The sequence below is a fragment of the Arthrobacter rhizosphaerae genome (genome assembly GCF_023062595.1).
Classification (GTDB): domain Bacteria; phylum Actinomycetota; class Actinomycetes; order Actinomycetales; family Micrococcaceae; genus Arthrobacter; species Arthrobacter rhizosphaerae.
Genome location: NZ_JALLAN010000015.1, coordinates 1 through 57,122, shown reverse-complemented (window position 1 = coordinate 57,122; position 57,122 = coordinate 1). Strand labels below are relative to the sequence as shown.

The window sequence follows — 57,122 nt, the reverse complement described above, 5'->3', positions numbered from 1 at the left end:
GTGATCGCCCCCTGCCGGGGCGACAATGTGCGCAACGTCACGAACACTGGAAAACAGCATGGCCTATTTTCAGCTCAATGGAAAGCACTTTCCGTCCAGCTGAAAAACGGCTAGGCTACACTCCAACCTAAAGTGCAGCGTTGGACCCGTCTGGTTGGCCCTGATGTACTGACGCCCGTTGCGATAATTTGCGAATAAGGAGCCCAAAACTGTGAAACGCCTGTGGAGCACCCACCCTGATGACCTGGCCCGCCTCGACTCCAGGGAGCTGCACCAGCGCTTTGTAGTCTCGGACCTGTTCGCACCCGGGGAGATCCGGCTCGCCTACGCCCACGACGACAGGATGGTCGTGGGAGGGGCCGTGCCAACAGGGGATCCGATCGAGCTTGAGGCTCCTACCGAGTTGCGGTCCGGGAACTTCCTGGATCGACGCGAACTGGCCCTCGTTGGCCTTGACGGCGCCGTGTCGGTGACCGCCGACGGGGAAACCTGGAAGGTTGGCCGGCATGACGTCCTATACCTGCCGTGCGGAACGAAGTCGGTGACGCTGTCCGATACGGGGGCCGTATACATCGTTTCTGCCCCCGCGCACCGACGAACAGCAGCGCGGCTTGCTTCCCACGATGAGGCCGCAGCCCTGCATCTGGGCTCGTCAGAAGAGGCCAATGAACGCGTTATTCGCAAGTACGTTCACGCCGACGGAATTGAATCCAATCAGCTGGTCCTTGGCATTACTACCCTGAAGCAGGGTTCTGTCTGGAATACCATGCCGGCCCACCTGCACGACCGTCGGACAGAAATCTACTTTTACGACGGGCTCGGTGACGCCCTTCTTGTCCACCTCATGGGCCAGCCGGAGAGCACACGTCACCTGTTGCTGCGCGACCGGGACGCTGTGGTTTCACCACCGTGGTCCATCCACAGTGGCAGCGGCACCAGTGCGTATTCGTTTGTGTGGGCGATGGCCGGAGAGAACATCGACTACAGCGACGTCGATTCCGTCAGCTCGGGAAACCTTCGATGAACAGCGGGGCCAGCATGGAATCATCCAGCACCCAGTCCCGTCCACTTCAGGGTCAACGCGCCGTGGTTACCGGGGCACGGACAGGAATCGGACTCGCGTGCGCGGAGCGGCTCGCCCGCGCTGGCGCCGATCTCGTCCTGTGGGGACATCGGGACATGGCGCAGACCGCAGAGCTGCTTTCAGGCCATGGTGTCAAAATCGACGTTGTGACATCGGACCTTGGCGATCCTGCCGATGCCCGTGCCAATGCGGAACGGCTCGTGACATCAGGACCGGTGGATATCCTGGTCAACAACGCCGGAACAATTCACCGCGAGCCGGCCGCAGCCCACGCCAGCGAGGCCTGGGACCGGGTCCTGAACCTGAACCTCGACACCGTCTGGCACCTGAGCCAGGTCTTCGGCACCCAGATGGTCAACCGGGGACACGGCAGGATCATTTCCATCGCCTCACTCCTCTCATTCCAGGGAGGAATAAACGTTCCCTCCTACACGGCGTCGAAACACGCGGTGGTGGGCCTGACTAAAGCCCTCGCCAACGAGTGGGCATCCCACGGGGTGACGGTGAACGCTATCGCCCCTGGATACATTGCAACCAATAACACTGAAGCATTGCGCGACGACCCCGAAAGGGAGCGCTCAATCCGTGAGCGCATCCCCGCAGGGCGATGGGGTTCGCCGGAGGATATCGCTGGCAGCGTGGCCTTCCTTGCTGGGCCGGAGGCGGCATATATCAACGGCCACGTTCTGGTTGTCGACGGCGGGTGGCTGGGCAGGTGACAACCGAATCGGGGCCTGCGGAGCCCCAACTGTCCGCACTGATGAAAGGCCTCAAGGTGTTGGAGGCGGTGCCTGCCCACCACAGGATCTCTGACATTGCCTCCGAGACCGGATTGTCCGTCAGTACCGTCCACCGCATCCTGAGTGACCTCGTGGAGAATCGCTGGGTGGAACAGGACCAGGAGAGGGCCTATCGTCCAGGACGGCGTGTCCAAGGGCTTTTATCGTTGCTCCAGAATGACGAACAACTTGTCCGCATGGCAATGCCCGAACTTCAAGCGCTGCGGGACCGCGTTGGTTTCACCGTCCACATGGCACGATTTGCACATAACGAGTTGAGTTACGTCGCAAAAATTGACGGGCCAGCCGCCTACCAAATGCGCTCCAGGGTTGGCGACACCATTCCGCTATGGTCCACCGCCATTGGAAAGGCGATACTGGCCGCTCTCGACGAGCAAACAAGCCGCGACCTGTTGAAAGCCGCGCAACTGAAACGCCGAACACGATCCACGATTATGTCCAAGAGCCTCCTCTGGAACCAGGTGGAACTCATCCGCCGACGGGGGTGGGCCGTGGACGACGAGGAAAACGAGCTCCACATCAGGTGCGTTGGGGTTGCACTCCAGGACGCGAGCGGAAGAGTCATCGGCGGACTCAGCACTTCCGCGCTTGATCACGAGATGACACCCGCCACGATAGAACGGGTAGCGCCCCTTGTCATGGAAACAGGGGCACGGATCAACAAGCTGTTGGGGCGGGAAAGCCAACGCAGGTGAGCCAAATTGTCGCGGAAAGTGGGCCGCGCCTGTCAGGAGCTCGGCGTCATGGCTTACGACGAAATCAAGGCCCTCACCGATCTCACGGCGGCGCCGGTGACGCTGATGCGCCAGCTCGGCACTCCGCAGCAGCAACGCAGACTTCGAGGTGTGTTCCTCGGCCGCAAGCTGGTGCAGCCGGAATCCTGTCCGAGCTTCACTTCCAGTTCAGCGCCAGGTCTGCCCCTGTGCGAAACCCTCCGGGAGACGACGAGGGGATGGCAGTGAGTACCACTTTATGCAAGGAAGGCCACCCAATCTGGATGGCCGCTCGGTCCCCCACCCCGGGGAACGGCGTGATGGTGCTTACGGTTCAGGACATCACCCAGAACGAGACCCGCTAAGGCCCCCCAAATCCGCACCGGGCACAGCGTCTCGTTCATCGCCACTTCCCGGCGTCCAGAGTCCGATCGCTTCAGGGTGCAAGACCTTCTTCACGGCCTCCATGAGCTCGTCTCCGGTTGAGTCGGGGTGGACATCACTGCGCAGGTGCTCACCGAAGGCCTCGAGCACCATCTGTGCGTCGTACCGCTCTCGGTCGAAGTGCCGGTCGACCCCACGCTGTACCCAGCGCAGCACGGGGAGGAAGAGCGCGGCGGAAGCGAGGGTTGCGAGCGCGACCCCGATCGAAGGGAGGTTCGGTAAGACTGAGGTCATCGAGGTCACGACGAGCGCGTAGACCCCGACCACCAGAAGCGTGACGATAACGTACGCCGCTGTGCGGGAGATGATGCTGTCAATCGCGTATAAGCGGTAGCGGAGCACGGCGACCATAATAGAGACCGGGATGAGCGCGAACAACAGCAGAATCCAGTCATGGACGATTGTGAACTCAACTGGCAGTAACCCGTCGGTAGCGAATGCCGCGCAAGCCATGGTCACTGACCACATCACCCACCGCACCTGGGCGCGCGTGGGTGCGTCGGCGCGCCTGTAGCGAACAATCAGTGACCCGATTGAGCCGATGACGGCCACAGGGTACAGACAGGTGGCCACAACAATCTGAGGTTGCAGTTGCCCGCTGACGCCCGGCAAATACATGGGGTTGGGGACGCCGGGGTATACCTCGGCCGTCATGGTCGATAGGAGTGCGGTGGAGGCGACGAGCGCCGCGACCGAGTACCAGGAGAACCACCGCCATTTCGGCGAGGGTAGCTGTCCGGTGGGGAATCGCAGCGGGATCTGGGTCAACATGAGCCCCACCGGCAGCAGCCACGACCAAGTGTCGATGTCCAGGCGGTCGGGGCCGGGGAAACCGTGGAGCGGCGTCGCTCCAGTGGAGGACCCGTATGAGAGTAGCCATGCGGCGACATCGGGCGCGACGGGCAGCAGCGCGTGGCCGAGGAGGTCTAGCGGCACTTGGAGCGCGAAAAGTGCCGGCACCATCATGATGAGCCAGCCGAGGGGGTGACTCGGCAGCTTCACGGCCAGGAACCAGCCGACAACGAGCATGATGGGTAGGAATCCGAGGAATCCCCAAGCTGGGGTCCCTGTCCAGAATTGCGGAGGAGGCGGCCAGCTCGTCACTGCAGCGGCGAGCACGGCGAGTACGAGTACACCGAGCACGTGTGCTGGCCAGGCGTGCTTCACGCTGCACCGATATTTGCCCAGTGTCTCCTGGTGGAGAGCTGCCGCGGGACTTCGCACGGCGACATCAGTTCGCGCTCTTTCCTGTGTGCGGGCGGAATGGGACGGTGAACGTGTGCCCTATTGTGCGGAGGCCGGCGTTGTAGCGGACGTTGGACCAGTTCTTCCAGAGGCGCCTGCGGTCGATGCACTCGGTGTGCTCTTGGACCGTCACGTTGTGGACCCCGTGGGCGGCGGCCAGGTTCTTCAGAGTGCGCGGCCAGAAGATATCTTCCCCACGACGCGTGAGCGGCCACAAAGCCTCGAAGATAGGATCCGAGCTGCGCAGCAGCATCCGTATCTGTTCGATTGTCCCGCCGCTTGTAGAGGACTCGCATGAGAACGTGATCAACGCCGCGAACATGTGACCTTCTGGTGTTAGGAACGTGAACGACGTATCGTCCGCGTACAGCACCATGATCCCGGTCGTCACACCTACCGCTGTGAGCGGTGCTACGTCGCCGGGATTGATCGCCGAGATCGTGCCGTGGAAGCGGCCCATCCTCGGCCAGTAGTCTCCGAAGTGCGCACGCCAGTCAGCCACGACCCGCTCCGGAGTGGCCGCCGTGCCGATGTCGGCAGTGTAAGTGCGTTGCCACAGGCGGCCGAAGCCGTTCATCGGCCCTGCGATTCGTCTGCCCTCGATGTTGTAGCCGTAGGTGCGCAGGTCGTCCGCGACGTGCAGTCGGTCAACCTTTGCCGCCCAGTTTTCTATGTCTCTCTGCCCGTTCTGTTCCGGGCTTCGGGGGTCCATTCCGGTGTCCTCCATTGCTAGAGCGCCGCCAGCGCTTGATCCATGTCGTCGTGCAGGCTGATCGCCTCGTCGAGGCGCGTGAGTTCGAAAATCTGGCGATAGTGCTCGGTGAGCCCTGACGCGACGAGCTTTTGGTGTCGCCGCTGACAGCGAATTAGGAGCGTTATGAGCATGCCAATGCCGCCGCTGTTCATGTACTCCATGCCTGCGAAGTCGAGCACGATGAGCTTTGCGCCGCTGTCCGTCGCCTGCTCATGGGCCAACATGAGCTCCTGCTCACAGGCGGCAGTGACGTCGCCGGTTATTGCTATCGCCGCTGCACCGGGTGCAAGGGGTAGGACAGCCATGGTTGCTTCATGGGCTGGCACGTTGTCTCCTACTTAGGATCGGGCTGGACGATCTTGATGTAATCGCTGAGGCGGGTGATGTCGAAGATGTGCTGGTAGTGAGGTGTCAGGCCCACTGCACGCAAGAGGGCGCCGTCTGCGCGCGCTCTGGCGAGCAGTGCGATGATGAGGGCGATGCCTGTCGAGTTGATGTAGTCGACCGCGCTGAAGTCCAGCTCGATCGCTGCCGGGGCGTCGCTCGCCACTCCTGCGTAGGCCTCGTCGAGTGTGTCGCTCGCATCGCGGTCGATCCGTCCTATGAGCCGGACGCCAGCTGCATTGTCCCTATTGCCGAGCTCGTAGTGCAGGCTCATGTTTCCTGCCTTTCTATTGCAGACCCATCGCCGGTGCGCATTATGAGCCGCACTATGTGTCGGTCACCTTCGGTGAACTCTTCGACTCGGTCGACAAGCTGCTCCACAAGGAATAGACCCCAACCCCGCGGCGTCTGTTCGCCGGCTAGTTTAAGGTCGATGTCAGGAGTCTCGGTTTCGTGCTGCCTGCCACGGCCGTAATCGCTGATGTCGACGGTGATCGTCTCCACAGTGCGCCGCACAGTCACCGAGACTTCAAGTGCCGTCTGCGCGCGGTTCCCGTGCTCGATCGCATTCATAGTAGTCTCGCTAACCGCTGTATTCAGTGCAAAGAGTGCGTCCTCCGGGAGAGCGCCTTCGACGATCGCCGCGACTCTGTCCATGACTTCGCGCTCGTTGCCCATTTCACTCGGCACGGAGAACGAAACCGTGCTTCGTGGGGTGCCGGCGAGGCCGCGATGGAGCGTTACGAGGGTGATGTCGTCCTCCTGGTCTACTCCGGCCGAGAACTTTGTGAGTGCCTGCACGCTGCTGTCGACCAGTTGATCGCCTGAGGTCGCTGCGGCAACGAGGGCCGCCGTGCGGTCGAAGCCGAACATCTCCCCGGCGGCATTGTGCTGTTCTGTGATCCCGTCGCTGTACAGCAACACGATGTCGCCTGGCTCGATCACCATCTCATGCTCGTCGTAGATGCTGCCGGGCATGAGTCCGAGCGGCATGCCGCGGGCCATCAACTGGATTACCTGATCATCTCGACGGACGTACGGCAGGTTGTGGCCGGCATTGGCGAATTCTATGCGGCCGCTTCCCAGGTCAATCACGAGCACAAGGCACGTGACGAACATGTTCATAGGGATCTGCGGGATGAGTAGCTCGTTCACTCGTCGCAGGACCTCGCCTGGGGCGGAGGCCACTTTGGCGGTCGCCCGCAGCAGCCCATACGTGCTTGCCATCACGAGGGCCGCTGGCACTCCCTTGTCCGTCACATCGCCCGTGACCACCATGACCCGGCCGTCGTCGAGTTGGATGATGTCGTAAAAGTCGCCGCCGACGGTACGGGCCGGGCCATAGAATGCGGCTACGTGCCAACCCCCGAGCTCGGGAAGCCCAGCCGGCAGGAATTGCTGCTGGATGAGTTGTGCGACGTGAAGCTCCTGACCGAGGCGCTCATGGGCTCGGGCCTCGCGCTCCTGCTCGTGCATGAGCTGGCCGAGCCGCAATGCCGGCGCGGCATATCTGGCGAGGTCCTTGAGCAGGCGACGGTCGTATCGCGAGTATGAGCGCTCCGAGAGCCGTGGGCCGAGCGCGAGCAAGCCGACGAGTTTGCCGGAGGTGACGAGCGGCACGACGACCTGCACACATTGCTCCTTCATCCGGTTCACCGCCGGGGAGTATGCAGGCAGCGAGGCGATCTCGACCGGACCTGTCTCGGATTGCAGGAATGTCAGCAGCGGATCGCTCGGATCGATCTCTACGTTAATAAGGGAGGTATGGGCCTGGGGCGGGTCCTGCGCGTTGCTCTTCGCGCGCCGTGCATCGCGCTTCCCCGTCCTCTCAGCGGCCTTCGCGGCTCGGCCCTCGACTCTGGTTTGGGTGGTGACAGGGGCAACGGGCTTGGCGGCGGCGTCCACTACCGCGTCTGCAACGGCCACCCGTCCGCGCCTTACTCCAAGTGTGTCCTTCATCGTCAGGTCCTCGTCCTGCCGCACCCTGCCGCAGGGGGTGTCACATCGATCATCCACCCAAAGCATCATCACCGCCAGACCGAGTTAGTAAAGTTGCCGCCGACCGGCGCCTTCTCTTTCGGTCAAGCACGCCTGCCCATCGCTGCGCTGATGCCTCGGCTCAATCACGTACCGCTGGAATCGAGACATGGAACCGTTCCGCCGCCCGCCGCAACGGCTCCCCTTTATCGACTACGCAGCGTGGGCACAGAAAAGCATTCGGGTGGGAGATCGAAGACCTCCGTTTGTGGAACAGGACTCTTAGACAAGGCCCGCTCCATTCGGAGGTCTTCTTCATGTCACCTAACCACGCCGACCGTTACTAACGTCCGTGGCTAATACACCTAGGCGTCTATCGGCCGGATTTGCATCATCAGCCCGAAGAGGTCCGGGAGGCCGTGCTCTTCAATGATTTGACCGTTTGTGAATCGATAGATGTTCATTGCCTGCGTTTGGATCGTTTTGCCGGTTTCAGGTACGCCGAGGAACTCCCCTTGGTGTGTGCCACGAAGGATGAATCGTGCCGCCACCGTGTTTCCTTCAATAATGGTTTCCTCAAGTGACCACTGGACGTCGGGAAACGCCTGTCGCATTATCCCGATGATTTTGAGGTAGCCGCTTGGACCCTGCACCGGCTCAGGCAGAAAGGGCACATGGAAGGTGGCCGACGGTGAGATGATTTCATCACCAATCTTTTCGTCGGCTGAATTGATGAATTCAACGAAACGGTCCATGCGCCGGCGGAGTTCTTCAGTCATTTGCTTGCTTCCTTCGCGTCTTAGTGGGCTACGGCATACACCGCTGGTTAGTGGCTATTGGATGGGGAACTCAGGTTCCCGCAGGCACGTCAGCTCCCTCGCTCTGCAGCCGCCGCCGAGCGACCGGCATTTCGCAGCCGGCCCAGCAGTTCCATGAGGTCATCCGTGGTCTGCTCGGTAAGCACGGGACTCAGCCGCAGATCCAGCTCGGCTTCAACAGTCCTCCTGGCCCGTTCCAGCAGGTTTCGACCGTCCGCCGTTAGCTCCACGAGGGAGGATCTGCGATCGGCTGGGTTATTTCTCCGACGGCAATGTCCGGCCTTTTCTATCCGGTCAATGAGCTTGCTCGTGCCTCCGACGGTAATCGCAAGAGCCGAGGCCACATCGAAAACCCGGCACGAACCTAGGCGATCGACCACAGCCATTGGTTCAAATCTGCTCATCGGGAGGCCATGCTCTTTGCGCAAAGTGCTATCGAGTGCGTCCCACAGCTCAGTTTCCAACCGAGTCAGTTCGCTGAAGAGAGGGTACAGAGACGAGGTTTCGATGCCCTTTTTCACAAAAGAGAGCCTAACATTTTGTTTCCATGGAAGCTAATTCCAAGGAAGCTAATGCTGTGGGTCAATTGAAAAACGGACCTCAGAGTACGACAAGCACATTTTTCGTGGAGCACTGGAGTGTTCGGCGTTAGCCACTTCCAGGACCCCGTCTTCCCAAGTTGCACTCCAGCCCTTCAGGTCCAGCGGCTGGGACCCTACTACGGGAGTAGAGTAGATGCCAGAGCTTTCGTCGTCTGAACGAATCTCTCGTTTTCGCAGATCTGGCTCAAGTGTTGGAGGTTCGACTCTTCCTGGTCCGTAGCCGCTCTTCGGCATCGCCGACCAATGAGAATAACGCAGGGACTCCACCAAGAGTTCGCTCTTGGCCAAAATTCGGCTTCAGACTCGGCGGACTAAACGAACAATCCAAAAACCAAACTTTCACCTGAACCCCCCTTAAAGGGACGCCATGAGGACCAGAAATAGGATCCAGACTACCGCTGCAGGACTCGCCGTCTTGCTGGCCCTCAGCGCCTGCGGCGGCACCTCGCCGGGCACCCAGGACACGGAACTACCAAAGACGCAGAACACCCGTGACATCTCAGAAGGTGTCCAACCGGACCCCGCCGCGGTCGCACTTCTGCCGGAATCCTTCAAAACCAAGGGCGAAATCACCGTCGCAATGGACCTGAGCTCCCCGCCCATGACGTTTCTCGCCGAGGACAACCAAACCCCCATCGGCGTCAACCCGGACCTCGCCCGCGTGGTCGCCAAAAAGCTCGGACTGAAGCTGAAGTTCGAAAACACCGCGTTCGACACCATCATTCCCGGCATCGACGGCGGCCGCTACGACTTCACCGCCACCACCATGGCCGCCACGGAACAGCGGCTAAAGGTTCTGGACATGATCAACTACCTTAAGGGCGGCTCGGCCGTGGCGGTCCCTCATGGCAACCCGCAGAAACTGACCAACGATACGCTCTGTGGCAAGAACATTGGCGTGGCCAAGGGCTCCACCCAGCAACTGAACCATCTGCCGAACGTCTCGAAGTGGACCTGTGAAGAAAAGGGCAGGCCGGCCATCAACGCAGTGACACTGCCCAGCATCCAAGAGGCCCTGACACAACTGGACTCCAAGCGGATCGACGGCGTCTTCTACGACGCCAGCGCTCTGGCCTGGGCCAATGAGCAGCAGCCCAACCACTTCACCATCCTGGAACCCAGGATGGATACCCGTACGAACACCACCGTGGCCATGGCGCTGAAGAAGGGATCACCGTTGACACCGGCCCTGCAGCAAGCCATCCAGTCCGTTCTCGAATCCCCGGAATACAAGGAGTCCTTGGAGTACTGGGGCCTGGAAGAATCAGCCATCACTGAAGCCGCGATCCGCTAGCGACGTCCCTGCAGCAAATAACTATCACAGCAGCTATCTGCGGTGCGGCATCCTTGTTTGTCGCCATCGTCCTGGTTTGCGGGTTCCTGCTCGCTTGACCGGGTAGTGCTTTCGAGGACTGCGTGTCGGATGCCTTCGCGGCCGACGCCGGATTTTCTGAACCCGCCGAAGGGCATGGAATCGATGCGCACGGGGCTAGTGCCGTTGACCACCGCTTTGCCAACATGCAGTTTGTCCGACAGCGTGGCCTGTTGAACTGGTTTGATTGGATGAGGGCACCCACACAGTGCTGCCCTGTGCGTCCTTAAATGCAGCCGACACCAATCAGGCAGGTAACCAGCATGCTCGATCTCCACCGTCTCACCCTGCTAAGAGAGGTTAAGCTGCACGGCAGCATGAGTGCGGTCGCCCGTGAACTTTCTTACAGCCACTCGGCTATTTCGCAGCAGCTCGGGGTGCTTGAAAAGGAAACAGGTGTCGTCCTCCTGGAAAAGGTCGGGCGCAATGTCCGTCTCACCCCGGCCGGCGAGGAACTCGTACGCAATACGGAGGCAATCCTTGCCGCGATGGAGCGAGCTGAGGCTGATCTTGCGACCTCCCACGAACGCCCCCAAGGCGTTGTGACCGTTGCCGCCTTCACTACTATCAGCCGCAGTATTATGCCCGTCGCACTGGCCCAGCTGGCTCAAAATTTTCCAGGCCTTGACGTCCGGTTGCGCCGCGAGGACCCGGAGCAGGCAGTTATGCAGCTCGTCTCCCGTCAGGTTGATGCGGTAATCAGCGATGCGTTTCCCGGAACAAGAGTCACTTACCCCGGAGGAATACACACCACCTTGATCGGCCAGGACCCTATCCGCGGCTACCTTCCGCATGGCATGTCGTTCACGGCAGTTGAAGAATTAAGGGAATTACGCTGGGTTGCAGAGCCGCCAGATTCCGCCGCCTCACAGTGGGCCTTGCGGGTCTGCCGGGAACTGGGGATTGAACCCGTCATCGCCCACGTTTCCTCAGACCTGCTCTTCCACCTCCGCATGGTTGAACAAGGCCTGGCCGCGGCTTTCCTGCCAGACATGGTGGTGCGGGAAGCACGCAGTGATATCACGCCAAGTTCCTGGTTGCCGGCCGATCAACAGCGCAGCATCCAATTCCTCGTCCGGTCCGGATCTGAGCGAAGCGCTTCCTTGACCGCCGTAAGGGAAGCAATCACCCAAGTGCTCCGGCCCCCCAATATGTAATTACAACTTACATATAAGAGTCGAAAACGTTCGCTTTTATTTACCAATGGCCTTGGCTACATTGGCTTAACGCAGAAAAACGGGCACCGCCGCTTCTTTTCCGCAACCAATGACTGCACCAGAAAGGGAGCGAACATGACTCTCCAGGACACAGCAAGCTCAGCGACACCGCGGCTGCTGGCCGGACCGGCCCTCTGGCCCGCCCAGGCTCACACCCCAACGGTGCTTGGCCGCCAGCTGGTCATCAATCGCGGCGAAGGTTCATACGTCTTTACCTCTGACGGTCGCCGCCTTTTTGACGGCACTGCCGGCCTGTGGCACGCCAACATCGGCCACTCACATCCCGAACTTGCGGAAGCCGCCTTTGAGCAGATGAAGCAGCTTGAGACGTACCATACCTTCGCCCGCTTCAGTAACGACAAGGCTCTCGCCCTGGGCGAGCGGCTCGCAGAAATCTCACCGATAGACCGTTCAAAGGTGATTCTCAATTCGGGCGGCGCGGATTCGATCGACGTGGCCTGTAAGTTGGCCCGCCGCCACTGGCAGCGCGAAGGCCAGAGCTCGAAAAAGGTGATTCTCAGCCGGGAGTTCGCCTACCACGGCCTCCACGCCTACGGCACAAGCATCGCAGGGCTCGAATTCAACCGCGAGGGCTACGGAACCGAATCGCTGGTCCCTGAAACCGCCCGCGTATCCTTCAACGACGCAGAGCAGGTCGCCGCCGTCGTCGCCCACATCGGTCCGGAAAACATCGCGGCCATCGTCACCGAACCCGTCCAAGGCACCGGCGGCGTCAACCCCCCGGCGCCCGGATACCTCGAAGCGATCGAAAAAATCTGCCGCGAGAACAACATCCTGCTGATCCTCGACGAAGTCATTACGGGGTTCGGACGGCTTGGAACAATGTTCGCTGCAGAGCGCTACGGCATCAACCCTGATCTGGTCACCTTCGCCAAGGGCGTCACTTCCGGTTACGCTCCCCTCGGCGGCGTGCTGGTGAGCCCCCGGTTGTGGGAGCCCTTCTACATTGACTCCCCGGACACTCCGGTCTTCCGCCACGGAGCAACCTACGCCGGGCACGCCACCGCAGCAGCAGTGGCCCTGCGCCATCTCGACATCCTCGAGCGCGACCAATTGGTTCCGCGCGTCAAGGAGCTGGAGGTCGTACTGCGCTACGAACTCGCCGCCTTGGCGCAGCGCAAATCATCGGTGACCGATGTCCGCGTGGCAGGGCTCCTCGGAGGCATCACCCTGGCCGACCACCTCAAAGCCGAACAGATCTGCGACGACCTCATCGAGCTCGGGTACATTGCCCGGACCCTGCGCGGCAACACCGTTCAGGTGAGCCCGCCGTTCATCATCAGTGACCAGGAGCTGAGACTCTTCATAACCGCCATAGGCCAGGCCATCACCGAAAGGGAAAACCGATGAGTACGACATTCGAATCCGCAACAGCCCTGATTGCGGCAGACCCCGCCGGCATCCAGCGTGCTGACAGTGTCATCCAGTCCCTCAACCTTCCCGGTTCCGGGATCGCTGTCCAGGACCCCGCCACCGGCGAGACCATAGCCCATGTCCCCGACCATGACGTTGAGGCCGCACTCGAAGCCGTTGCGAAGGCCGATAAAGCCGGAGCTGCCTGGGCCAAGAGCAGCCTCCGTCAGCGCGCGGACGTCCTGCACGCCTGGTACAACAAGCTCGTAGCCCACACCGAAGACCTCGCCCACCTGATTTCCCGCGAAATGGGCAAGCCCCTCGCCGAAGCCCGCGGCGAGGTCAAGTACGGTACCGACTTCGTCCGCTGGTACGCCGAAGAAGCAGTACGCCCGGCAGGGAACTTCCGCGAAACCCCCGACGGCGGAGCGAGCCTGCTGACACGCCGCTCCCCCGTGGGCCTGGCCGTGCTGATCACACCGTGGAACTTCCCCCTGGCCATGGCAACCCGCAAGATCGCACCCGCACTGGCAGCAGGATGCCCCGTGGTCATCAAACCCGCCACCCTCACCCCCCTGACCACCTACTTCGCCGTCCAGCTCGCCATCGAAGCTGGCGTGCCCGAAGACCTGATCCAGGTCATCACCACCTCAAAATCCGGTGCCTTCAGCGAAGCGGTCCTCCTTGACCCGCGGGTCCGGAAGGTTTCCTTCACAGGATCAACCCCGGTAGGCCGCCAACTCCTGAACCTCGCTTCCCAGAACGTGCTCCGCAGCTCCATGGAACTCGGCGGCAACGCACCCCTCATCGTCTTCAACGACGCCGACCTCCAGCGCGCCGTGGACGGAACCTTCGCAGCGAAACTGCGCAACGGCGGACAATCCTGCATCGGAGCCAACCGCATCTACGTCCAGGACGGCATAGCGGACGACTTCGTCGCAGCACTCACCGAACGCTTCGCCCGGATCAACGTCGGAAGCGGCCTCGGCACCCAGACCGAACTCGGTCCGCTCATCGATGACCGGGCAGTCACCCAAATGCAGGCCTACACCGACAACGCCGTCGCCCTCGGCGCCACCCTGCTCACCGGCGGCCACGGCTACGACTCCCCCGGCAACTTCTTCGCCCCCACCGTACTGGACCACGTCACCGAAGATTCCGACGTCGCCAAATCCGAAATCTTCGGCCCCATCGCCGCGATCCAGCGCTTCAGCACAGAAACCGAAGCCATCACCCGCGCCAACGCCACCGAATTCGGCCTCGCCGGCTACGTCTTCACCGAGAACCTCGACCGCGCCCTGAACGTCGCCGACCGCCTCGAAACAGGCATCGTCGGCATCAACCAAGGCGTCCCCTCCAACGCCGGCGCCCCCTTCGGAGGCATCAAACAATCAGGCCTCGGACGCGAAGGAAGCGCCGAAGGCCTCGAAGAATACGAAAACATCCGCTTCTACAACATCGCCCGCCGCGACACCGCCCAATAAACGGCCCCATGACGCGCACACGGTCCGAGGACACACAGGGTATACGGGTGTCCCCGGACCATATGCGCGTCCCCGGGCAAGCCCACCTTGTCAGTCAGGCCGAAGCCCGGAACTCGGCCGAACTCCTCGTCAAGGTCAAGGAACCCGTCGCAGCAGAGTACGGCTTCCTTCGTCCTGACCTGGTTCTCTTCACCTATCTCCACCTCGCGGCCGACAGGCCGTTAACTGAGGCACTTCTCGACGCTGGAACGCTGGCGGTCGCCTACGAGACGGTACAGGACGAGAGTGGGCTGCCCCTTCTTACCCCGATGAGTGAAATCGCCGGTCGTCTTGCCGCCCATGCGGCCGCAACACATGTGGCCGGCAACTCCGGCGGCCCTGGCCTGCTGCTCGGTAGCACCCCCGGTGTCGCGCCCTGCCGTGTGCTGGTGATCGGGGGCGGCGTGGTCGGTGCTCAGGCAGCACTTCTGGCACTCGGAATGCAGGCCGAAGTCACCATCCTGGATATGTCCGCGCGACGAATACGCCAGCTCGACACCGTCTTCGCCGGCCGGGCACGCGTCCTCATGTCAGACGTCGCCACCTTGGCATCCGAACTTTCCCAAGCCGACGTTGTCATCGGAGCCGTCCTGGTTCCCGGCCGCGCCGCCTCCAAGGTCGTCACCCGCGAACAGCTGAGACTGCTCCGGCCGGACGCCCTGCTTCTCGACGTCGCCATCGACCAGGGCGCGCCTTCGAAACCTCCCGTCCTACCGCGTCCCCCAACAGGGTCACGGGCGGCATGATCAGGGCTGCAATCTCCGCACAGGCTATGCCGGCTCCAGCCTGAAGGCATGTCTGCTGGACGGGTTGGGGACGAACCTGCGCGTGAATATTGCCGCTATTGCCGCTGACAGGGACAACAGCAACCACGGAGCAGGTGCGGTGATTGAAGGCGTGTAGGCGAGTTCGTAGAGCGGGGCCAGGGCCGTGTTGCCGATGACGACGGCGAGCCCTCCTGCGCCTGCAAGCAGCCCGTAGTACGCCCCGGTAGGACGCCTGGCCGCGAACTCCAATACGAGTCCCATCGCCATCGGCATCACACACATGTTGCCCAGGGCAAGACCTGTCACCAGCACAAGGGCCGGTAGCATAGGGAGCCCCGCAGGGCGGAGGGATGATGGCCAGGGCTGCCAGTGAAGCGAAGCCGAGAGCCTGCAGGGCAAAGCCGAGTGGAAGCGCGATTTTCGGTCCGGCTTTGCGCATAAGCCGGGCTATGGGCCATTGAAGGGTGATGGTGAGGACGGATGCGTAGGCAAAGACAAATGCCAGGGCACTGACTCCTGCCCCACTCCGTTCCAGTTCTATCGGAAGCCCGAAATACAGCTGGTTGGTCGCCAGGAGGTTGACGCTGTAGAAGGCGGCGAATCCTATGAACCTCTTCTCCCGCAGGCAGGACCAAAGGCCCGACGGCGGCGAGTGGTCGGGCGCTTCAGCTGAAGTTTTTGGGGCTCGGGCACGGGGCTTTGGCAGGAACAGCCAAAAGACCAGGGCCATCACTGCGAAGACAGCGGAGCCGGCCAATAGGGAAGTGTCAAAGCCGATATTGAGCAGGAGAGATCCCAACAGCGGACCAACAACCACGCCCACCTCGCCGCAGACAACCAGTAATGCGAAGAGTTTGGCTCTGTTGATCTGCCTTTCATCACCCTTGTGAGCGCCGTCGTCGTGTTGGGCTGTGGGTTCCTGGTCGTTTTTCTGGATGGTGCCGCGCTCAGCGGCAGAGCCCACGAGGCTTTGCAATGCAGGCGAAAACAGAGCACCGCCAATACCGGTGACGATTGCACCGATCAGGAATAGCGGGAAGTCGGCGGCCCAGGCGAGCAGCAGAAAGCCGGCGATCCGCACCAGGCAGCCTGTGATCATCGACTGCCGTGCTCCCCACCGGTCGGCAAGTGCTCCGCCGAAAAGGAACAGACCCTGCTGGGCGAAGGTGCGTGCGCCAAGGACGATGCCGATTGCCATCACACCCATCCCGAAATCGTTCCGCATGGCTACCGCGAGGAACGGCACTACTGCATAGAAGCCGATGTTGAAGATGAGTTGGCTGGCCAGCAGCAGTTGCGGCGCAGGCTCAACCGTGACGGCAGATCTCTGGGCGGGCTTTGGGTTCAGGCTCCGCGCGGCCATCGGCCTCATCTCTCTGTGCCGCACGGGAGGGCACGAAACACGATGGATCCTTTACGTCAGGAGGCAATGAAAGCCGGTAACAGATCGACGGAGCGCCAGCGAAGGCCTGGGAAGTCCCTGGGCGGCTACGGCTAAAGGGGAGTCCGGTCCGTAGAGTCCGGGCTCCCCCGCCGCAGCCCTTAGTCCCCGGGTGCAAAGGCAGCAACGCCGCTCTGAGAGGGACCCCTTAGGAGTTCACCTGGACAGGGAGGTTCTGAACAAATCCAACTTTGCGAAGGGTTTCGTGAACGGTCCAGCTGCCCCGCCATCCGGCCGGAGTGACAAATAGCGAACCAGGCCCAATGTCGAAGCTGCCGCTGTCGTCCGTTATCGTAGCCGTTCCACTGAGGATCACGCAGACCTCGTTGAAGCCCTCACGAGTACTAGTGAATGTTCCAGGAGTGGCCTCCCACACTCCTGTTCGAGCGCCATCGCCTTCCCAGACTGTAAAGGACACCTCTGTCTGCCCGGGGGTCGAGCTAGTCTGCTTCAGGACATGCTCTCCCAGATTTGCTGTCTGTGTCTCGTTCAATACTGTCGCCTTGACCATAAGTCATTCCGTTTCTGGGCGTATTTGCCCGCGAAGAAAGAAGTACACCAACTGTTGTTGGCTTGGACGTAAAACCTTGAAGTGGTGCTGTAAATAGAACGGTGGAGGTACTGACCAACAGCAGGTGGAACTGAGGGGTGGTGATCCTATGGGTTGAGGGCATCCACACATCAGTGGGTCCAACTGTTCCGAGCTCAGCTACAAGGAGTTACGACCATGATAATACACTGTCCGACAATCTTGATGGACAATCGGGGATCTAGATCTGACCTGTTTATTTACAGCGCGGGTCCAAGATCCTGGACTGAACGAGTAGAAAGCATTGCCTCCGAAGGAGCCCGAGCCTGCCCGTAGGCTGAGTTTGGGTGGCAGCCACGGGTGAATCGGGGTTGCTTGGATCGGGCCTGTCTATACTTGCGGTTTGCGGCCTCTGCCGGCTTTCTCCACTAATTCTGTGAAAAACGGCCGGTGCCCACGGTTCAGCACCATTCCTCTTGGGAGTCCCTCCACGCGTGGGACGGAATTGGCAATATCGATAGTGATGCGACCCCCTGCCATAGGGGCATTGCTGATGTGCACATCTCCGTAAGACTCCGGCAGTACAGGATCCATCCAAAGGCCCCCCTTGGAAACATCGGCGTCGTATCTCATGAGGCTGGTCACTAGCAGGATAGGTGTAGTCGCTGCCCACGCCTGAGGCGCACAAGCCGTTGGGTAGGGCACTGGCTCGGGGAACTGCTCCCTACTGAAGCCGCAGAACAGCTCGGGCAGGCGACCCTCGAAAAAGTCAGCCGCTTCGAATAGAGCTGTTGAAATCCTTTGCGCCTCGGCTATGAAGCCGTACCGTAAAAGACCAGCAGCGATAATGGCATTGTCGTGTGGCCAGACTGATCCGTTGTGGTAGCTGGCGGGGTTGTAGGCACCCATGTCAGAAGCCAGGGTCCGTACTCCCCAACCACTGAACATCTCCGGGGACATCAACCGTTCGGCCACCAATGGCGCCTTATCCTCATCCACCAAGCCGAACCACAAACACTGGCCCATGTTGGAAGCGCACGCATCCACCTGGCGCTTCTTTCCGTCTAGAGCAACGGCGTAGTAGCCGCGCTCGGGTATCCAGAACTGCTCATTGAACCGTTTTTTCAATTGCGCGGCACGCTCAGCGAGTTCCTCGGCTAAGGGCGTGTCGCCGGTGTCGTAGGCAATCCACGAACGAGCCATGTACGCCGAGTAGACATAGGCTTGCACTTCACAAAGGGCGATTGGAGGCTCGGCCAGGGTGCCATCCGCGAAGTTGATTCCGTCCCAGGAGTCCTTCCAGCCCTGATTTATCAGGCCCTGCGGGTTGAGGCGCTCGTACTCGACAAAGCCGTCCCCGTCCTTGTCCCCATAATCACGTATCCAATCCAGTGCGCGGTCTGCATTGGGCAGCAGGTTGGCTATGGTTTCCGGCGCAAACCCCCAACGGCTGGCGTCCCCGAGCCAGCAGACGAACAAGGGCGTTGCGTCGACGCTGCCGTAGTAGATGGACTTGCCTCCCAAAGACAACCCGCTGGAAACATCGAGCCTGACTTCGTGCAGGATCTTGCCCGGCTCTTCTTCGCTCATCGCATCCACCACGCGACCCTGGCGATCCGCCAGGGTCTGCAGCGTTCCCATGGCCAGCGAGGGATCCACCGGCATAGCCATTTCCGATGCCCACAGCGCGTCGCGACCGAACAGTGTCATGAACCAAGGAGCCCCTGCTGCTACCACGACACGCTCGGCGTGATCAGGATCCTCGATACGAAGGGACCCCAGGTCGTCATAGCTGCGCCGCAACGTCCGCTCGATGGAGCGGTTGCCCATATGCAGCACAGGAATCTTGGCCACCCACTCCCGTCGCCGCACATCCCGGGGAGACAGCAACCCATCCCCACCCGTATGGACAAACCCGCTGTCCGCTTCTGCTCCCCCTATACCCGGCCTCACGGTAAGAACGGTGCTCCACTCGCCGTGAGCTGGGATTGAAATGTTGTATGTAATACCGTCCACAGTGATATTGGCGCCGGGCGCATGGGCAGTGACACCCTTCCGGATACCTTGCCAGGAAGCCCTGATAGCCAGCGATCCGCCTTCGACGTGGCGCGTCTCAGCCCAGCGGCGCGGGATTCGAGCTTCCTTCACTTCGAACAGATCGGCGAAATCGGCCTCCACTCGAACAGATACAACGCAGTCCGCCGGCTCGGGAGAATAGTTTCGAACAGTTACTTGCTCCTGAATTCCGGCCCCCACTTCGCGTAGCCGCTCCACGACCAGCGGGCTGTCCGCATACCCGTCTGAGCGGGTAGTTCGGCCGGCGAACCGTGCCCGGTACGGTTCCAGCATTTGCGCCGCCAGTGGCTCCAGCGGCTGCCCGTTAATGTTCAGGCTCCAGCCGGACAGAATACGGGTGTCCTGAACGAAAACACCATGTGGATGTGAAGGATTGATATCCCCGTTTGACATGGAAATACAGAAGGATGAGCCCTCCACCAGGGTGACCGCACCGCCACCTAATGGGCCTGCCGCCGTATCAGCATTCCATCCAGCCATCCCGGCTCCTTTGAAAACCAACGCCAGCCTGCACGGCCCGTATATAGCAGACTGCCGCGGCCGCCATTCTTCAATCGACGCTACGCCCGAATAGCTTCGGATGCCATAGGTCGCTTTGACTCATGACGAGCCTCGCCCGGTGCGTTGGTCGGTCTGAATTTTTGTTCCAAAGGATCTGCAGTTTTGGTCGGTTCGCCATAGTCAGGGAGCGAAGTGACCATAGGTAACTGACACTCGAGGGACGGATGCTGGAAGCACAAGGTTTAGCAGCAAACAAGGGAGAACAAGTGACGACGTACAACCTGGCCCTGATCGGTTTCGGGGGAGTCAACCGAGCTTTAGCCGAGCTCATCCGAGACGAGCCACACCGTTTCGCGTCTCTCGGATTCGAACTCCGCGTAGTAGCGATTACTGATCTTGCCTTCGGTTCGCTTGTTCAAGCGGACGGAATTGATCTTGCTGCAGTGCTAGCCATGCCGCGAGGTGCCTCCTTCGAAGGACTCCGGGGCGGATCTCCTGAACCGCGTAACGAAGAAGTCATTAAGAACGGGCCTGCTGACATTATCGTCGAGGCAACCTTCACAAGCCCTATTGACGGGGAGCCTGCCGTATCCCACGTTCGCTGGGCACTCGCTTCGGGCAAGCACGTCGTAACCACGAACAAAGGACCAGTCGCTCTCTACGGACAGGAACTCAACGCCCTGGCAGGAGAAAATGGAACCAGGTTCGAGTTCGAAGGCTCGGTCATGAGCGGGACTCCTGTCCTGCGTCTGGCACGGAAGATGCTCAAGGGACTTGAACTCAACGGAGTCCAAGGCATCCTCAACGGAACCAGCAACTATGTGCTGGGCAGGATGGAAGAAGGGTTGCGCCTGGAGGAGGCTATCGCAGAGGCTCAGGAGCGCGGTTATGCCGAAGCGGACCCGACGGCAGACATCGGCGGATCAGACGTGCAGCTGAAAGTCGCCATTCTCGCAAACGAACTTTTGGGTGCCAGCTTGCGCCCCGACGAAATCGACACCAAGGGGATCCAGGACATCACCAGCGACCACGTCGCGCAGGCACTGGCGAACGGTCAGCGCTGGAAGCTCATTGGCGAAGCGGGCCGCGGCAAAGACGGCCGTATCACTGCAAGTGTCCGGCCCGCAGCACTCCCCGCTGATCACCCTCTTGCGGGCATTTCAGGTGCAACCAACGCGGTTTCGTTCAACACCGACATTCTGGGCGCCGTCACTGTCTCCGGCCCTGGAGCGGGCCGGATGGAAACTGCTTACGCCCTTGTTTCCGACATCATCGCCATTGACGAATACATCAAAGGAGGCGTCCGTGTCTGAAACCATCACGGTCCGCACTGAGACCGAGGAATCTGCCGGTGACTTGGCCGTCTACAACAAATTCGACGGAACGGTTATTGCCCGCCTTTCCCAATCAACCGAGGAAGACGTTGAACGTCAGCTGAAGCGCGCCGCTGCCGCTGCCGGATCCGCCGCCGCAATGCCGCGGCATGAACGCGGCCGAATCTTGGACACCGCAGCAGATCTGCTCAAGCAAAGGGCTGACAAGGCGGCGAACCTCATCGTCCTTGAGGCCGGCAAAACCATTCGGCAGGCCCGCAAAGAGGTGTCCCGGGCAATCAACACCCTTAAGCTCTCGGCAGCCGAAACGCGCCGGAATGCCGGTGAGGTCGTACCTTTCGATTCGTTTGCCGGTTCTGAGAATCGGCTGGGCTGGTTCAGCCGAGAGCCACTTGGGCTGATCGCGGCTATAACCCCCTACAACGATCCCTTGAACCTGGTCGCCCACAAGCTTGGGCCAGCAATCGCCGGTGGGAACACCGTCATTTTGAAGCCTTCCCAGCTGACGCCCCTGTCGGCGATGTTCCTGGTGGACCTGCTTCTGGAAGCCGGAATCCCGGCCGACTTTGTCATCGTTGTACTGGGAGACCGTACGATTGCCCAGACCATCATCAAGTCCAAGCTGGTCAGAATGGTGTCCTTCACGGGCGGCTTCGCGACCGGAAGTGCTATTGCCGCAAGCGCCGGCATTAAGCGTCTTTCCATGGAACTCGGCGGCAACGCCCCCGTCATCGTGTATGAAGACGCCGACGTTCCCGCCGCGGTGGAGGCATGCGTCTCAGGTTCGTTCTGGGCGGCTGGACAAAACTGCATCGGCGCGCAGCGGATTCTGGTTCAACGCACAGTCTTCAACGATTTCCTCGAATCCTTTGTCGCCCAAACAAACGCGCTGGTGACGGGCAATCCGACAAATGAAAGCACCGATGTGGGGCCGATGATCACTCAGGCCGCGGCAGAAGAAGCCAGACGGAAGATTGATCAGGCTGTGGCGGAAGGCGCGCGTTTGCTTACGGGCGGCAATCTGACCGGCGCAGTCCTGACTCCGGCCGTTCTCACCGCGGTCCCCCGCTCGTGCGAGGCATGGAGCGAGGAACTCTTCGCTCCGGTCGTTCTGCTCGAACCCTTCGACACTCAAGATGAGGCCATCCGCTTAGCCAACGACAGCGAATACGCCCTGCAGGCCGGCGTCTTTACCAAGGATCTCGCACGTGCTTTGGCAACGGCCAAGGCTATCGACGCTGGCGGCGTCATGATCAACGACTCCTCGGACTACCGGCATGATGCTATGCCATTCGGCGGTTCAAAGTACGGAAGCATGGGCCGCGAAGGGGTCAGGTTCGCCTATGAGGAAATGACACAACCCAAAGTCATCGCAATAGCGTCATGAACGCAGATGTTCAAGAGGCTAAGCCAATGTCAGTTGAATCCCCCCTTCCCGTAAAGGGCAGCAAACGCATCAAAAGACGCCCTCGGCTCATGACCCCCCTCATCACCAAAACAAAACAGGTGGCAGCTTCCTCGAACAGTCACGTGGACGAGTGCAGTCAAATCAATGCGGACGCAGGGCAGGGGCTTGATTTCTCGGTCGGCACCCGAGTGTTCTTTGAAGCGGACGGGTTCAGCGGATCTGCAGTGATTGATGATCTTATGCCCGATGGTTCCGTCATATGGGTATGGCCCGACGACGCCACTGGTCGCAAAATGTTGTGCTTCGGAGAAGCAGTAATAGTAGTGGCCAGTAATAGTAGCGGCGCTCGAAGGGCAGGGCCGCCTTTAATGGATTCAACTAAGCCAAGGAAACGCCCACGTCTCTAGTCGAACAGCTCATGTTGACGTAGCTGTTGAGAGCTCCGATGGGCTGCATATTCTTCTTTTCAGCGGTGCAGAGTCCTATGATCCTGCACCGCTGGAGCTCAATTAGGTGTGCAAATCCGGAACTACCTGTCGATCACGGTGGAAAGGGACAGCGCAGTTGTGATGTCCTTCACCCCGGGAAACTCGGAGACCCGGTGCCAAATCTCCTGGATCCGTGCCACATCGGCTGCTTCAACCCTGACGACCACGTCGAGCTCCCCACTGACAACATCGCACATAACCACTTCCGGAATAGCACGCAGACCGGCGATAACATCACTGCCTCGCATTCGGTCCCTGCGCTGGATTAGCAGGAACGCGCTGGCTTTTGAACGTCCATCGACCACTGACTCCTTGATCGTGTAGCCGCGAATGTAGCCATCCCGCTCCAAGCGTTCAATCCGCTGCCGAACGGCGTTGCGGGAAAGGAGAATGCGTTCGCCCAATTGCGCAAGGCTGATTCGAGCGTTGTTCCGAAGCTCGGCCAGTATCCTCGCGTCAATCTCATCACCGTGGTTCTTTGACATGATCGTTCCTATCTACGGATATCCGGCGTGTTCATGCTGTTGTCTCTATGAGCCCGTCAAGGCTCTGCCTGTCCGATCTTGGCTCGGCCAGGTTGATGATGGTGTTTTTGGGTTGGGTCATTTCGTGGACTGCGTGTCGGACGCCTTCGCGGCCGACGCCGGACTTCTTGAACCCGCCGAAGGGCATGGAATCGATGCGCACGTCGCTGGTGCCATTTATCACCACTGTGCCAACGTGCAGTTTGTCCGCCAGGGCAAGAGCGACATCGATGGACTGCGTGAAGATGCCGGCCTGCAGCCCGTATTCAGAGTTGTTCGCCTCGTATATGGCGTCCTGAACCTCGATGAAGGGCAGGATGCTCACCACCGGCCCGAAGACCTCATCCCGGATGACCCGACATCGGGAAAACACATCGGTCAGCACAGTCGGCTCGTAGAACGCTCCCCGGCGCGTTCCCCCGGCATGCACGGTTGCACCGGCGGAACGCGCTTCTTCCACCCATTCCTCAACCCGGCGGGCCTCGGCCTCGGAAATCATCGGCCCAATATCGGTGGACCGGTCAAGCTTCGGCCCCGTCCTTAGAGCCTTGGTCCCGGCCGTGACCTGCTCCAGGACCTGCTCAAACAACGACGTGTGGACGTAGACCCGCTGTACGGAGAGGCAGTTCTGCCCCGCCACGCCGAAGGCACCGGCGACAATCGCAGCCGCGGCAGCCACCGGGTCAGCATCGGCGCAGACAATTGTGGCGTTGTTCCCCCCGAGTTCGGAGAGGATCTTCTTCGCCCCAGCCGCCGCAGCGATACGATCGGCCGTAGCCGGGCCGCCGGTGAAGGAAATCAGGTCAACCCGCTCGTCCGTGACCAGCGCTTCGGACACACCCGGGCCGGAAACAATCGCAGCAATCCGTCCTGACGGCACACCGGCTTCCAGCAGCAGCTCCACCAGCGCCAACCCGCTCAGAGGCGTCCGCCCCGACGGCTTCAGCACAACGCCGTTACCCCCGATCAGCGCCGGGCCCAGCTTGTGCGCAACCAAATTCAGCGGATCATTGAACGGCGTGATAGCGGCAACAATGCCAACCGGCTTCCGGCTGTACCAACCGACCTTGCTCCCCGCGGCCAGGCTGTCATCAAAGCCCAGTGTCGCCCCAGCGAGTTCCTCAGACGCCGCAGCCGAAAGCCGCAGCGTTTCCATGCAGCGGCGCACCTCACGCTCGGCCTCGTTAATGGTTTTGCTGCTCTCCGCCGCAACAATTATGGAAAACCGTGTTGACTGCTCCCCCAGCAACAGCACCGCCTTCTCCAGCGCCTCCCGGCGAGCCCGCAGCGGCCAGTCCTGAACCTGCAGGTGGCGGTGAATGTGCGCAATGGCGCGCTTCACATCCCCCGGCGTGGACGTACAGACCCAGCCCACCACGGAACCGTCCTGGGGGTCACGGACCTCCACAGTCATCTCGGCAGTTTGCCACCGCCCTTCAAAGAAGGCGCCGCCGGGAAGGTTCGCAACCCCTGACCTTGCCCCGACTGTTGCAGTGTCTTCGCCACTTTCCTGAGATATGGCGAGCGTGTTGTTGGATTCAAGCATGGGTTCCTTCATCAGCCGACGCTGAAACGGTCGGTGATCTGTTGAGGTTTGGAAGTAGAACGTGTGGACTCAGTCCAATGGGTATCTCAGCTGAAACGGGGAGGCCGAGTCCATATGGACTCGGCCTCCCCATAGATACCGAGACCTGTTGCTGCACCGTTCGTCAAGGCCCAGGACCCGAAAAACAACGGCAGGCAGGTCCGAACCTTTGGTGAACAGGCTAGGCGGGGAGCTCCTGGACAACCCACATCTTGCGCAGGGTTTCATGTACTGTCCAGCTGCCGGACCAGCCGACAGGCGTGACGAAAAGCGAGCCTGGCCCAACATCAAAGCTGTTTCCATCGGCTTCCGTGATGGTCGCCGATCCGCTGAGAATCTGGCAGATCTCGTGGATACCCTCACGTGTGCTAGTGAACGTGCCTGGGGTAACTTCCCAGATTCCGGTCCGAAGACCGTCGCCATCCCATACCCTCAGGGACACCTCAGTCTGCCCCGGAGTGCTACTGGTCGCCTTAGCACCGTGCTTCCCCGGATCAGCTGTTGTTGTGTCATTCAATACTGTCGCCTTGACCATACTTGCTCCCGTTCTAGGCCACTTCGCCTGATAAAAGATCGCCATTAATTTTTGTCGGTGGGTGTAGGAATCACCCCTGATTCGTGCGGAACCATGCTTCCCTAACGGGGGTGCGTGGTGCTAGATTGATGATAGCTTCTGTCCTACAATAATGACAGACAATCTTGATTAGAACACGATATGGAGCACCGGAAGAAGCTCCAGGACAGACACGTTTAAGGTCGAGCGGTCATGCGTTAGAGCAGGCCGCGAGCTTATACAGGTCGCTCCAGTCGTCTGCAAAGCCAAACCCTCATCACGGAAAGCTAGGTAAAACCATGACAGCACTCGAAACGGACGTCGTCGTCGTCGGTGTGGGCTCTGTAGGAAGCATGGCAAGCTGGCAGCTCGCATCCCGCGGCCTGCAGGTCATTGGCATAGACAGATTTTCGATCCCGGGCCCCTTTTCCGCCTACGCCGGGGAATCGCGCGTTTTCCGTAAGGTCTATGCAGAAGGCGGGCATTACACACCCATCCTGCAAAGGGCACAGGATCTATGGCGTGAGCTGGAACAAATTAGCGGGACACAGCTGCTTGAGGCCACAGGCGCCGTCACGATCTTCGACGAGCACAACCCGCGGTTGGCATCACTCATTGCGGCGGGGCAGGAGCATGGCCTCGACTACGAACTTCTGCGGGGCGATGAGGCCAGGGCAAAGTATCCCGATCATGTGATCAGGGAGACCGATGTGGCTGTCTTTGATCCTGAGGGAGGCTACCTGAAGTCAGAAAAGGCCGTGACCGCCGCCCTGATTGAGGCCACACGGCTTGGTGCTAAATTTTTGGCGAACCGGAAAGCCCACACCATTGAGACGTACGGTGACCGATACATCGTCCGAACAGATCAGGAAGAAATAATTGCCTCCCGGGTGATCATCTCGCAGGGCACTGGTGCCGGGGCGGTGTGCAAGGAACTGGGCGTTCACCTTTCCGTTTTGCCGCAAGTCCTGACATGGTTCCCCGCTGTGGATCCATCCGTATTCTGCCGAGAAGGCCTGCCGGTCTTCCTCCGGAGGTCCGAGGAAGACGAGCGGCCGGACAAAGTTCGGTTCTATGGATTCCCGAGCGCAGATGGCTGGACGGTGAAAGTCGCTGGGAGTGTTTATATGGACGAGGTGGAGTCCATGGAGAAGCCTCTTTCGTGGGACCCTGAGTATTTGAAGCCCATCTTGGCGTGGGTCCGGGAATTCCTTCCTGGACTGATTCCCGACCCGGTGCGGGTTGCCCTGTGCGCAGATGGTTATACCCCAGACGACACCGGGTTGTTGGGGACAGTGCCAGGAATGGCAGGCGTTGTAGTGGCGGTCGGCTTCTCCGGCCACGGCTTCAAGATGGCGTCTGCCCTCGGAGCTATTGCCGCTGACCTGGTTCTGGACGGCACGACGGCCACCGACGTCAGTTTCATGAACCCTGCCAGGTTCCTTGGACCAGACTCTCAATTCACGTCATTGCCTCTAAGCTGAGTAGTAGTCATGGGAATCCAGATGAATCGTCCACGTGAGCCGTTCAAGGTAGGGAACCTGGTTGCTCAGCCAGGGACACGGTCATCGGGCTACTGTTCACTCGAGATTGACGGAGAGGCACTTGAGCTTCCCGTTGTGATCGTTCATGGTGAAAGGCCCGGGCCGGTTCTTGCTGTGACGGCGGGAGTCCACGGCGGCGAATACGTTCCCATGGTTGCCGTGCGGGAATTTGTTCTCGGCCTCGATCCCACGGCGATTCGAGGAACTGTAATCGCGTCGCTACAGTCCAGTCCTCTCTCTTTCCGGAACAGAAGTCCTTTCATCAACCCGATGGATGGAAAGAATCTCAACCGCGCCTTTCCGGGCAATCCAAATGGCGGACCCACCGAGCAGCTTGCATACTGGCTGTGGTCAAACGTTATCTCTCGTGGAAACTACTTCGTGGATTGTCACAGCGGTGACATCCCTGAGGTTCTGGATAACTTTGCCGGCGTCTGCCCGGTCGGCACGCCCGGCATAGACGACGCGTCACTCAAGCTGGCTAGTCAATTTGATATTTCGCGGGTTGTGTTGGTGGAAACCGAGGGATCTTCCATTACGGCCGCTGCACATGCCGGGATACCCTCGGTCCTCGTCGAAGTCGGCGGAGAGGGCAGGTGGTCCCCGCCAGAAGTGGCAGTCCAGCGGGATGGCCTTCATCGAATAGTGAAGTTCGCGGGTCTGCTCAATGTGGACAGCGAACCGAGAACACCGCTGCCTGGGTTCAAGAGCCAACGTGTGATGTGCGAAAGCCCTGGCCTGTGGTTTCCCCGTCTTGCGCCGGGTTCATCCATCGAGGCCGGCGCCTTACTTGGCGTCGTCGAGGATCCGTTTGGGGCTGTGCTTCAGGAGGCACGGTCTCCGGTTCCGGGCGTACTCATTTATGGGTTGTCGAGTCTGGCGGCGAACACTGGTGATCTCATCGCTTGTATCGCTACGCCTATGTAGCTGCGCCACATTGCATGCTGGGACCGATACCGCACCCAACCCATTGGAGGATAGGAATCGCCGTTGAAGTTGTTCAGGCTTTTACTCCCTCATCAACCTGTCAGCCGATGTAGATCATCGCATCTGGGAGTGGACGGACAACAGATGGCAAAACAACTGATGTAATTAATGTTGCAGACCGCGGTTGTAATGCCTCGTGTCCGTATCGCGAACAGGCTAGGAGTATCGACAATGATCGAAGAACTACCAGCAGGAACAGATTCCCGCAAGGTGCAGAAGAAGCCCCCCACCCGGGTTGACATGGTAGCGACCGCCCTTCGGAACGAGATCCTGCTTGGCTCGCGGTACCCGAGGGAAAGGCTCGGCGAGCTTGACCTGGCAGAACAGCACAAGGTCTCCAGGGGTACCATTCGTGAGGCCCTTCAGCGTCTGGCGGCCATGGGATTCGTCATAGGGGAAGCGCACAGGGGTTATACAGTCCGGGAATTCACCCACGAAGACGTCGTGGGACTCGGCGAGGTGTTCGCCATGATTGAACTGCAAGCCATTCGGAGCATCAGATTTCCCGTCAGCTCGGAGACTGTGCAGATCATGCGGGAGAGCGCCGAGCAGATGAGCGAACTCGACTTGTTGCGTGATTTTGACAGGTTCTGGGAGCTGGATCGTACTTTTCATGGCTCACTGATAGCTGAGTCTAAGCGCCCATGGCTGATAGACACCTGGCTAAGGCAGCAACCATTTCTAAATGTGATTACCGTCCCAACGATCCTGCGCCCGGGCATCAAGTACCCCGGCAGCGTCGCTACCGAACGGCATCTTGAACTGCTCGATGCCCTCGTGAGCGGGGATCCCGAGGTTCTTCATCGCGCGATAGAGGACCACTACCACCAGCACGACGAGGCGGAGATACCCGGTCGAACCTTGTGATCGGATGAAGTCAACCTTTCGGAACTACTCCCAATCAAAGCATGGGGTGGCGAACACGTTGGTCTGGAGCGGCGGAGCCGTTCGGTGTTCTGGCCAAAATTGGGACACATGCGCCGAGCCCTCATGCTCTGGCGCATATAAAGCTGCGCACTTGCAGCAGCCGTTGAGGCCGTGAAGGGCCTTGACGTCATCAATTCCGTTACATCCGTACTGCGGGTAGAAGGAGTCTAAGTGGCTCACCAATGGCGCGGAGTAGTCCGCGAATACGCTGATCGTTTGCCTGTTACGGAAGCCACAAAGGTAATCTCCCTCGGTGAGGGCGGCACTCCGCTGGTCCACGCCCGGCAGCTTTCCGAACTTACCGGCTCCACCGTCTACCTCAAGGTCGAAGGCATGAACCCGACCGGTTCCTTCAAGGACCGCGGCATGACCATGGCCATGACGGCAGCGGTTGCGGCAGGCGCCAAAGCGGTGGTTTGTGCTTCCACTGGCAACACCTCCGCTTCCGCGGCGGCGTACGCAACGGCGGCCGGCCTGAAGTGCGCAGTGTTGGTGCCTGAAGGGAAGATCTCGATGGGCAAACTGAGCCAGGCCATCGCCCACGGCGCGACGCTGCTGCAGGTGGACGGGAACTTCGATGACTGCCTGGACATCGCCCGCAAGCTGGGTGACTCCTACCCCGTCTTCCTGGTGAACTCGGTCAACCCGGCGAGGATCGAAGGCCAGAAAACCGGTGCCTTCGAAATCGTTGACGCCCTCGGTGACGCCCCGGACTACCACGTACTTCCGGTAGGGAATGCCGGCAACATCAGCGCGTACTGGAAGGGTTACAAGGAGTACTCGGCACCCTTCGAATCCCTGACCGCAGGCACGCTTCCGGCCGTCTCCACCAAAACACCTGTCATGTGGGGTTTCCAGGCCGCCGGTGCAGCACCGTTTGTCGCCGGCCATCCGATCACGGAACCGGACACTATTGCCACTGCCATCCGGATCGGCAACCCGGCATCCTGGGACACTGCCGTCGCTGCCCGGGACGAATCCGGCGGCGTGATTGAAGCCGTCACTGATGAGGAAATCCTGGACGCGCACCGCTGGCTGTCTGCCCGCGAAGGCGTCTTTGTGGAACCGGGCTCAGCAGCCGGAGTCGCAGGCCTGATCAAGAAGCACGCTGCCGGCCAGGTTCCCACCGGCAAGACCATAGTCATCACCGTCACCGGTCACGGCCTGAAGGATCCCCAGTGGGCGCTCAGGACCGAAGACGGCAGCGAAGTGCAGCCCGTCAAGGTTTCCAACGACGTCGTGACTGTTGCTACTGAACTGGGGCTGGAAGAATCATAGACCCTGATCCATCGCGGCTACCAAAGTGCACCGCGAAGTAAAGAGAGAACCTTTATGGCGCACCCCATTCGGCCTACTCGGCGTGCCGTTATCGGCTGAGCTGACCTTCCGGTAATCCCACCGATATTCCAGATGCCTACGGCTCTAGAGGCCGGAGCATGACCTCAGCTTTCAGGATGCCGCCCAGAACGCCCTCCCGCGCCTGAGTCCCCCGAGGGTCTACCTTAGCCAACCCCCGTAAGCGCGCCGCACGCTTTCCTTTGGTGCTGCCACCCGGGACATCAGCCAAAACGTCCGCCATAGAGCGGGATCATTCCGATCTGAGTAGCCATAACACAGAGCGGAAATCGCCTGAAGGGTGCAGTCATGCCCGAGAAAAAGCCCTTCGCGGAAAATCGTCCAAAATTTATGTCGGACAATCTTGTCTAACTACCCGTTCTGTGAGTAGCATTACTTAACGACGCTCCAAGGCCCCAGGATCTTGGGCAAGGAGCAGTGAAAGCGATCAGCAGCAGGTAAGGGCAGCACCCGGATCTGCGGCTTCAATCGCCAATTGGCGCACTCATATGACACCGACACCCTCGTGTTTGGCGCAACTTCCCTCGGCCAAATGAGCTGAAACAGCAAGAAGGATTTTTATGCGTACGGAGTTCGACGTTGCCGTAATCGGTTTGGGGGCCATGGGGAGCATGGCACTATGGCAGCTCGCGGAAGACGGCTTGGATGTCGTTGGGTTTGAGCAGTTTGGAATCGGCCACGATCGTGGAGCTGTTGGTGGCGAGACGCGGCTCTTCAGGCGGATGCAGACCAGCGGCCCGGAATATACGCCGGTGATAAAGCTGGCTCACGCACGGTGGGAGAGGTTGCAAGAGTTCTCGGACATCCAGATCCTGACAGAAACCGGCGGCCTCATGATTGGCCGTTCTGAGGATTCAAGGATGGTTGCCGCGAGGGTAGCGTCAGAAAAGGCCGGCGTGGAGGTGGAATACCTGAGCCAGCTGGACATGGAGAACCGCTTTCCAGAACATCAGCTGGACCACGACGAGATCGGAATGTTCGACGCTACCCAGGGATATATACGTTGCGAGCAGGCGGTGCTGACTGCAGTAGCACGCGCAAAGGCTCTGGGAGCCCAGATCCACGACTACTCAAAGGTCAGCATTCAGCATGCCTCGGTAGACGGCGTGGTGATGACCGACGGTGAAAACGAGTGGACGGCCAAAAAGGTCATCGTAACCACCGGTTCATGGTCCGGGGAACATCTCACTCCCGAGCTTCGCACCAAAAGCCGTGCCGGCCGTATCAAACTGACCTGGTTCAGCCCCCTACCCGGGCATGACTTCAGCGCGGAAAGCTTTCCAGTCTTTCAGCGCTTAGTCGCTGATGGGACTCTCTATGGTGCACCAAGCCTGGATGGCGGAGGGTCCGTCAAAATCGCTCCCGGTGGAGCGCCCACTCAGATGACCGGACCTGATGACTACTTCCGCGGCCAGACGGTAGAGGAGATTCAGTACATGGAGAGGCACGTCGCCCGATACTTTCCCGGACTCAACAAGAGTCCGATAAGGGCTGGCGCCTGGGCAGACTTCTACGTGGATGACTGGATCCCTTTCCTTGGCTTCCTACCCCGCAGCGAAAACATTCTTCTGGCCAACGGGTTTGCAGGCTTCGGCTTCAAAATGTGCCCGGGAATCGGACGAATCGCAGCCGACATGGTTCAAGGGAAAAATGACAGACAATTTCAATTCATGGAGCCTTCGCGCTCGATCGGAACCCACGCAGGTAAGGCACGATAACTATGCATAGTGTTCAAAGCAAAGAAGATAATCGCGACCAAGTATCGTCTCCCGGAGGGGAGGTTTCCGAAGACTCATTCCCCATTGTTCCCCGACGTCACGTCGCAAAAATCGTGGCCTCAATTTTAGTCGCAGGAATTGCACTGGCACTGCTCATCTCAGTTGTGCTGAATGAGAATCTTCGCTGGGATGTAGTGGCTGAGTACTTCACCACCAAGACTATCCTTGAGGGCATATTTCTTACCCTTTGGTTGACCGTCGTCTGTATGGTGCTGGGGACGGCGCTCGGTGGCGTGATCGGCATTATGAGAATGTCCAAGAACAGGCTGCTTAATTCCATGGCGGGCTTTTACGTGTGGTTCTTCCGAGCCACGCCGGTTCTTGTTCAGCTTATTTTCTGGTTCAATTTGTCTGCACTATATCCGACGCTGGGTATGGAGCTTCCGTTCGGGATTACGTTCTTCCAAGTGGACACAAATACTGTCATGACCCCCATTGTGGCGGCCATCCTCTGCTTGACGTTGAACGAGGCGGCCTACATGGCTGAGATCACCAGGGGCGGGTTCCTGGGCGTGGACCCCGGTCAGACCGAAGCGGCGAAAGCTCTCGGTATGGGCAGGTTCAATACGCTGAGGATTCTCATACCCCAGGCCATGAGAATGATCATCCCTCCCACAGGCAACCAGCTCATTTCGCTGCTGAAGGCCACCTCTCTGGTGAGTGTTGTTGGTATCGCTGACCTCCTGCACAGCGCGCAGCTGATTTACGCCTCCAATTACCAAACCATTCCCCTTTTGACTGTCGCTGGACTCTGGTACCTGTTCATCACCTCGATCCTGAGCTATTTCCAGAGCCGTATCGAACGGCGGCTCGCCCGGGGATTCACGCCTCGAAACGCTGTGTTGAAACGCAAAACCGGTCAGCCGATTGTGGCCCTACAAGAAAGCAACAACAACTGATGACTGCCGATAAAGTTCTCGAAGTCAAGAACCTGCACAAACACTTTGGCGACAATACGGTATTGTCGGGGATCGATTTCTCGATGAACCGCGGGGATGTTGTCTGCCTTTTAGGGCCCAGCGGCTCAGGTAAATCAACCATGCTGCGTTGCATGAATCTTCTGGAGAAACCAGATGGCGGAAGCATCTTCGTCAATGGCGAACGCATGGGTTATGAATTCAGAAACAATAAATACCATGAGCTGAACGAGAACGGCATCGCCCGGCAACGTTCCCGCATCGGAATGGTCTTTCAAAAGTTCAACCTCTTCCCCCACATGACAGCGCTTGAAAACGTGTGCGCCGCACCTGGCTGGGTGAAAAAGGAGAACAAGAGCGACATCGTGAAACGCGCCCATGCCCTGCTGAAAAGGGTAGGCCTGGAAAACAAGTCGGACCACTACCCCAGCCAACTCTCCGGCGGACAACAGCAACGGGTTGCCATTGCCCGGGCCCTTGCCATGAACCCCGAAATGATGCTTTTCGACGAACCAACATCCGCTCTTGACCCCGAACTTGTGGGTGAGGTCCTGGATGTCATGAAGGAACTCGCCACGGGAGGAACCAGCATGGTCGTCGTCACACACGAAATCGGCTTCGCCCGGGAAGTGGGGGACGAAATCGTATTCCTGGACGGGGGAGTCATCGTCGAGCAAGGCAACCCTGCCGAGGTACTCCTCAACCCTAAAAACAGCCGGACCAAAGACTTCCTCAGCCAGGTTCTCTAATACCTGTTAATTCCGCCGGGAAGTCACCGAAGACTCTCCCGGCAGGCACCCCCAGCAGTTAGCATCCCCAACAAGTTAGGCCTGATCCATGAAACTCAAAAACTCCAACAATCGCCGGCTCGTCCTCAGTGCCGGATTTGCCGCCGTCGTGCTGGCGCTGACAGCATGCGGCGGAACTGCGGCATCCACCGAGCCCTCTGAATCCAACAAGCGGATTGAAGTCGAGGGCGCGATGCCGGAACCCGCTGACCCAAGCACCGTCAAGGAGTACACCAGCGTAGCCAGCATCAAGTCCGATGCAACGGCGGCCTCCCTCGTACCCAAGAAGATCCGTGACAAAGGCGTCATCGTTTTCGGCGTCAGCCCAACAGCTGCCCCCACCACCTTCGTCAGCACGGACGGGCATAGTTATGTCGGGATGAACGCGGACATATCGCGCGCACTGGGAAGGATCCTGGACATCCAGATTTCCCATAAGAGCACCACCTTCGATGCGCTCATCCCCGGGCTGCAGGCCAAACGCTTCGACGCTGCCATCGCAGACATGGGCGTGACCCTGCCTCGTTTGGAAGTGATTGACCTGGTCGGTTACGCCCGCGGCGGATTCGGAATTGCCACGAAGGTAGGAAATCCTCTCAACATCGGGGAGAAAACCATGTGCGGGCACAAGGTTGCCGTGACCCTGGGAAGCACCCAGGCGGTAACGAAGGGACCGGCTTACAGCGCAGAGTGTGAGGCCAACGGGAAACCGGCCATCAACCTTATCTCCGTCCCGAATCAGCAGGAGATGTACCTTCAGTTGCGCAGTGGCCAGGTGGACGCGGCCTACACAGACGCGGTGGGTGCAGGCTGGGCAGCCAAGCAGAACCCCAACGAGGTCGAATTGGGAGCCAGAATCCCCGGAACCGTACTCTCCATGGCGCTCCCGAAGGATTCTGAACTGACCCCGGCAGTCGTAGCAGCCATCAAGCACTTTTCCACACTGCCTGAATACAAGGAGATTCTGACCAAATGGGGCATGGAATCCGCCATCCTCGACGCCAAGTACCTCGACTCCTACAAGGAAATTCCGAGCCCTCCCCTCGCACCGCAGCCAGCCAAGTAGTAGCCAAATAGGACAGGAGCAATACCTTCTCCGGTCCTGATGAGTAGGGGCATCCGGTGCGTCAGTTGACGTGCCGGATGCCCCTCTCAGTCGGTGCCCTACTCCTCAGCTAATCCGTCGAGAACGGATCAGCGTCCGAGCAAGAGATTTTTCCCAAAAGGGGTAACAAACATGAGACTTGATAAGACAACCGCCGTGGTGACTGGTGCCAGCAGCGGAATCGGGGAGGCAGTAAGTTCCCATTTCCGCCGCGAAGGTGCCCGCTTGCTGCTTACCGGCCGCAGGGAGCAACTCGACAGCGCCCAACCCGAGGACCTGTACGTCCCGGGAGACCTCAACGAGGAGGCGTTCGTCGAGAGCCTGGCCCGGCAGGCCGCAGAGTCTTTCGGCACTGTCGACGTCGTCGTCCTCAACCACGGACTGCAGGTCAGCGGCCCGCTGACAGAGATGGCCCACGAGGACGCGAAGAACGTGCTCCACAGCAACCTGCTCAGCTCGTTCCTGGTGATGAAGCACTTCGCGCCGCTGATGCCCGCCGCCGGAGGCTCTTTCGTCCTGGTCAGTTCGCGGCTTGGCATGGTCGGCATGGCCAATCAGGTCCTGTACTCCGCGGCCAAAGGTGGGCTCATCATGCTTGCCAAGGGCGCCGCGATCGAATGGGCCTCACGCAACATCCGCGTCAACGTCGTCGCCCCGGGCCTGACCGCCACCCCGATCATCGAAGCTTCGATTCAGCGCAGGCCTGATCCCGATGCCTACCGCCGCCAGCGAGAGGCCCAGATCCCGCTCCAGCGGCTTGCCAGTCCAGAAGAGATCGCTGACGCCGTTCTCTTCATGGCCTCACCGGAATCCTCCTATGTCACCGGCGCGGTTCTCCCCGTCGACGGCGGATATACCGCCTTCTGACGAACCCCCTCCGCCTTGAAATCCCAGCGGACCCCTCCGACAATTCCCTTCCTCAACCCTTGAAAGCGTGAAATGAGCACCTCATTCGACCCCTCGGGTCTTCACACCGAACTCTTCATCGATGGCGCTTGGCGGAAGGCCGCCGGCGGCGCCACCTTCCCTGTGGAGAACCCGGCCACTCATGAAATAATCGCCCACGTCGCCGATGGCAGCGCGGAAGAAGCCCGCGCAGCCATCGAGGCCGCAGGCCGGGTACAAAGGGAATGGGCGAAGTCCACGCCCCGGGAGCGGGCCGACATCCTGAGGCGCGCCTTCGAACTGGTCATCGCCAACACGGACCGCCTGGCTGCCATCATGACCACCGAGATGGGCAAACCCTTTGCCGAGGCAAAGGGCGAAGTCGCCTACGGCGCCGAAATGCTTCGCTGGTTCTCCGAAGAAGCCGTCCGCGTCGGGGGCGACCACGCCACCTCCACTGACGGCAACACCCGGATCATGATCACCAAGGAACCAGTCGGACCCTGCGTGCTGGTCACCCCCTGGAACTTTCCCCTGGCCATGGGCACCCGCAAGATCGCCCCCGCCATCGCAGCAGGCTGCACTATGGTCTTCAAGCCCGCCGAACTGACTCCGCTGACATCCCTCGCCCTGGTGGACATCTTCCGCCAGGCAGGCCTGCCCGACGGTGTGCTTAACGTCGTCACCACCTCCAGCGCCTCCACCGTTGTGGGGACCTGGATGGGCAGCGGCATCGCACGCAAGATCAGCTTCACCGGCTCCACCGAGGTCGGCAAGATCCTGCTGCGCCAGGCCGCCGACAATGTGATGCGCTCCTCCATGGAACTGGGCGGCAACGCCCCGTTCATCGTCCTGGCCGACGCCGACATCGAGAAGGCAGTCGACGGGGCCATGAAGGCCAAGATGCGCAACATGGGCGAAGCCTGCACGGCCGCCAACCGGTTCTTCGTGCACCGTTCCGTCGTCGAAGAATTCGGCGAGAAGTTCGCCAAGAAGATCTCCGAACTGCGGGTTGGCAACGGCGCTCTGGAGGGCATCGACGTCGGACCCCTTATCGAGCAAAAGGGCCTGGACAAGGTTGAGAGCCTGGTGGCTGATGCCGTTTCCAAGGGTGGGCGCATCCTGACCGGAGGAAGCCGCCCGGAGGGCTCCGGCTACTTCTACACCCCCACAGTCCTGACCGACATCACCCCGGACGCGGACCTGATGAACACCGAGATCTTCGGACCGGTGGCAGCCATCACGGCGTTCGACAGCGAAGACGAGGTGCTCCGCCTCGCCAACGACACCGAATGGGGCCTCGTCGGCTACGTCTTCACCGAAAACCTGGACAAGGCACTCCGCTTCTCCGCCGAACTGGAAGTTGGCATGGTCGGACTGAACACGGGCCTTGTGTCCAACCCCGCAGCACCCTTCGGAGGCGTGAAGCAGTCAGGGCTGGGACGTGAAGGCGGCAAGATCGGGATCGAAGAATTCCTCGAAATCAAATACACGGCGCTGGCAGTCACGGCCAACAAAAGTACCCGGTAGCAACCGGGATGACGGCTGCCTAAAAGCCACCAGGTGTGATGCTCAAAGGTAACCAGGTCGGTCAACGGAGGAGGAGGCAGCCGGATGCTTGAAGTACGTCGTCTGATCCTGCTCCGCGAGTTGGAGGCCCGGGGCAGCATCGCGGCGGTATCCCGGGCGGTCGGCATCAGTTCTTCGGCAATCTCACAGCAGCTGACCAAGCTTGAAGCCGATGTTGGAATGAACCTTCTTGAACAGATCGGTCGAAACATTCGACTCACCGACATCGGCCAGAAGCTTGCCAGTCGAGGAAACGAAGTTCTGGCCATCCTGGAGGAAGCCGAGTCCGAGATCGAGAGTCGGCGGCGCCGGGTTCAGGGAAGTGTACGCGTGGTCGCATTTGGCACCTTCGCTCTCCGCTATCTCCCGGATGTGCTGCGTCGATTGGCCGCAACTCATCAGGATGTCGTCGTGAATTTTGATCAGGTGGAACCCGCTGATGCGCTGGATGCTGTCTCCGGGCGCCGAGCAGACATAGCGGTCATTGACGAATATCCGAATACACCCCGGCGAGTGGACCCTGAGATGTCCTCGATTCACCTTTTGCGGGACCGCATCGACGCCTACCTGCCTTTGGAGGTCGACTCGGTCCGGGAACTTGCCGACATCCCCTGGGTTTTCGAGGCCGCCGACAGTGACGCATCCGCGTGGGCCAGGCGAGTCTGCCGTGATGCTGGATTCGAGCCGCGGGTTCGGTTCGAATCCCCGGATCTGCGACTCCACCACGGCCTCGTAGTTGCCGGCATGGCCGCCGCTTTGATTCCCCGGATGGTCTTCTTTGGTCCTACGGCACCGCTTCCCGAGCCTTCGGTCCGTTTTGAATGGCCCGGACCGGTGGGGCAGGAGCTCCACCGCGACGTTTACGCGGTCACGCGCCGTGGTGGACATTCTCGGCCTGCGGTCGCAGCTGTGCTGAAGCACCTGCAGGCAGCCGCTTCCGAGTGCCCCGCCAGCGATTTGGAGTAGGCCCTCACGCCGGATCCCAACAGCGAAGATCCGTGTCGGACCCTTAAGCCCAGCTTAAGGATAAGGCCAAGTCGTGGCCCATTCTTCGCAAGGCTTCCGCTTCATATGCTTGAGGCGACTTGGACTTGATGCCTTGAGGGGGCCCTTCCCTCAGTCTCGGAGGAACACACAATGACTATGACTACCCCTGCTGTCAGCCTCGTGGCGAGAGCCAGCCGGGCTGCCCCCAAAAGACGAGTCGCGCTGGTGACGGGGGCGACCTCAGGCATAGGCACGGAAATCGCCAGCCGACTCGCAGATGATGGCTTCACCGTAGTCATCAGCGGCCGCTCCGTGGAGAGAGGTGAACGCGTCGCACGTGAGCTTGAAGGACGGGTGCGCTTCATCCGTGCGGACCTCACCCAACCAGGCGCCGCAGAATCACTGGTGGACCAGACGATACGCCTGGCGGGCGGCCTGGACGTGCTCGTGAACAACGCGGCGATCGACCACATCGGCCCGCTTCTTGACACCCCAACCGACGAAGTCCGGGAAACGTTCGAGACGAATACCTTCGGCTCCATCTGGTGCCTGCAGGCTGCCGGCCGAGCAATGCGCGAAAGGGGTGGAGGCGGTTCAATCATCAACATCACTTCGCGTCTGGCCAGCATTGGCGTACCCACGATGTCGATCTACAGCGCAAGCAAAGGCGCCATGCTCGCGCTCACCACCGCGGCCGCCGTCGAACTGGCACCGCATAACATCCGCGTCAACGCGGTGGCGCCTGGAATGACCAACACTCCCCTCTATGCGGAGTGGCTTTCGAGCCAGGCGGACCCCGATGCAACCATGCGGCGCGTGGCCGGCGCGATCCCACTGGGGCGCATAGCGGAGCCTGCCGACGTTGCTGCCGCTGTGGCCTACCTGGCCAGCCCCGAGGCAGCCTACATCACCGGCGCCTCGCTCCCCGTTGACGGCGGCTATGTCGCCCAATAACTGCCGCCTCCACTGTCTCCAACCAGTCCCAGCGAAGGATGCAGGGTTTGGACCTCATTCTCATGGGGAGTCTCGCAAACGCCCAATTCATCAAAACCCAGAAAGGCGGTCAGGCCATGGCTGTTGACCACGTTGCCACCCGTACTCCCCTGCCTTTGGCTGACCGCGCAGCCGGCCTCGTCGGGTCGATCATTGATTCCAGCACATCCCTCTTGGCAGCCCAGACGCACGATATTGTCCGCTTCGCCATGGGCTCCCCTGCGGATGAGGCTGTGCCCTTGGCAGAATTCCGGGATATCGCTGAGCAGGTCATCAACCACAGCTCCATGACTTATGGCGCCACCGAAGGCGAACCCGTACTACTCAAGGCCCTCGTCGAGTACCTTGCCAACACCTCGAATCCCACTTCCGAGGACCGCCTGACCATTACGTCCGGCGGCATGCAGGGCCTTGACCTTGCGTGCAAGATCTTCATCAATCCCGGCGATCTGGTGATCGTGGAAAGCCCTACCTACACCAACGGCAGCGCAACCGCCCTCAGTTACGGCGCTGAGCTTCTCGAGGCACCCATCGACGAGAATGGCCTGATTGTGGAGGCACTCCCCTATCTTGTTGCCGCCACGGGCCGGACCCCGAAGGTCATCTACACCATCCCGAACTTCCAGAATCCGTCCGGAACCACGCTTTCCCTTGAACGGCGCCACCAGTTGCTGGAACTGGCGCACGAGTGGAACGCCGTCATCATCGACGATGACCCCTACGGACTGCTCCGGTTCCAAGGGGACGACCTGCCGTCCCTCCAAGCACTCAGCCCCGGCGATCCATTGCTGTTCTCGGTCCGCACTTTCTCTAAGATCCTGGCTCCGGGCCTGCGCGTTGGCTGGGTGGACACGGATCCCGGTCTCCGCCAGCTGGTCATCAACGCCAAGCAGGCCATGGACACGTGCACCAACGTTCCCGCTCAGCAAATAGTGGCCGAATTCATCCTCCGAGGGGGCCTGGAAAACCACCTTGCGAGCCTGCGCACGGAGTACAAGCGCCGCAAGGACGCGATGCAGAAAAGCCTGCGCCGCCATCTCGGTGACCGCATCACCACCACCGACCCCGAAGGCGGCTTCTTCCTCTGGCTCACACTCCAGGGCGAGGATGCACGGATCTCCACCCGGAAGCTCTTTGAGACGGCACTCGCCGAAGGCGTCGCCTTCATTCCCGGGCCGGCATTATCCGCGAGCGGACAGTTCGACGACGCCCTGCGGCTCTGCTTCGCCTCCACCACTCCCGAACGGGCAGAGGAAGGCATCATCCGCCTCCGACGGGCGATCGACCTTGAGCTCGCCGCAGTAACGAGCGGCGAAGACGCTTGAACAGTCCTCCCGAACAACACGGAATTCAGCTGTCCCTGGGACGGATTTCTTTCGATGAACCGGGAACGAAAGCGAGACAGTAAAGGAGGCAGATGCCAGTGCCCACAGAAGTCTGAATGACTAGTCCCATGGCGAGAGAATCGCGCCGGTATCCCAAGCGCACAAAAAAATCCCTTAGTCAGTCCCATGACCAGGTCCTCTACGAACCGGACCACAGTCCCCATCATCCCCGAGCAGTTCCCTGCTTATAACCTACGTTAGGTGCGGTACCCCAGTGAAACCAGAAAACCACAGCAAACGTCCACACATCTGGAGCGTGGGGCTCGCCAGCCTCGTGCTCGCCCTCACAGCATGCAGCCCTGCAGCTTCCCTCGACACCGGCGGAGCCAAGAAACTTATCGAGGTCCAAGGCGCAATGCCCGAACCCGCCGACACCAAAACCGTCAAGGAATACACGACCGTAGACGGAATCACGAGCTATGACCCTGCAGCCTCCCTTCTGCCCAAGAGCATCCGGGACAAGGGCGTGCTGGTTTTCGGAGTAGATCCAACGGCTGCGCCCACTAGTTTCACAGGCTCCGATGGGAAGGCTTTCGTAGGAATGGACGCCGACCTCGCCAGAGCCCTCGGGCAAATACTCGACATCCAAATCGTCTTCAAGAGCTCCACCTTCGATGCGATCATTCCCGGACTGCAAGCCCGCCGGTTCGACGCCGCGATCGCGGACATGGGCGTCAACATGGACCGCTTGAAAGTCATCGACCTCATTGGCTACGCCCGTGGTGGTTTCGGAATCGCTACCCGGCCTGGAAATCCGCTCCATATCGGCGAAAAAACCATGTGCGGCCATAAAGTAGCCGTCGTCCTAGGAAGCATCCAGGCAGTAACCAAAGGCCCTGCATACAGCGCGGAGTGCCAGACGCAAGGAAAGCCAGCGATCAACCTGATCACCGTGCCAAACCAGCAAGAACTGCTCCTCCAACTCCAAAGCGGTCAGGTCGACGCCGGCTACGTCGACGCGCCAGGCGCCGGCTGGGCAGCCAAACAAAACCCGGGAGAAATCGAACTCGGAGCCACCATCCCCGGAACTATCCTTTCCATGGCAACGCCAAAGGACTCAGAACTCACACCCGCTCTCGTACAAGGTATAAAACACCTCGCATCGCTACCCGAATACAAAGACATCCTTAAGAAATGGGGCATGGAATACGCCATACTCGAACCCCAGTACCTTGACTCGTATAAAACCATCCCCACACCCCCACCAACACCTTCCACCAACTAATAACTGTCCACAGGTACTAAGCAGCATCCGGGCAGGGGATTACTATGGATCCCCTGCCCGGAGGGCTGCTATCTGCTGTTCCCTTGGGTTGACGAACTCGTGTGGAAGGATCTGCCAAGCGGTGATGGCGCTCCAGATAGGAGCAAGATGATGCCAGCCAGATTTGGCACGCTAATAACGGATTTAGGTTCCGAGACCTGAAACGGGGATCGCATGATGCGTCACAGGAGTAAGGCTCGGGATTCTTCAAGGATGAGGATGTAGAAGGCTTGGAATGGCTCGTATAGCCGCTGCGACAACGCAGCGCATGCTGTTGTCGGGACGCTTATAGGAAACGACGTTCAATTTCTCGTGCGACTCCATCGTCGTCATTAGATTCGATGGTTCGGTGGGCTTCCGCCACTGCTTCAGGTTCTGCACCGTGAGGGGCAAGAGCGATATCAGCCATGCGCATCATTTCCAGGTCGTTGTAGTTATCGCCAAAGACAATGAGCTCCTGTGCAACGAGGCCCAAAGAGAGGAGCCTAACCGCGTTGTCTTTCCCCGCCTCGCTGCTGGCGATCTCCAAGCACTCTGTGTTGCTGTAGACGTTCTTGTACGGGAAGGCGCGAAGTCCACTTATGTTTAGGACGGACATGGCGATCGAGGCCAGCTGTTCTTTTGTCCCTACGACTGCGCAATAGACCACGTTACCGAGAGCTGACCAGTTGCCATAGCCGATATTGCTTATGGGAACGTTTGCCTCTCTGGCCGCCCGACTGTTGTATTGCGTCCACTCCAGATCCCGATTTCGGGCATGGCCGATCACGAGGTGCCCCTTGTTGATGGCGTAAATAAAGGCGCCTGCCTGCGTTTGCTCGATTATCGTTGCAAGGTGTTCAAGATTGGCCGGGTCCACAGAGAAATAATGTTCATATGTACGCGTCAAGGGTGAGTAAAGTGCGGCGCCGTTCATGACAATCCATGGCAATTGAAGATCAAGCTCAGATAGCCGGTCCTGACATCCGTAGACCATGCGCGCTGTTGCTACCGTGAAGAGCCCGCCACAGGAAATGAACTTGTTAAGAATCCTTGCCGATAGCGCGCTGACCTGCTTGTTTGAGTCGAGTAGGGTTCCGTCGAGATCGCTTACGAGGAGAGATCGCAGCATTGGTCTTCCTTTGAGTAGTGAAGGGGTCTAACCGACGCACGCATTCACGGGTCGTGCGACCAGATCGAAAAGGAACGTCTGTACCGACTGATAGGACGCGAGCCTAGGTCCAAGCAGGACATCCCTGTCGCCGGCGTGGTGCTCGATCCCACGCTGGCCACTTCCGCCATGGGCAGTGGCCAGCGTGCACGGCTTCAAAGGATGCGAATGCTCGTGCTCAGTTGAGTGCAGAGGATTTCGCTGTGTCTCTTGCTGCTTGGAGCACTTCCTGGAGTTGGCTGCGCAAGGAACCGAACCGTGGAAAGATGGTCCCGGTGAAGGCAGCCTGGCCGATGGTAAAGGCATCTACACCCGCTGCAGCTAGTGCTTCAATCTGGGAGATGGAAGAGATGCTTCCGGCAACCACGAGGGTCCCTTGGGTGGCTTTTCGCGCCGCCTTCACCAGGTCCAGCGGGTCGGCGTCGGTTGCGCGGAAGGCGAGCAAGTCCACTCCCCCCGCTCCGGCCTGTTCAAACGCGATGCAGTGAGCGGCGACTTCCTCCGCTGTTCCACCGAGTTTCGTGGGGTGCCCTGTCGGGTGCCCCGGGAACGGGAGATACTGCACGTTCGACCCGGAGAGTATCTCCAGCGTTTCGGTGACGAAGGTGCCGCCAAGGAGGTGGTCCACACCTAGGTCCACTGCCATTTTGGCTGATTGCAATGCGGCCTCACGGCTGGTGCTAACTACCTCGAGGTGGCTTGTTGCTCCGCGCGCTTTGATTCGTTTGTGAAGTTCACGGAGGACCTCAGGGGTTACACCGACATCCTTGAAGCCGATGTGCTTCAAAGGGACGTCTTCGATATCAGCCAGAACGCTGAGGCAGTCTTCGACGGTCTGATCGTCGCGGGTGAGCATAAAGATGAACTCCATCGGAGTCAGTTTCCTTTCGGGGGACAAATTAGAGAATAGGCGGCCGGGAATCCCGACCCTGTGAGGGCCTTGGCCCAGGTTTGCGATGATGACGCCTCCGGCTTCAGTCAGCCGTTGGCCAAGCAGGTACCGTTCGACTCACTGTCCACCTGCCATTAGGACGGCATGCTTGAGCGCTACAAGCAGGCTGCGATGGTCGGCGATGCCGCGGCCGACGATGTCGAAGGCCGTCCCGTGATCAACGCTCGTCCGCACGAACGGCAGACCGATAGTGACATTGACGCCACGTTCAAGACCGAGGTACTTGAATGGAATGAGGCCCTGGTCGTGGTACTGGGCGATCACGACGTCGAAATGGCCTTGACGTGCACGCAGGAACACCGTGTCTGGTGGCCATGGGCCGGAGGCTGAAATTCCTTCAGCGATGGCTTTTTCGACTGCCGGCTGAATGATCTCCAGTTCCTCTGTTCCCATGAGGCCGTTCTCGCCTGCGTGCGGGTTCAGGCCGGCGACTCCGATCCGTGGCTCGGCGATCCCGGCCTTCACCATGGCGGTGTGGGCGAGTCGAATCGCACGCAGAATGCTCTCCGTAGTTACCAGCTCGATGGCGTTCTTCAAGGATTCGTGGATGGTCACGAGGACCACGCGAAGGTCGTCGCTGGACATCATCATCGTGTAGTCATCGCAGTTGCTGAGTTCTGCCAGGATTTCGGTGTGGCCGGGATAGGGAAGGCCTGCCAAGCGCATCGCTTCCTTGTTGATGGGGGCCGTCACCAGAGCGGAAACCTCACCCTCGAGAGCAGCTTCAATGCCCGCCTTGACGTAGTCGAAGGCCGCCTGGCCGGACTGGGCCTGGACCTTCCCCAAAGGCAGGTCTTCTGGCAACTCTGTTATAGCGAGCACTTGAACGAAAGAGGCGTCCGGGCGGAACTCGGACAAGGTGATAGGCCGGGCTTCCAACGGGATGTTGCTCTGCTTGGCTGCCCTGTTCAGCACTCCGACGTCACCGATGACAAGGGCAGGAATGTTCAGTCCCGGCTCGGCCATCAGTTTCATAACGATCTCCGGGCCGATCCCCGAAGGGTCTCCCATCGTCAGAGCAATTGGTTTCATGATTCTTCCTCAGTGTCTTGGAGTTGGAGCAAAAGGTTCTTTAGTCGGACGAGCGTCCGGGGATTGCCGAAGCCGCCGGCCTTGATCAGGACCGGCATACGGGCGGGGTGGTCAAGGATTCCGAGAGCGATACCCGGCTCAGGCTCAGAGATGACTTCGATGCGGCGTGAACCTAGTCCGTCCAGTACGCTTCGCGCGGTCTGGCCGCCGGTTAGTATCAGCGCGTCAAATGCATCTGCGGCGAAAAGTTCCGCCACGGTCGAAGCCAGCCAGTGGTCGGCTTCATCCTTGGAGTGGGAGACAAAAGGGTCGTGCACGGCCGAGTAGCCGCTGCAGGACAGCTCCTTGGCGATTCTTTCTACCAGCCCGGCTTGGCTCTCGCCCCCATCAGCAGGATCCTGACTATGAGCGGGCAACTGCCCCACGAGAACATCAAGCTGTTCTCTGCTTGATGGATGCAGACTCCCCACGACAATCAGCACCCGAGTTGACGCCGCAGCCTCAGGCGCAGGCTGAACAGTCCATGAAGCGGCGCACTTCTTGGCAACAGCAGCTGCCAGCCCAGGCGATCCAACCCAGAGAACGTCTGATAGTGATTTCGGATGGTTGACCAACCGATCCAGGTCTGCGTCTGAACAGGCGTCCGCTATCAGGATCCGTTCCTCGCCCACGCGGTGTTCCCATGGGGAGGCTGCAGTGATCAAGCCAGCCTGGGGAAAGAGCTTTTTGATGTCACTCTCCTTTGCCGGATTCCCAGCGTCCAGGCCGAAATGGGTTTCCGCCACGGGAACACCATCAACGAGCTGAATACCGTCAAGGGTGGTTCGTCCCTCGGTAGGAAATGCCGGTGCAATCACTGCGGTCGATCGCCCGCTCTCGGCAAGGGCCGCCTCGACCTCAGCGACCACATGGCCCCTGATTGTGGAGTCTATGGTCTTGAACAGGACGTCGGCATGTTTGATCTGTTGGATGCAACGGACTGTTTCGGAGACGGCCGCGCCCACATTTTGGGAACGCGTGTTGGCATCCACGGCGGACACACCAACCGGAAGGTCACCTTCGATCGCTCCGAGGAAGAGGTTCGCAGGGATCCCCAGCTCGCGGAAAGGGCCGGCACCATCGCCCGCTGACGTTAGGTCATCAGCGAGAACGGCAATCTTGAACTGCATCACAGCTGGTGGAGCCAGGTATGGGAGAACTTTCCTAATCCCTCGTACCGCGTAACGTGTTCCAACATTTTCCTTCCATCGCGTTAGGTTTCCTCAACTATTTCACTGAGAGGAACAAATAAAAATGGATTGTTTGGCACACATGTGTGAGAATTTTTCACATGACTTGGCCGGATCTACCACCCTTGGGGACATTGGTTGCCTTTGAGAGCGCGATCAGACTCGGAAGTGTCACTGCAGCGGCGGCGGAGCTACACCTAACCCATGGCGCAGTGAGCAGGCAGATTCAGGCGCTCGAACGTTCTCTGGGCCTGAACCTTTTTGAGCGCCGTAACCGTGCGATCGTTCCAACGCAGGCCGCGGCCGACTACGCGACCCAGATAACCGACGCCCTGAACCTTATGTCTTCAGCAACTAGGCGTGTTCAACGCCTCCGGCAGACTGACAATCTGGTTCTGTCGTGCGAACCCACACTGCTGATGCGATGGCTTCTGCCGCGCTTGCCCGCCCTTTATCAAGCCGTCCCGGGCGTTGACATTCACCTCTCCGGCGCAGGCGGCAGAATCGACCTTGCACGCCAAGGCGTAGACATAGCCGTGCGCCGCAACGACTTCGCCATCCCGCTCCATATGGAGAACACAATCCTGTCGTCCGAAAGAATCGGCCCTGTCTGCAGCCCGGACTTGGCAAGCAAAATCTCGTCAGTTGATGACCTCGAGTCACTTACGTTGCTCCATTCGGCTACACGGCCCGGAGCCTGGATGGACTGGCAAGAAAACGCCCCAACACCCGAATTCCCAGTCATAAGTGAGACGACCTTTGAGCACTTCTACCTCTCTCTCCAGGCCGCCGTGGCCGGAGTTGGGGTGGCCATCGGCCCCTACTTCCTGGTCGCGGACGACCTCCGCGACGGCCGTCTCGTCGCACCCTTCGGCTTCGTTGAAGACGGCAGCAAGTACGTATTCCTCTCAAGAGACCCAAGCGACACCAGGGTCAGCCTCATCCGTGAATGGTTCATACACGAAATGCGCCACACTTAACCGCTCCAAGCGACCCCGTGCCCTGCCTTCTGGCCGCAACGGCGCGGGAACTTCCCAGGAAAAGGTGCAGGACCAAAACTGCCGATGCCTCCGTGACCAGCACACAGGTGACGGCCGTACGTTCCCGTCATTCCCGCCGCCGCGCGGCCCGGCACCCAGCGTAGAGGTCTCTTTCCTGCCGAAAGCTGCCGGTCCTCAGGCCATCAGGTTGAGCGTGAGTTCGATGGCGCCGAGGAAGAGTGCCAGAACCGACGTGCCAAGCCCGGCCACAAGAAGCAGGCCGGGGTGGGCGAGTCCCAACACAACGCGACGGAGTTGGGGCGAATGCTGCAGGAAGCTCTTGGGCAGCCGCGAATCCTGCGGGTTCTGGCGCCACCCGCGGAGACGGCGCAGGAACCACGCACAGCGCACAATAAGCGCCATCCACAACACCGAAACAACCACGGGGACCGCCGCCAGGAGCAGGTTGAACCCCAACGACGTCACCGCGCTCTCCGATTTCCCGGCCAGTGCCTGCACTGTTGTGGAAATCGAGGCGCTGGCCACCACGGACAGGCCCCACACCATAAATGCAGCCGTCAGCGCGAGGAACCGGACAAAGAAGTGCGCAAGCACCGATTCTTTCTGGGGCTTGAGGTACCGGCGCGGGGTCGCATGGAGCACGGCCACGGTGCAAGCCATTGTGGGCAGGGCAGCCATCCCCACAAGCACGTACCAGGTCCAGCCTGCCAGGTCCACGAATTCGTCGGCGACGATCAACAACGCCCAGAAACCCGTCCACGCCCAGCCTGCATGCAGCGGATACCGGACCAGCCAGGCGGGCAGCCGCTGAGGCAGCCGGACAGCCGACGCGATAGAGGGCCGGGAAGCAGGATTCCGGACCGTCCCATCAGCGGGTTCAACAGCAGCAGGACCGACGCCGACCGGGCTGTCCGGCAGGGCCGCTGGCTTGGCGTCCGACGGGTTGTGTTCCCCTCTAGACATGCTCATGGGGTCACTGTAGCAATGCATGAGACGGGCCCGCCGTGGAGGTAAGTGTGGACAATGTCCACACCCACTTAGCAGGACAAAGAAACCACAGGCCGCTCCCCCGAAAGTCTGCCAGAAGCCATCCAAGAGAAATCCGGCACCAAAGTTGGCGACGTCATGTCCTACCCGCGGTCCCCAACCATGAACAGGTGTTGGCCACCCACGACCAACCCGACAGAACCGGAACAAGGAACCACGAAACAACACCACGGCAGGCGGAGGGTCCACCAGCCAAGGTCCTGAACCCACCACACCACATACCTAAATAGGCCTGACGTCCTTCGAGCTTCCCGGGTTCGGCCGGTTCCCCGATTTGCACTCCGAATGCTGATCCAGAGGTAGCTCCGCTATCAGGTGGAAGCACGAATAATCGCGGAGGAAATTCTTCGGATGAAGCCGGACGTGAACCCTATATGGGAGCTTTGCACCAGGGATGAACTCCACGCGTACAGCGGACAAATGAAAACCTACGTTTCGGCTTTTTCTACCCCATGAGTTGAAGCAGCTCCGAGAACTCCTCCGCAAGAAGGAGCTGGACATTTTTGACTCCAGCAAGCCTTGCGGGGAGGACTACCTATGTAGGCCCGGAAGGGTTGCTCCTGAGTCATGCCGCAATGGGTTTCCTGCATCTAATGATATTTCCATAGTTAGGGTCCAGTGCGTGGCGGCAGTCTGTGTTCCGCCCCTGGGCGAGTAATAGTCCAGTGGTATCAGAGATGCCTCCGAAAGCAACCTCCCAGATTCCTTCGTTCTCCCAAATCCAGCTGCGCAGCAGTGGGAACAGGGCCTCATATAAGGACCGAAATGACTATCAACAGGACAAATACTTCGTATAAGAAAGCTCGTCTTCCCCGAATATATGAAGTCCTTCACAGTAGTTACAGGACCTGCAACAACCTGTACCGCAGCCAGTTTGTACACACGTTAAAGCAAAAATCCCCTCCGACGAGGGGATCTGCTGTGCCCGAGGTGGGACTCGAACCGCATTCCAACCCCTATAAACACTCGGAAGTCCGGAAAACATAGGCAATCCGAGCCAGTCCGGCCGATGTACGAACCGATCCGAAGCGAAAAGTGTGGACATTGTCCACACTTTTTTTGCTAGAGGCTCTCACGTCATCGCTGCCGCGACGGCGGCCTTCGCGTGCAGACTCGTTGTGGCAAACAGCGGCAGGGGGGTGTCTTTGGGACGGATCAGCAACTCGATTTCTGTACATCCCAGGATGATGCCTTGGGCGCCCTTTTGGCCCAGGCGATTGATGATCGCCTGGTATCGGTTCCGGGAACCGGTGAGAATCCTTCCGAGGACCAACTCGTCGTAGATGACCGCGTTTACTAGGGCCCGGTCCTCCGCGTCCGGAGTGACGATTGTCAACCCGTGCAAGGCAAGGCGCTCCGTGTAGAAGGACTCTTCCATGGTGAAGCGTGTCCCGAGGAGCCCTACCGTGTTGATTCCCGACGCGAGCACCGCCTTCGCTGTGACATCGGCAAGATGGAGGAACGGAATGGAAACCGCCGACTCGATGGCGCCGGCGACCTTGTGCATGGTGTTAGTGCACAGCAACAGAAGTTCAGCCCCTGCCGATTCGAGGCGCCGGGCTTCCGTGGCAAGCAGTTCGCCTGCCCCAGCCCAATCACCCTGGTGCTGCAGTCGTTCAATGTCTGCAAAGTCCACGGAGGACATGATGCAGGAGGCCGAGTGAAGGCCTCCCATGCGCTCCCTGACCTGCTCGTTGATCAGCGAGTAGTAGAGTGCTGAACTCTCCCAGCTCATGCCTCCGAGCAACCCGATGCGTTTCATGGCATCACCGTAGTTGCAGGAAGCGTGGCGGCAGTGAGTCCTGTTGGCACGGCTGTTGCCCGCGGCTCACAATTCGTATTTCATGAACACGTCTGCCCTGCGGTAGGGCAGCGGGCCGAGCTCGTCGAGCGGCACGTGGCGGAAACCGACAGATTCATAGAGCCGCACAGCGTTCGCGAGTTTGGTGCTGCTTCCCAGGAACAGCGTGGACGCACCCATTTCCCGGGCCTTTCCGATTGCGGCCATGACGATGGCGCGTCCCAGGCCCTTCCCTCTCCTCGATGGGGAAACGGTCATCTTTGAGAGCTCGAAGACGCCGTTGCCGGCCGGGACCAGCGCCACACAGCCCACCACGATGCCGTTGGTACGGGCCAGCAGGACCTGGCCGCCCTTGTCGATAATTTCAGATTGCGGATCACCGAGAATTAGCCGGTCGGCGTCCTCAAGGGCAAACAGTTTGCTGATCCACTCCTCATTGAGCTCTCTGAAAGCGTATGCGTCGCTGGTGCTGGACAACGGGGAGATGATGGCTCTTGCTGTTTGCCCAAGAAGGTCCTGGGACGGCTCCTGATTCATCCTGTAAGCATCCTTGAAGGGATCAATATAGTCCAATAACAGTTTGTACATGATTGATAAGATAACTGTATGGATCTTGAGCATCGTGACGAACCCCGAGGAGGGAGGCGCGTTGAGGCTGGTGATATACAGCTTCGGCATCTCCGGTCCTTCGTCGAACTGGCCGCGGAACTCCACTTCGGGCGCGCAGCGGAAGCACTTGGAATTGCGCAGCCTGCCCTGTCCGGACATATCAGAAAACTGGAGGCGGATCTCGAAACCAGGCTTTTCCATCGGACGTCCAGGTCGGTGGAGCTGACTCCCGCAGGAATTGTGCTGCGTGAACGTGCAAAAATGATTCTTCTGCAGACCACGCGGGACCTTGCCGAGGTTCGCAGTGTTGGCCGCGGTCAAAGCGGAGCGCTGCACGTTGGGTTCGCGAGCTCCACGCTCCCATTGGGGCTTGCCGACCAGATACAGCGGTACCGGCTCGACTACCCAAATGTCCGGGTGCATCTTCATGAGGGATTCACTTCCCACCTGATGTGGATCCTTGCCAGGGGTGAGATTGATGCAGCCTTTGTCCGAGATCCCGACCCCTCGCCGGGTGTGCTTACTGAAGCCATCGCCACCGAACCCTTCAGGGTGGTTCTTCCCTTGAATCACCCGTTGGCAGGTTCGGAAACGCTCACAGGTGGAGACATAGGCGACGAGCCCTTCATTTTCTACCCTGAGTCGGCAGGAGCACGTGCGTACCGGACGAATCTCACTCCGGTGACCGAGGCGGGCAAACATGCTGATGTTATTCAGGAGGCCTCGCATTGGGCAACAATCATGCATCTCGTTGGAGTGGGCCTCGGCATCACGATCGCACCCCTCAGCGCTACCTACGCAGCGCCGCCCACTATTCGGGCGATACCCCTGACCAACACATCAGCTCGAAGCACCGTATACGTTGCCTGGCGCGAACACGAAGACCGCACCATCGTGCAAAACTTGCTCCCGGCCCGCGGTTCCACCACCGTTAAGGGGGGAACGCCCAAGCCGTGATGGCACACCCGCAGGACACAACTTTGCCGAGACGCTCACACGTTCGACCTTATCGACTCATCCTAGGCCAGGTGCAACCGCCGAATCAGTGCCCAATCCTCATAAAGATCACCCATCCAATCGTTCGGAACGGGTGGCTCGTTTTCAACCGTCATAGTGGCTCACTTTTCGACCGTCACCGACAGCCCGGCCGGGATTGGTCACCTGAAGGCATCACGACCGCTGCCGAGCAGGGATTGCCCACATACGCTCAATATGGGTATGGAAATCGAATGAAGACGCCGGAACGACTCGGGCATTTTAGCAACGGACGAGTCTTGTCGATCGGTGGGAACTACGGTGCGATGGACTGACAGGTCATGGCGCTTTGACTCGAAGCGGGGATCGGGCCGTTTCCTCAGTGGGCGTCCGATCTATAGGGCGTGGAGAGCGTACGCCAACGATGAGCAGGTACAGGACCATCCAGATCTCTGCGATGGCGGGCACTATCCCCAGGTAGCCATGGATCTGCTCAGCCAGTCCGGAGAGCAGGAATGCCACAACGACGTCAACAAGGTAGCTCACGGTGGCGAGTACCAGCATGGCGCCCAGCGCCTTGGGAAACATCCGCGACCTGTACGCGAGATATCCCAACGGGGCCAGCCACAACCCGAAGAAGACCTGGGCGGCAAGGACCGTGTAGTGCTGGATATCCAGTAAGAGCAGGACGAGTGCGTTGGATCCTAAGGGTCCGAAAGCAGTCGCATAGGAGCTGTCTGTTGCCACCTGCATCGCCACGAACGTGAAGACGGCGCTGATGGAGATGATTCCCGCTGCTACTATCACCGCCAGGACCATGAGACGCGCTGCGTGCTTGCCAGCATGCTTCAGCAGCAGGTACAGCGTCACGGCAGTAAGCAGGAAGAACACAGCGTCCGTGAGGTGGGCGACGACGCCAAGACGCATGAGCCCCTCGTTGGCCACCACATTCGCAGTGGTTGCGGCCGCGTCCCCGGCGATATACAGCGAGGGATCGACGAACCCTTCAGAGAAGCCCCCTGTAATGCCGACGACGAGGTAAAAGACGCCCGCGATCGCCGCCAACCGCCGCGGCGAGCCCGGAGGAACCCCCGTGGGCTGCTCTGCGAATATTCCGCCTGGAGTTTTCATCTTGTTCCCTTTCGAGTGGAGAGCGTGGACGTTCACCACGTGATGCGTACAATGTATATTGATAAGCGTACAAAGTACACATGCGGCCCAAAGGTATCTTTAACCGTTGGCCCAACAGAGGAGTGTCCATGTCCACGACGGCTGGGAAGCACGAGGATCCTCGTCCGGGTCTTAGCAGGCAGCTAGTTGTCCAAACCGCAATACAGCACGCAGATTCAGCAGGGCTGGACGCGCTGACCATGCGGCAGGTCGCCGGGTTGCTGCAGGTCGCTCCCATGTCCTTGTACCGCCACATCTCAAACAGGGACGACCTCATCGACGCAATGATCGACGTTCTCTTCGGCGAAATCGCCCTTCCCCTGGGCAGCGCACACTGGAAAACAGCAATGAGGACCAGAGCCGTATCGCTTCGCAACGTCCTCGCGCGCCACCGCTGGGCCATCGGGCTGATGGAGTCCCGGAGACGTCCGGGACCCAGCAACCTGCGCCATCACGACGCCGTCATCGGCAAGTTACGCTCAGCAGGCTTCGACATTGGGATGGTGGCCCACGCCTACTCACTTCTTGACGCTTACACCTACGGATACGCCCTGACGAAGGTGAACATCCCCTTCGAAACCACGGACGAGATGGCTGCCATGGCCCAGGACATGTTCGAGCCGTTCCCCGCCAACGAGTACCCGAACCTGGCAGAGTTCGTCACGGACCACGTGATGAAGCCCGGCTACGACTACGGAGAGGAATTCGAGTACGGCCTCGACCTGATCCTGAACGGACTGGAAGAGGCACTCGCCGGCCAGTGACAAGGCCCTGCACTGTTGAGGATGCCCTCTCCGGCGGCCTGAGTGGAGTCGAGAACACCATACGTCACTGACTCTGGCCCACGCGGCTGGGTTTGCAGAAACGCTCCTCCGGGCGTGAAGTTTTTTGAGCGAGCCTAGCTCCGCCCGGCAACCCACTTTGGTGAACTTATGAAGGAAGACGATGCTGCCGCACTTTCCGTGTCGCCAACGGATGGCCCAAATCCGGCCGTAAAAGTGGATGCAGGCTCCTGGTTTTCCGGGAGCCTGCATCCGTGTCAGAGGAACGTCAGTGGCGGGAGGCCCGTATTGCCTCCGTTGCCCACTTTCCCAGAAGTTCCTCGCTGGCTCTGACTTCGTCCGGGACCTGCCAGTAACTGGCGACGGTGACCGTTCTTAGCCGCGTGTCATATCGGAACGGTTCAGACCCAGATGCCTTGAACTCGGGGAGGCTGCCGTGGTCTACCCGGAAATATAATCCGTCCTTCATGACGAAACCGAATTGCCGTCCGCCAAGGGAGAGTCCGGCACCGCCAAAATAAGGACTGACTCGCACGGTGCCGAGTTCCGCCAGCCGGTCAGCGATGTTGAGGGCTTGGCCGTGCGCCGCTGGGCTACTCACGGTGCATCAAAGAAACCCGTGATGTTGCCGAGGAGCCCCTCCCGGTTACTGGCGAAGCTGGCTCCCGTCCCAATGGATCGGCCCTCAGCGTCAAGGAGCGACCAGCGGGCCATGGTGGCATCGTGGTGGCCTAATACGGTCTCGATTCGGAAGCTGCTTGCCGGCGAGATGGAGCGGAACTCCTCCATGTAACCAGAAAGTTCGGATAGCCCGTCGATTGTGGTGTTCGGATCCTGGTATTGCACATCCCTGGTGACGCAATTCGCCAGTTCCGATTCCCGACTGTCGGGGTCAGCGGACCAACAGGCGGCGTACTGGTCCCAGAGGTTCTCGATACCGTCAGTGTTCATGCTGATTCCTTTCCAAATGATCGAATGAATCATCGATCATGGCTTCGAGGGCTGGGTGATCCCAGCCCGATCGTATGAGGACGAGCACACCCTGATACAGGGCGAGCAGTCTCAGGGCTTCCGCTTCCGGGTTCGCGTCAGACCTCAACTCGCCCACTCCGTGCACTGCCGTGAGGCGGTCCCGAAAGAGACTCAGGAGGATGGAGAGGCCGTCATCGACCAGTTTGCGGGCTTCGTGTCCGGGGTTCAGTTCGACCGCCGAATTGGTGATGAGGCAGCCGAAGGACTCGTTTCCCGGTTCGTGCAGAAGAGAGATGAAAAGCGATCGTAGGCCACCCAGCCCCCGATCCTCAGCAGCGTGGGTTTCGATACGCCTAGCGAGTACTACGCGGTTGTAATGTGCAAACGATGCCTCGAACAGCCCGTCCTTGCTGCCGAAGCTGTTATAGATGCTCCCGGCCTTGAGCCCTGTCGTATCCTCCAGATCCTTCACCGAGACCCTTGCATAGCCGCGCCGGCGGAACGCATCCATCGCCCCCGCAAGCACGCTTTCCTCATCATATTCACGACTACGTCCCATCCCACTCCAATTCTTGATCGACTATTTTAGAATAAGCGACCAAAAACTTAAAGGCAACCCAAGCTGGCCTACCAGGCGTGCTCGAAGACAAGCTTGTCCGTGACATGCATCCACATCTCGGACGAATCGATTTCTGGATGGTTCGCCGCCGCCCAGGCGTCCAGGGCGGCGCCATAGTTGGTGATCGGTCCACCCGGGTCGGGCACGCGATTCGCTTCAGCGCGCAATTTATCGATGGCGGCTCGCGCTTCCGGACGGAGTTTCGGTTCAACGCGAGGGCTTGCCTGACCGGAGGCGTACCGGCGCCAAGCTTCGCTGTAGGCTCTCAGCACTTTGTTTAGCTCTTGGTCGTCCATGCCCTCAAGTATGAGATGGGGTAAGGCAAGGGCGGGCACAAAATGCCGAAGTTCCTCATCTCGTTTGGCTGTATACGACCCGACGGCCTTCACCGACCACGTCGGCCGGGAATCCGCGACGACGGCGACCGGCGCCTTCTCTGCCGGCCAGCCAGGCCCGCCCACGGCTACGCCAATGGTTTCCATTTGATGGCGATCCAATGGAGTCTCCGACGACACGGGAAAAACGCGCTCAGGCAGTCACATCGATACCGACCATCCGAGCATGGACAGGCATGACTGATCCACCACAGCAAAACCGTGAACGGAAGAAGGCTCCGGTCCCACACACGTTCAGTCCCCCCGCTGCTCCCCGGCACCTTCCGCGCTACCACCTCACTACGGAACTCAAATAAAGCAGACGTAAGTGTGGACAATGTCCACAGCCACTTTGGCATGACAAACCGAGCACATACGGCTCCCTTGCATCTAACAAGAGCCCTTCAAGAAAGAATTTCGCACCAAAGCCGGCGACGTCATGTCGTACCCGCAACCCCGAACCATGAACAGGTGTTGGCCACACACGACCAACTCGACAGAACCGGACGAGGAACGCATAAACCCAGCGACAGCAGGCGGAGGGCCCAACAGCCAAGGTCCTGACCCCACCATCCCACACACCTGAACAGGCCACCGCGGCGGCCAGGCCAAAGCCCGCGTACTAGCGTCAGAGGTACGCACCACAAGCTTTGTACACACGTTAAAGCAAAAACCCCTCCGACGAGGGGATCTGCTGTGCCCGAAGTGGGACTCGCAGCGCATTCCAGCTGCCCCTGCGGCCGCCCAAAGGGAACCCATGCCAAACTCCGCACCTTAGTAGATGAGAGGACTCCCGTTCCGCGATAAATGCGGCTTTACCGCCGGGCCTTTAGTCGAGGTGCCAGATTTCCTTGAGCGTGAGCCACTGTTCGCCGTCGGGTGTTCCTTCCAGGCGTCGTTGCAACGGGTCGGTGAGTGTCCACCACTGCCGCGTCTTGGGGTCCTGTGCGATAGCCGCGGATGCTTCTGAGAGTGACGTTGCATCGTCCACCTCGAAGTAGGCAAAGAGATGTTCGTCGACCAGGAAGATGCTGTAGTTACGGATACCCGCGTGGGTGAGCGTTGCTTCTACCTCCGGCCAGACTGCTCGGTGAAGCCGTAGGTATTCCTCCTGATTTGATCGCGGCAGATCGATTCTTTGTGCCACACGCTGCATGCTGTCTCCGGTTCCTCTTCGTACGTTCAGGTTGATTCTTAGTCAACTAACATAGCCTCAGCCGACATCACCGTCGATGCCATTTCTGTTGGATTCTGATACCTGGTAGATGCTCGCGGCCGTCCCCGACCAGAACTGCTCTTGGGCTTGGGCTGGCCAGGCAGACACAATCGAGCTGAGCGAGTCGAAAACGCGTCGATATCCACCAGCGGCGATCGACATCGGCCAGTCGCCTCCGTAGAGGAGCCGTTCCGC

54 protein-coding genes and 2 pseudogenes are annotated in these 57,122 nt (G+C 59.8%); 28 read left to right on the top strand and 28 right to left on the bottom strand.

The window, feature by feature from the left end; genetic code table 11:
* Positions 1-211 precede the first annotated feature (211 nt).
* From kduI to MU551_RS18235, 4 genes are read left to right on the top strand one after another with little or no spacing between them, the layout of a single operon-like run.
* A complete protein-coding gene (gene kduI, locus MU551_RS18250; protein ID WP_247047164.1) occupies positions 212-1,024 on the top strand; it encodes a 5-dehydro-4-deoxy-D-glucuronate isomerase in 813 nt (270 codons plus the stop codon).
* 14 nt (positions 1,025-1,038) lie between these two features.
* A complete protein-coding gene (locus MU551_RS18245; RefSeq protein WP_247047156.1) occupies positions 1,039-1,803 on the top strand; it encodes an SDR family oxidoreductase in 765 nt (254 codons plus the stop codon).
* Positions 1,800-2,579 (top strand): IclR family transcriptional regulator, encoded by a 780-nt coding sequence (locus tag MU551_RS18240; RefSeq protein WP_247047154.1) that lies wholly within the window; start codon positions 1,800-1,802, stop codon positions 2,577-2,579. Before MU551_RS18245 ends, MU551_RS18240 begins: the two co-directional genes overlap by 4 nt.
* A gap of 48 nt (positions 2,580-2,627) precedes the next feature.
* Positions 2,628-2,846, top strand: coding sequence for a hypothetical protein (locus tag MU551_RS18235; RefSeq protein ID WP_247047152.1), 219 nt, complete (start codon positions 2,628-2,630; stop codon positions 2,844-2,846).
* A gap of 93 nt (positions 2,847-2,939) precedes the next feature.
* On the opposite strand, the gene MU551_RS18230 is transcribed toward MU551_RS18235, so the two are convergent.
* The 7 genes from MU551_RS18230 to MU551_RS18200 form a co-directional block, all read right to left on the bottom strand.
* Complete coding sequence (locus MU551_RS18230; RefSeq protein ID WP_247047150.1) at positions 2,940-4,208, bottom strand: hypothetical protein; 1,269 nt, start codon at positions 4,206-4,208, stop codon at positions 2,940-2,942.
* Between the two features lie 64 nt (positions 4,209-4,272).
* Positions 4,273-4,998 carry a hypothetical protein gene (locus tag MU551_RS18225; RefSeq protein ID WP_247047148.1) on the bottom strand — a complete coding sequence of 242 codons (726 nt, stop codon included), beginning with the start codon at positions 4,996-4,998 and terminating at the stop codon, positions 4,273-4,275.
* Between the two features lie 17 nt (positions 4,999-5,015).
* Positions 5,016-5,366, bottom strand: a complete 351-nt coding sequence (locus tag MU551_RS18220) for an STAS domain-containing protein (RefSeq protein ID WP_247047146.1) — start codon at positions 5,364-5,366, stop codon at positions 5,016-5,018.
* Positions 5,367-5,374: 8 nt separating this feature from the next.
* Complete coding sequence (locus MU551_RS18215) at positions 5,375-5,698, bottom strand: STAS domain-containing protein (RefSeq protein WP_247047145.1); 324 nt, start codon at positions 5,696-5,698, stop codon at positions 5,375-5,377.
* The gene (locus MU551_RS18210; RefSeq protein WP_247047143.1) at positions 5,695-7,383 is read right to left on the bottom strand and encodes an ATP-binding SpoIIE family protein phosphatase; all 1,689 of its coding nucleotides are present in this window, start codon (positions 7,381-7,383) and stop codon (positions 5,695-5,697) included. Before MU551_RS18210 ends, MU551_RS18215 begins: the two co-directional genes overlap by 4 nt.
* 383 nt (positions 7,384-7,766) lie before the next feature.
* Positions 7,767-8,180 carry an ester cyclase gene (locus tag MU551_RS18205; RefSeq protein WP_247047132.1) on the bottom strand — a complete coding sequence of 138 codons (414 nt, stop codon included), beginning with the start codon at positions 8,178-8,180 and terminating at the stop codon, positions 7,767-7,769.
* 89 nt (positions 8,181-8,269) lie between these two features.
* Positions 8,270-8,623: a MarR family winged helix-turn-helix transcriptional regulator gene (locus tag MU551_RS18200; RefSeq protein WP_247047124.1), complete on the bottom strand. Its 354-nt coding sequence runs from the start codon at positions 8,621-8,623 to the stop codon at positions 8,270-8,272.
* Between the two features lie 565 nt (positions 8,624-9,188).
* Between MU551_RS18200 and MU551_RS18195 the strand changes: the two genes are divergently transcribed.
* Positions 9,189-10,115 (top strand): ABC transporter substrate-binding protein, encoded by a 927-nt coding sequence (locus tag MU551_RS18195; RefSeq protein WP_247047109.1) that lies wholly within the window; start codon positions 9,189-9,191, stop codon positions 10,113-10,115.
* On the opposite strand, the gene MU551_RS23665 is transcribed toward MU551_RS18195, so the two are convergent.
* Positions 10,112-10,471, bottom strand: a complete 360-nt coding sequence (locus MU551_RS23665) for an aldehyde dehydrogenase family protein (protein ID WP_372489892.1) — start codon at positions 10,469-10,471, stop codon at positions 10,112-10,114. The two genes, MU551_RS18195 and MU551_RS23665, sit on opposite strands and share 4 nt — an antisense overlap.
* Between MU551_RS23665 and MU551_RS18190 the strand changes: the two genes are divergently transcribed.
* From MU551_RS18190 to MU551_RS18175, 4 genes and pseudogenes are all read left to right on the top strand, one after another.
* Positions 10,457-11,350 (top strand): LysR family transcriptional regulator, encoded by an 894-nt coding sequence (locus MU551_RS18190; protein ID WP_247047107.1) that lies wholly within the window; start codon positions 10,457-10,459, stop codon positions 11,348-11,350. The two genes, MU551_RS23665 and MU551_RS18190, sit on opposite strands and share 15 nt — an antisense overlap.
* 135 nt (positions 11,351-11,485) lie before the next feature.
* Positions 11,486-12,781 carry an aminotransferase family protein gene (locus MU551_RS18185; RefSeq protein ID WP_247047099.1) on the top strand — a complete coding sequence of 432 codons (1,296 nt, stop codon included), beginning with the start codon at positions 11,486-11,488 and terminating at the stop codon, positions 12,779-12,781.
* Complete coding sequence (locus MU551_RS18180; RefSeq protein ID WP_247047097.1) at positions 12,778-14,268, top strand: NAD-dependent succinate-semialdehyde dehydrogenase; 1,491 nt, start codon at positions 12,778-12,780, stop codon at positions 14,266-14,268. The genes MU551_RS18185 and MU551_RS18180 overlap by 4 nt, the downstream gene beginning before the upstream one ends.
* Before the next feature lie 8 nt (positions 14,269-14,276).
* A pseudogene (locus tag MU551_RS18175) lies at positions 14,277-14,939 on the top strand (NAD-binding protein); the annotation flags it as partial.
* Here MU551_RS18175 and MU551_RS23660 read toward each other — a convergent pair.
* From MU551_RS23660 to MU551_RS18160, 3 genes are all read right to left on the bottom strand, one after another.
* The gene (locus tag MU551_RS23660) at positions 14,929-16,437 is read right to left on the bottom strand and encodes an MFS transporter (protein ID WP_372489891.1); all 1,509 of its coding nucleotides are present in this window, start codon (positions 16,435-16,437) and stop codon (positions 14,929-14,931) included. The pseudogene MU551_RS18175 and the gene MU551_RS23660 overlap by 11 nt on opposite strands.
* Before the next feature lie 226 nt (positions 16,438-16,663).
* Positions 16,664-17,026, bottom strand: coding sequence for a cupin domain-containing protein (locus MU551_RS18165; RefSeq protein WP_247047088.1), 363 nt, complete (start codon positions 17,024-17,026; stop codon positions 16,664-16,666).
* Positions 17,027-17,434: 408 nt separating this feature from the next.
* Complete coding sequence (locus MU551_RS18160) at positions 17,435-19,600, bottom strand: amylo-alpha-1,6-glucosidase (protein ID WP_247047086.1); 2,166 nt, start codon at positions 19,598-19,600, stop codon at positions 17,435-17,437.
* A 287-nt stretch (positions 19,601-19,887) separates the two neighbouring features.
* Here MU551_RS18160 and MU551_RS18155 point away from each other — a divergent pair, with 287 nt between their 5' ends.
* Both MU551_RS18155 and MU551_RS18150 read left to right on the top strand, forming a co-directional pair.
* Positions 19,888-20,934, top strand: a complete 1,047-nt coding sequence (locus tag MU551_RS18155; RefSeq protein ID WP_247047084.1) for a homoserine dehydrogenase — start codon at positions 19,888-19,890, stop codon at positions 20,932-20,934.
* A complete protein-coding gene (locus MU551_RS18150) occupies positions 20,927-22,342 on the top strand; it encodes an aldehyde dehydrogenase family protein (RefSeq protein WP_247047070.1) in 1,416 nt (471 codons plus the stop codon). Before MU551_RS18155 ends, MU551_RS18150 begins: the two co-directional genes overlap by 8 nt.
* Positions 22,343-22,892: 550 nt before the next feature.
* Here MU551_RS18150 and MU551_RS18145 read toward each other — a convergent pair.
* The 3 genes from MU551_RS18145 to MU551_RS18135 all read right to left on the bottom strand — a co-directional run bounded on the left by MU551_RS18145 (position 22,893) and on the right by MU551_RS18135 (position 25,477).
* Positions 22,893-23,336 carry an Lrp/AsnC family transcriptional regulator gene (locus MU551_RS18145; RefSeq protein ID WP_247047068.1) on the bottom strand — a complete coding sequence of 148 codons (444 nt, stop codon included), beginning with the start codon at positions 23,334-23,336 and terminating at the stop codon, positions 22,893-22,895.
* Positions 23,337-23,367: 31 nt separating this feature from the next.
* A complete protein-coding gene (locus MU551_RS18140; RefSeq protein WP_247047066.1) occupies positions 23,368-24,933 on the bottom strand; it encodes an aldehyde dehydrogenase family protein in 1,566 nt (521 codons plus the stop codon).
* A 208-nt stretch (positions 24,934-25,141) separates the two neighbouring features.
* Positions 25,142-25,477 carry a cupin domain-containing protein gene (locus tag MU551_RS18135; protein ID WP_247047064.1) on the bottom strand — a complete coding sequence of 112 codons (336 nt, stop codon included), beginning with the start codon at positions 25,475-25,477 and terminating at the stop codon, positions 25,142-25,144.
* A 335-nt stretch (positions 25,478-25,812) separates the two neighbouring features.
* Here MU551_RS18135 and solA point away from each other — a divergent pair, with 335 nt between their 5' ends.
* From solA to MU551_RS18065, 14 genes are all read left to right on the top strand, one after another.
* Positions 25,813-26,997: an N-methyl-L-tryptophan oxidase gene (solA, locus tag MU551_RS18130; protein WP_247047062.1), complete on the top strand. Its 1,185-nt coding sequence runs from the start codon at positions 25,813-25,815 to the stop codon at positions 26,995-26,997.
* Between the two features lie 21 nt (positions 26,998-27,018).
* Positions 27,019-27,984, top strand: coding sequence for a succinylglutamate desuccinylase/aspartoacylase family protein (locus MU551_RS18125; RefSeq protein ID WP_247047054.1), 966 nt, complete (start codon positions 27,019-27,021; stop codon positions 27,982-27,984).
* 231 nt (positions 27,985-28,215) lie between these two features.
* Positions 28,216-28,911, top strand: a complete 696-nt coding sequence (locus tag MU551_RS18120; RefSeq protein ID WP_247047052.1) for a GntR family transcriptional regulator — start codon at positions 28,216-28,218, stop codon at positions 28,909-28,911.
* Between the two features lie 231 nt (positions 28,912-29,142).
* Positions 29,143-30,249: a threonine synthase gene (gene thrC, locus MU551_RS18115; protein WP_247047045.1), complete on the top strand. Its 1,107-nt coding sequence runs from the start codon at positions 29,143-29,145 to the stop codon at positions 30,247-30,249.
* 638 nt (positions 30,250-30,887) lie between these two features.
* A complete protein-coding gene (locus tag MU551_RS18110; protein ID WP_247047028.1) occupies positions 30,888-32,045 on the top strand; it encodes an FAD-dependent oxidoreductase in 1,158 nt (385 codons plus the stop codon).
* A gap of 113 nt (positions 32,046-32,158) precedes the next feature.
* Positions 32,159-33,004: an amino acid ABC transporter permease gene (locus MU551_RS18105; RefSeq protein WP_247046993.1), complete on the top strand. Its 846-nt coding sequence runs from the start codon at positions 32,159-32,161 to the stop codon at positions 33,002-33,004.
* Positions 33,004-33,771, top strand: coding sequence for an amino acid ABC transporter ATP-binding protein (locus MU551_RS18100; RefSeq protein WP_247046991.1), 768 nt, complete (start codon positions 33,004-33,006; stop codon positions 33,769-33,771). Before MU551_RS18105 ends, MU551_RS18100 begins: the two co-directional genes overlap by 1 nt.
* An 88-nt stretch (positions 33,772-33,859) precedes the next feature.
* The gene (locus MU551_RS18095; RefSeq protein ID WP_247046978.1) at positions 33,860-34,876 is read left to right on the top strand and encodes a transporter substrate-binding domain-containing protein; all 1,017 of its coding nucleotides are present in this window, start codon (positions 33,860-33,862) and stop codon (positions 34,874-34,876) included.
* 171 nt (positions 34,877-35,047) lie between these two features.
* Complete coding sequence (locus tag MU551_RS18090; RefSeq protein ID WP_247046964.1) at positions 35,048-35,782, top strand: SDR family NAD(P)-dependent oxidoreductase; 735 nt, start codon at positions 35,048-35,050, stop codon at positions 35,780-35,782.
* Between the two features lie 72 nt (positions 35,783-35,854).
* Positions 35,855-37,330 carry an NAD-dependent succinate-semialdehyde dehydrogenase gene (locus tag MU551_RS18085; protein ID WP_247046962.1) on the top strand — a complete coding sequence of 492 codons (1,476 nt, stop codon included), beginning with the start codon at positions 35,855-35,857 and terminating at the stop codon, positions 37,328-37,330.
* Positions 37,331-37,414: 84 nt separating this feature from the next.
* The gene (locus MU551_RS18080) at positions 37,415-38,335 is read left to right on the top strand and encodes a LysR family transcriptional regulator (protein ID WP_247046961.1); all 921 of its coding nucleotides are present in this window, start codon (positions 37,415-37,417) and stop codon (positions 38,333-38,335) included.
* Positions 38,336-38,506: 171 nt separating this feature from the next.
* On the top strand, positions 38,507-39,310 hold the full coding sequence (locus MU551_RS18075; RefSeq protein WP_247046958.1) for an SDR family NAD(P)-dependent oxidoreductase: 804 nt from the start codon (positions 38,507-38,509) through the stop codon (positions 39,308-39,310).
* Between the two features lie 116 nt (positions 39,311-39,426).
* On the top strand, positions 39,427-40,674 hold the full coding sequence (locus MU551_RS18070; protein WP_247047462.1) for an aminotransferase-like domain-containing protein: 1,248 nt from the start codon (positions 39,427-39,429) through the stop codon (positions 40,672-40,674).
* A gap of 274 nt (positions 40,675-40,948) precedes the next feature.
* Positions 40,949-41,959: a transporter substrate-binding domain-containing protein gene (locus tag MU551_RS18065; RefSeq protein WP_247046956.1), complete on the top strand. Its 1,011-nt coding sequence runs from the start codon at positions 40,949-40,951 to the stop codon at positions 41,957-41,959.
* Positions 41,960-42,284: 325 nt separating this feature from the next.
* Here the strand turns inward: MU551_RS18065 and MU551_RS18060 are convergent, their stop codons facing one another.
* The 4 genes from MU551_RS18060 to MU551_RS18045 form a co-directional block, all read right to left on the bottom strand.
* Positions 42,285-43,109 (bottom strand): HAD-IIB family hydrolase, encoded by an 825-nt coding sequence (locus MU551_RS18060; RefSeq protein ID WP_247046954.1) that lies wholly within the window; start codon positions 43,107-43,109, stop codon positions 42,285-42,287.
* Positions 43,110-43,326: 217 nt separating this feature from the next.
* Complete coding sequence (locus MU551_RS18055; protein WP_247046952.1) at positions 43,327-44,019, bottom strand: beta/alpha barrel domain-containing protein; 693 nt, start codon at positions 44,017-44,019, stop codon at positions 43,327-43,329.
* Between the two features lie 138 nt (positions 44,020-44,157).
* Positions 44,158-45,132 carry a 4-hydroxythreonine-4-phosphate dehydrogenase PdxA gene (gene pdxA / locus MU551_RS18050; protein WP_247046950.1) on the bottom strand — a complete coding sequence of 325 codons (975 nt, stop codon included), beginning with the start codon at positions 45,130-45,132 and terminating at the stop codon, positions 44,158-44,160.
* Positions 45,129-46,301 (bottom strand): four-carbon acid sugar kinase family protein, encoded by a 1,173-nt coding sequence (locus MU551_RS18045; RefSeq protein ID WP_247046941.1) that lies wholly within the window; start codon positions 46,299-46,301, stop codon positions 45,129-45,131. Before MU551_RS18045 ends, pdxA begins: the two co-directional genes overlap by 4 nt.
* 161 nt (positions 46,302-46,462) lie before the next feature.
* Between MU551_RS18045 and MU551_RS18040 the strand changes: the two genes are divergently transcribed.
* The gene (locus MU551_RS18040; RefSeq protein WP_247046939.1) at positions 46,463-47,341 is read left to right on the top strand and encodes a LysR substrate-binding domain-containing protein; all 879 of its coding nucleotides are present in this window, start codon (positions 46,463-46,465) and stop codon (positions 47,339-47,341) included.
* 195 nt (positions 47,342-47,536) lie between these two features.
* Here MU551_RS18040 and MU551_RS18035 read toward each other — a convergent pair whose 3' ends face one another.
* The 3 genes from MU551_RS18035 to MU551_RS18025 all read right to left on the bottom strand — a co-directional run bounded on the left by MU551_RS18035 (position 47,537) and on the right by MU551_RS18025 (position 50,747).
* Positions 47,537-48,331 carry a hypothetical protein gene (locus tag MU551_RS18035; protein WP_247046937.1) on the bottom strand — a complete coding sequence of 265 codons (795 nt, stop codon included), beginning with the start codon at positions 48,329-48,331 and terminating at the stop codon, positions 47,537-47,539.
* A 1,150-nt stretch (positions 48,332-49,481) separates the two neighbouring features.
* A complete protein-coding gene (locus MU551_RS18030) occupies positions 49,482-50,171 on the bottom strand; it encodes an aspartate/glutamate racemase family protein (protein WP_247046935.1) in 690 nt (229 codons plus the stop codon).
* Positions 50,172-50,237: 66 nt separating this feature from the next.
* Positions 50,238-50,747, bottom strand: coding sequence for a GNAT family N-acetyltransferase (locus tag MU551_RS18025; protein ID WP_247046933.1), 510 nt, complete (start codon positions 50,745-50,747; stop codon positions 50,238-50,240).
* Positions 50,748-50,816: 69 nt separating this feature from the next.
* Between MU551_RS18025 and MU551_RS18020 the strand changes: the two genes are divergently transcribed.
* Positions 50,817-51,776 carry a LysR family transcriptional regulator gene (locus tag MU551_RS18020; RefSeq protein WP_247046931.1) on the top strand — a complete coding sequence of 320 codons (960 nt, stop codon included), beginning with the start codon at positions 50,817-50,819 and terminating at the stop codon, positions 51,774-51,776.
* Positions 51,777-52,133: 357 nt separating this feature from the next.
* Here MU551_RS18020 and MU551_RS18015 read toward each other — a convergent pair whose 3' ends face one another.
* A complete protein-coding gene (locus tag MU551_RS18015) occupies positions 52,134-52,925 on the bottom strand; it encodes a DUF4386 domain-containing protein (protein WP_247046929.1) in 792 nt (263 codons plus the stop codon).
* A gap of 128 nt (positions 52,926-53,053) precedes the next feature.
* On the opposite strand from MU551_RS18015, the gene MU551_RS18010 reads away from it, so the two are divergent.
* Positions 53,054-53,728, top strand: coding sequence for a TetR/AcrR family transcriptional regulator (locus tag MU551_RS18010; RefSeq protein ID WP_247046918.1), 675 nt, complete (start codon positions 53,054-53,056; stop codon positions 53,726-53,728).
* Positions 53,729-54,014: 286 nt separating this feature from the next.
* On the opposite strand, the gene MU551_RS18005 is transcribed toward MU551_RS18010, so the two are convergent.
* From MU551_RS18005 to MU551_RS17980, 6 genes and pseudogenes are all read right to left on the bottom strand, one after another.
* A complete protein-coding gene (locus MU551_RS18005) occupies positions 54,015-54,347 on the bottom strand; it encodes a TfoX/Sxy family protein (RefSeq protein ID WP_247046917.1) in 333 nt (110 codons plus the stop codon).
* Positions 54,344-54,697: a nuclear transport factor 2 family protein gene (locus tag MU551_RS18000; protein ID WP_247046916.1), complete on the bottom strand. Its 354-nt coding sequence runs from the start codon at positions 54,695-54,697 to the stop codon at positions 54,344-54,346. The genes MU551_RS18005 and MU551_RS18000 overlap by 4 nt, the downstream gene beginning before the upstream one ends.
* Positions 54,687-55,277, bottom strand: a complete 591-nt coding sequence (locus MU551_RS17995) for a TetR/AcrR family transcriptional regulator (protein ID WP_247046913.1) — start codon at positions 55,275-55,277, stop codon at positions 54,687-54,689. Before MU551_RS17995 ends, MU551_RS18000 begins: the two co-directional genes overlap by 11 nt.
* A 68-nt stretch (positions 55,278-55,345) precedes the next feature.
* A complete protein-coding gene (locus MU551_RS17990) occupies positions 55,346-55,819 on the bottom strand; it encodes a hypothetical protein (protein WP_247046911.1) in 474 nt (157 codons plus the stop codon).
* A gap of 721 nt (positions 55,820-56,540) precedes the next feature.
* Complete coding sequence (locus tag MU551_RS17985) at positions 56,541-56,858, bottom strand: L-rhamnose mutarotase (RefSeq protein ID WP_247046908.1); 318 nt, start codon at positions 56,856-56,858, stop codon at positions 56,541-56,543.
* Between the two features lie 66 nt (positions 56,859-56,924).
* Positions 56,925-57,122: pseudogene (locus tag MU551_RS17980) on the bottom strand (amidohydrolase family protein); the annotation flags it as partial.

What these genes read in the sequence shown, in the direction of transcription:
- MU551_RS18080 (WP_247046961.1), top strand. Translation starts at nt 37,415, where the DNA reads ATGCTTGAAGTACGTCGTCTGATCCTGCTCCGCGAGTTGGAGGCCCGG.
- MU551_RS18095 (WP_247046978.1), top strand. Translation starts at nt 33,860, where the DNA reads ATGAAACTCAAAAACTCCAACAATCGCCGGCTCGTCCTCAGTGCCGGA.
- MU551_RS18205 (WP_247047132.1), bottom strand. Translation starts at nt 8,180, where the DNA reads ATGACTGAAGAACTCCGCCGGCGCATGGACCGTTTCGTTGAATTCATC.
- MU551_RS23660 (WP_372489891.1), bottom strand. Translation starts at nt 16,437, where the DNA reads ATGGCCGCGCGGAGCCTGAACCCAAAGCCCGCCCAGAGATCTGCCGTC.
- MU551_RS18070 (WP_247047462.1), top strand. Translation starts at nt 39,427, where the DNA reads ATGGCTGTTGACCACGTTGCCACCCGTACTCCCCTGCCTTTGGCTGAC.
- MU551_RS18020 (WP_247046931.1), top strand. Translation starts at nt 50,817, where the DNA reads ATGGATCTTGAGCATCGTGACGAACCCCGAGGAGGGAGGCGCGTTGAG.
- MU551_RS18210 (WP_247047143.1), bottom strand. Translation starts at nt 7,383, where the DNA reads ATGAAGGACACACTTGGAGTAAGGCGCGGACGGGTGGCCGTTGCAGAC.
- MU551_RS18055 (WP_247046952.1), bottom strand. Translation starts at nt 44,019, where the DNA reads ATGGAGTTCATCTTTATGCTCACCCGCGACGATCAGACCGTCGAAGAC.
- MU551_RS18235 (WP_247047152.1), top strand. Translation starts at nt 2,628, where the DNA reads ATGGCTTACGACGAAATCAAGGCCCTCACCGATCTCACGGCGGCGCCG.
- MU551_RS18200 (WP_247047124.1), bottom strand. Translation starts at nt 8,623, where the DNA reads ATGAGCAGATTTGAACCAATGGCTGTGGTCGATCGCCTAGGTTCGTGC.
- MU551_RS18090 (WP_247046964.1), top strand. Translation starts at nt 35,048, where the DNA reads ATGAGACTTGATAAGACAACCGCCGTGGTGACTGGTGCCAGCAGCGGA.
- solA (WP_247047062.1), top strand. Translation starts at nt 25,813, where the DNA reads ATGACAGCACTCGAAACGGACGTCGTCGTCGTCGGTGTGGGCTCTGTA.
- MU551_RS18195 (WP_247047109.1), top strand. Translation starts at nt 9,189, where the DNA reads ATGAGGACCAGAAATAGGATCCAGACTACCGCTGCAGGACTCGCCGTC.
- MU551_RS18015 (WP_247046929.1), bottom strand. Translation starts at nt 52,925, where the DNA reads ATGAAAACTCCAGGCGGAATATTCGCAGAGCAGCCCACGGGGGTTCCT.
- MU551_RS18045 (WP_247046941.1), bottom strand. Translation starts at nt 46,301, where the DNA reads ATGCAGTTCAAGATTGCCGTTCTCGCTGATGACCTAACGTCAGCGGGC.
- MU551_RS18180 (WP_247047097.1), top strand. Translation starts at nt 12,778, where the DNA reads ATGAGTACGACATTCGAATCCGCAACAGCCCTGATTGCGGCAGACCCC.
- pdxA (WP_247046950.1), bottom strand. Translation starts at nt 45,132, where the DNA reads ATGAAACCAATTGCTCTGACGATGGGAGACCCTTCGGGGATCGGCCCG.
- MU551_RS18040 (WP_247046939.1), top strand. Translation starts at nt 46,463, where the DNA reads ATGACTTGGCCGGATCTACCACCCTTGGGGACATTGGTTGCCTTTGAG.
- MU551_RS18225 (WP_247047148.1), bottom strand. Translation starts at nt 4,998, where the DNA reads ATGGACCCCCGAAGCCCGGAACAGAACGGGCAGAGAGACATAGAAAAC.
- MU551_RS18025 (WP_247046933.1), bottom strand. Translation starts at nt 50,747, where the DNA reads ATGAATCAGGAGCCGTCCCAGGACCTTCTTGGGCAAACAGCAAGAGCC.
- MU551_RS18145 (WP_247047068.1), bottom strand. Translation starts at nt 23,336, where the DNA reads ATGTCAAAGAACCACGGTGATGAGATTGACGCGAGGATACTGGCCGAG.
- MU551_RS18120 (WP_247047052.1), top strand. Translation starts at nt 28,216, where the DNA reads ATGATCGAAGAACTACCAGCAGGAACAGATTCCCGCAAGGTGCAGAAG.
- MU551_RS17995 (WP_247046913.1), bottom strand. Translation starts at nt 55,277, where the DNA reads ATGGGACGTAGTCGTGAATATGATGAGGAAAGCGTGCTTGCGGGGGCG.
- MU551_RS18110 (WP_247047028.1), top strand. Translation starts at nt 30,888, where the DNA reads ATGCGTACGGAGTTCGACGTTGCCGTAATCGGTTTGGGGGCCATGGGG.
- MU551_RS18100 (WP_247046991.1), top strand. Translation starts at nt 33,004, where the DNA reads ATGACTGCCGATAAAGTTCTCGAAGTCAAGAACCTGCACAAACACTTT.
- MU551_RS18245 (WP_247047156.1), top strand. Translation starts at nt 1,039, where the DNA reads ATGGAATCATCCAGCACCCAGTCCCGTCCACTTCAGGGTCAACGCGCC.
- MU551_RS18140 (WP_247047066.1), bottom strand. Translation starts at nt 24,933, where the DNA reads ATGAAGGAACCCATGCTTGAATCCAACAACACGCTCGCCATATCTCAG.
- MU551_RS18035 (WP_247046937.1), bottom strand. Translation starts at nt 48,331, where the DNA reads ATGAGCATGTCTAGAGGGGAACACAACCCGTCGGACGCCAAGCCAGCG.
- MU551_RS18085 (WP_247046962.1), top strand. Translation starts at nt 35,855, where the DNA reads ATGAGCACCTCATTCGACCCCTCGGGTCTTCACACCGAACTCTTCATC.
- MU551_RS18125 (WP_247047054.1), top strand. Translation starts at nt 27,019, where the DNA reads ATGAATCGTCCACGTGAGCCGTTCAAGGTAGGGAACCTGGTTGCTCAG.
- MU551_RS18190 (WP_247047107.1), top strand. Translation starts at nt 10,457, where the DNA reads ATGCTCGATCTCCACCGTCTCACCCTGCTAAGAGAGGTTAAGCTGCAC.
- MU551_RS18215 (WP_247047145.1), bottom strand. Translation starts at nt 5,698, where the DNA reads ATGAGCCTGCACTACGAGCTCGGCAATAGGGACAATGCAGCTGGCGTC.
- MU551_RS18185 (WP_247047099.1), top strand. Translation starts at nt 11,486, where the DNA reads ATGACTCTCCAGGACACAGCAAGCTCAGCGACACCGCGGCTGCTGGCC.
- MU551_RS18060 (WP_247046954.1), bottom strand. Translation starts at nt 43,109, where the DNA reads ATGCTGCGATCTCTCCTCGTAAGCGATCTCGACGGAACCCTACTCGAC.
- MU551_RS18165 (WP_247047088.1), bottom strand. Translation starts at nt 17,026, where the DNA reads ATGGTCAAGGCGACAGTATTGAACGAGACACAGACAGCAAATCTGGGA.
- MU551_RS17990 (WP_247046911.1), bottom strand. Translation starts at nt 55,819, where the DNA reads ATGGAAACCATTGGCGTAGCCGTGGGCGGGCCTGGCTGGCCGGCAGAG.
- MU551_RS18000 (WP_247046916.1), bottom strand. Translation starts at nt 54,697, where the DNA reads ATGAACACTGACGGTATCGAGAACCTCTGGGACCAGTACGCCGCCTGT.
- MU551_RS18160 (WP_247047086.1), bottom strand. Translation starts at nt 19,600, where the DNA reads ATGGCTGGATGGAATGCTGATACGGCGGCAGGCCCATTAGGTGGCGGT.
- MU551_RS18030 (WP_247046935.1), bottom strand. Translation starts at nt 50,171, where the DNA reads ATGAAACGCATCGGGTTGCTCGGAGGCATGAGCTGGGAGAGTTCAGCA.
- MU551_RS18075 (WP_247046958.1), top strand. Translation starts at nt 38,507, where the DNA reads ATGACTATGACTACCCCTGCTGTCAGCCTCGTGGCGAGAGCCAGCCGG.
- MU551_RS18010 (WP_247046918.1), top strand. Translation starts at nt 53,054, where the DNA reads ATGTCCACGACGGCTGGGAAGCACGAGGATCCTCGTCCGGGTCTTAGC.